This is a genomic window from Pseudoalteromonas rubra (assembly GCF_005887095.1).
In the GTDB taxonomy this organism is placed as follows: Bacteria; Pseudomonadota; Gammaproteobacteria; order Enterobacterales; family Alteromonadaceae; genus Pseudoalteromonas; species Pseudoalteromonas rubra_E.
This window is the reverse complement of sequence record NZ_PNCI01000055.1, coordinates 1-57,671: the sequence shown is the minus strand read 5'-3', so window position 1 is coordinate 57,671 and position 57,671 is coordinate 1. Positions and strand designations below refer to the sequence as shown.

At 47.0% G+C, this 57,671-nt stretch carries 54 protein-coding genes (1 of these 54 running past the window's edge); 25 read left to right on the top strand and 29 right to left on the bottom strand.

Going from position 1 to position 57,671, the window contains the following annotated elements; genetic code table 11:
* From CWB99_RS20080 to CWB99_RS20060, 5 genes are all read right to left on the bottom strand, one after another.
* Window positions 1-193, bottom strand: partial view of a DUF1697 domain-containing protein gene (locus CWB99_RS20080; RefSeq protein WP_138552651.1) — the beginning only. 344 nt of this gene lie to the left of the window's left edge; only the first 193 of its 537 coding nucleotides appear in the window; its start codon is at window positions 191-193; its stop codon lies beyond the left edge, outside the window.
* 52 nt (window positions 194-245) lie between these two features.
* Window positions 246-716, bottom strand: a complete 471-nt coding sequence (locus tag CWB99_RS20075) for a DUF3291 domain-containing protein (protein ID WP_138552652.1) — start codon at window positions 714-716, stop codon at window positions 246-248.
* Between the two features lie 236 nt (window positions 717-952).
* The gene (locus CWB99_RS20070; RefSeq protein WP_138552653.1) at window positions 953-1,486 is read right to left on the bottom strand and encodes a GNAT family N-acetyltransferase; all 534 of its coding nucleotides are present in this window, start codon (window positions 1,484-1,486) and stop codon (window positions 953-955) included.
* Window positions 1,487-1,598: 112 nt separating this feature from the next.
* Complete coding sequence (locus tag CWB99_RS20065) at window positions 1,599-2,456, bottom strand: ADP-ribosylglycohydrolase family protein (RefSeq protein WP_249332011.1); 858 nt, start codon at window positions 2,454-2,456, stop codon at window positions 1,599-1,601.
* Window positions 2,457-2,791: 335 nt separating this feature from the next.
* The gene (locus tag CWB99_RS20060; protein ID WP_138552655.1) at window positions 2,792-3,928 is read right to left on the bottom strand and encodes a PQQ-dependent sugar dehydrogenase; all 1,137 of its coding nucleotides are present in this window, start codon (window positions 3,926-3,928) and stop codon (window positions 2,792-2,794) included.
* A gap of 443 nt (window positions 3,929-4,371) precedes the next feature.
* Here CWB99_RS20060 and CWB99_RS20055 point away from each other — a divergent pair, with 443 nt between their 5' ends.
* The gene (locus tag CWB99_RS20055) at window positions 4,372-5,604 is read left to right on the top strand and encodes a carbohydrate porin (protein ID WP_138552656.1); all 1,233 of its coding nucleotides are present in this window, start codon (window positions 4,372-4,374) and stop codon (window positions 5,602-5,604) included.
* Window positions 5,605-5,663: 59 nt separating this feature from the next.
* On the opposite strand, the gene CWB99_RS20050 is transcribed toward CWB99_RS20055, so the two are convergent.
* From CWB99_RS20050 to CWB99_RS20040, 3 genes are all read right to left on the bottom strand, one after another.
* Window positions 5,664-5,867: a hypothetical protein gene (locus CWB99_RS20050; protein WP_138552657.1), complete on the bottom strand. Its 204-nt coding sequence runs from the start codon at window positions 5,865-5,867 to the stop codon at window positions 5,664-5,666.
* A gap of 183 nt (window positions 5,868-6,050) precedes the next feature.
* Window positions 6,051-7,265, bottom strand: a complete 1,215-nt coding sequence (locus CWB99_RS20045) for a M24 family metallopeptidase (RefSeq protein WP_138552658.1) — start codon at window positions 7,263-7,265, stop codon at window positions 6,051-6,053.
* Window positions 7,266-7,287: 22 nt separating this feature from the next.
* Window positions 7,288-8,553, bottom strand: coding sequence for an NAD(P)/FAD-dependent oxidoreductase (locus CWB99_RS20040; protein ID WP_138552659.1), 1,266 nt, complete (start codon window positions 8,551-8,553; stop codon window positions 7,288-7,290).
* Window positions 8,554-8,756: 203 nt separating this feature from the next.
* Here CWB99_RS20040 and CWB99_RS20035 point away from each other — a divergent pair, with 203 nt between their 5' ends.
* The 4 genes from CWB99_RS20035 to CWB99_RS20020 all read left to right on the top strand — a co-directional run bounded on the left by CWB99_RS20035 (window position 8,757) and on the right by CWB99_RS20020 (window position 13,081).
* Window positions 8,757-9,671: a dihydrodipicolinate synthase family protein gene (locus tag CWB99_RS20035; RefSeq protein ID WP_138552660.1), complete on the top strand. Its 915-nt coding sequence runs from the start codon at window positions 8,757-8,759 to the stop codon at window positions 9,669-9,671.
* Between the two features lie 4 nt (window positions 9,672-9,675).
* Window positions 9,676-10,677, top strand: a complete 1,002-nt coding sequence (locus CWB99_RS20030) for a 4-hydroxyproline epimerase (protein WP_138552661.1) — start codon at window positions 9,676-9,678, stop codon at window positions 10,675-10,677.
* Between the two features lie 54 nt (window positions 10,678-10,731).
* Entirely contained in the window at window positions 10,732-12,225 is a 1,494-nt protein-coding gene (locus CWB99_RS20025) for an aldehyde dehydrogenase (NADP(+)) (RefSeq protein WP_138552662.1), read from the top strand.
* A 187-nt stretch (window positions 12,226-12,412) separates the two neighbouring features.
* Complete coding sequence (locus CWB99_RS20020) at window positions 12,413-13,081, top strand: GntR family transcriptional regulator (protein ID WP_138552663.1); 669 nt, start codon at window positions 12,413-12,415, stop codon at window positions 13,079-13,081.
* A gap of 92 nt (window positions 13,082-13,173) precedes the next feature.
* Here CWB99_RS20020 and CWB99_RS20015 read toward each other — a convergent pair whose 3' ends face one another.
* From CWB99_RS20015 to CWB99_RS20005, 3 genes are all read right to left on the bottom strand, one after another.
* Entirely contained in the window at window positions 13,174-14,742 is a 1,569-nt protein-coding gene (locus CWB99_RS20015) for a tetratricopeptide repeat-containing sulfotransferase family protein (protein WP_138552664.1), read from the bottom strand.
* Between the two features lie 73 nt (window positions 14,743-14,815).
* Window positions 14,816-17,230 (bottom strand): TonB-dependent receptor, encoded by a 2,415-nt coding sequence (locus CWB99_RS20010; RefSeq protein WP_138552665.1) that lies wholly within the window; start codon window positions 17,228-17,230, stop codon window positions 14,816-14,818.
* Window positions 17,231-17,724: 494 nt separating this feature from the next.
* Entirely contained in the window at window positions 17,725-18,132 is a 408-nt protein-coding gene (locus tag CWB99_RS20005; protein ID WP_138552666.1) for a nuclear transport factor 2 family protein, read from the bottom strand.
* A 71-nt stretch (window positions 18,133-18,203) separates the two neighbouring features.
* Between CWB99_RS20005 and CWB99_RS20000 the strand changes: the two genes are divergently transcribed.
* Complete coding sequence (locus tag CWB99_RS20000; RefSeq protein WP_138552667.1) at window positions 18,204-18,857, top strand: hypothetical protein; 654 nt, start codon at window positions 18,204-18,206, stop codon at window positions 18,855-18,857.
* A gap of 150 nt (window positions 18,858-19,007) precedes the next feature.
* On the opposite strand, the gene CWB99_RS19995 is transcribed toward CWB99_RS20000, so the two are convergent.
* A complete protein-coding gene (locus CWB99_RS19995) occupies window positions 19,008-20,558 on the bottom strand; it encodes a hypothetical protein (RefSeq protein WP_138552668.1) in 1,551 nt (516 codons plus the stop codon).
* A 630-nt stretch (window positions 20,559-21,188) separates the two neighbouring features.
* Here CWB99_RS19995 and CWB99_RS19990 point away from each other — a divergent pair.
* Window positions 21,189-21,953 carry a class II glutamine amidotransferase gene (locus CWB99_RS19990; RefSeq protein ID WP_138552669.1) on the top strand — a complete coding sequence of 255 codons (765 nt, stop codon included), beginning with the start codon at window positions 21,189-21,191 and terminating at the stop codon, window positions 21,951-21,953.
* Between the two features lie 70 nt (window positions 21,954-22,023).
* On the opposite strand, the gene CWB99_RS19985 is transcribed toward CWB99_RS19990, so the two are convergent.
* The 3 genes from CWB99_RS19985 to purM are packed head-to-tail and all read right to left on the bottom strand — an operon-like array spanning window position 22,024 to window position 24,450.
* The gene (locus CWB99_RS19985; protein WP_138552670.1) at window positions 22,024-22,794 is read right to left on the bottom strand and encodes a DUF3108 domain-containing protein; all 771 of its coding nucleotides are present in this window, start codon (window positions 22,792-22,794) and stop codon (window positions 22,024-22,026) included.
* Complete coding sequence (gene purN, locus CWB99_RS19980; protein ID WP_054013897.1) at window positions 22,736-23,398, bottom strand: phosphoribosylglycinamide formyltransferase; 663 nt, start codon at window positions 23,396-23,398, stop codon at window positions 22,736-22,738. Before purN ends, CWB99_RS19985 begins: the two co-directional genes overlap by 59 nt.
* Window positions 23,398-24,450 (bottom strand): phosphoribosylformylglycinamidine cyclo-ligase, encoded by a 1,053-nt coding sequence (purM, locus tag CWB99_RS19975; RefSeq protein WP_138552671.1) that lies wholly within the window; start codon window positions 24,448-24,450, stop codon window positions 23,398-23,400. The genes purN and purM overlap by 1 nt, the downstream gene beginning before the upstream one ends.
* Window positions 24,451-24,676: 226 nt before the next feature.
* Between purM and CWB99_RS19970 the strand changes: the two genes are divergently transcribed.
* Window positions 24,677-26,278: a putative bifunctional diguanylate cyclase/phosphodiesterase gene (locus CWB99_RS19970; protein WP_138552672.1), complete on the top strand. Its 1,602-nt coding sequence runs from the start codon at window positions 24,677-24,679 to the stop codon at window positions 26,276-26,278.
* Between the two features lie 195 nt (window positions 26,279-26,473).
* A complete protein-coding gene (locus CWB99_RS19965; RefSeq protein ID WP_138552673.1) occupies window positions 26,474-27,061 on the top strand; it encodes an MlaC/ttg2D family ABC transporter substrate-binding protein in 588 nt (195 codons plus the stop codon).
* Between the two features lie 48 nt (window positions 27,062-27,109).
* On the opposite strand, the gene CWB99_RS19960 is transcribed toward CWB99_RS19965, so the two are convergent.
* Complete coding sequence (locus CWB99_RS19960; protein ID WP_138552674.1) at window positions 27,110-27,916, bottom strand: DUF2989 domain-containing protein; 807 nt, start codon at window positions 27,914-27,916, stop codon at window positions 27,110-27,112.
* 333 nt (window positions 27,917-28,249) lie between these two features.
* Here CWB99_RS19960 and CWB99_RS19955 point away from each other — a divergent pair, with 333 nt between their 5' ends.
* The 6 genes from CWB99_RS19955 to CWB99_RS19930 all read left to right on the top strand — a co-directional run bounded on the left by CWB99_RS19955 (window position 28,250) and on the right by CWB99_RS19930 (window position 36,316).
* Window positions 28,250-29,695, top strand: coding sequence for a glyceraldehyde-3-phosphate dehydrogenase (locus CWB99_RS19955; protein ID WP_138543772.1), 1,446 nt, complete (start codon window positions 28,250-28,252; stop codon window positions 29,693-29,695).
* A gap of 212 nt (window positions 29,696-29,907) precedes the next feature.
* Window positions 29,908-31,035 (top strand): M14 family metallopeptidase, encoded by a 1,128-nt coding sequence (locus tag CWB99_RS19950; protein WP_138552693.1) that lies wholly within the window; start codon window positions 29,908-29,910, stop codon window positions 31,033-31,035.
* Window positions 31,036-31,101: 66 nt separating this feature from the next.
* Window positions 31,102-32,832, top strand: a complete 1,731-nt coding sequence (locus CWB99_RS19945; protein ID WP_138552675.1) for an alanine/glycine:cation symporter family protein — start codon at window positions 31,102-31,104, stop codon at window positions 32,830-32,832.
* A 199-nt stretch (window positions 32,833-33,031) separates the two neighbouring features.
* Entirely contained in the window at window positions 33,032-33,358 is a 327-nt protein-coding gene (locus tag CWB99_RS19940) for a hypothetical protein (protein WP_138552676.1), read from the top strand.
* A 2-nt stretch (window positions 33,359-33,360) separates the two neighbouring features.
* Complete coding sequence (locus tag CWB99_RS19935; protein ID WP_138552677.1) at window positions 33,361-33,642, top strand: YeaC family protein; 282 nt, start codon at window positions 33,361-33,363, stop codon at window positions 33,640-33,642.
* On the top strand, window positions 33,632-36,316 hold the full coding sequence (locus tag CWB99_RS19930; RefSeq protein WP_138552678.1) for a DUF349 domain-containing protein: 2,685 nt from the start codon (window positions 33,632-33,634) through the stop codon (window positions 36,314-36,316). Before CWB99_RS19935 ends, CWB99_RS19930 begins: the two co-directional genes overlap by 11 nt.
* 108 nt (window positions 36,317-36,424) lie before the next feature.
* Here CWB99_RS19930 and CWB99_RS19925 read toward each other — a convergent pair whose 3' ends face one another.
* The gene (locus CWB99_RS19925; RefSeq protein WP_138552679.1) at window positions 36,425-37,321 is read right to left on the bottom strand and encodes a TIGR01777 family oxidoreductase; all 897 of its coding nucleotides are present in this window, start codon (window positions 37,319-37,321) and stop codon (window positions 36,425-36,427) included.
* Between the two features lie 201 nt (window positions 37,322-37,522).
* Between CWB99_RS19925 and CWB99_RS19920 the strand changes: the two genes are divergently transcribed.
* Window positions 37,523-38,557, top strand: a complete 1,035-nt coding sequence (locus CWB99_RS19920) for an AI-2E family transporter (RefSeq protein ID WP_054013886.1) — start codon at window positions 37,523-37,525, stop codon at window positions 38,555-38,557.
* Between the two features lie 102 nt (window positions 38,558-38,659).
* Here CWB99_RS19920 and CWB99_RS19915 read toward each other — a convergent pair whose 3' ends face one another.
* From CWB99_RS19915 to CWB99_RS19895, 5 genes are all read right to left on the bottom strand, one after another.
* Window positions 38,660-39,085, bottom strand: coding sequence for a hypothetical protein (locus tag CWB99_RS19915; RefSeq protein WP_138552680.1), 426 nt, complete (start codon window positions 39,083-39,085; stop codon window positions 38,660-38,662).
* A complete protein-coding gene (locus CWB99_RS19910; protein WP_138552681.1) occupies window positions 39,069-40,406 on the bottom strand; it encodes an ATP-binding protein in 1,338 nt (445 codons plus the stop codon). Before CWB99_RS19910 ends, CWB99_RS19915 begins: the two co-directional genes overlap by 17 nt.
* Entirely contained in the window at window positions 40,400-41,074 is a 675-nt protein-coding gene (locus CWB99_RS19905) for a response regulator transcription factor (protein ID WP_054013883.1), read from the bottom strand. The genes CWB99_RS19910 and CWB99_RS19905 overlap by 7 nt, the downstream gene beginning before the upstream one ends.
* A 3-nt stretch (window positions 41,075-41,077) precedes the next feature.
* The gene (locus CWB99_RS19900) at window positions 41,078-41,329 is read right to left on the bottom strand and encodes a PepSY domain-containing protein (RefSeq protein ID WP_138552682.1); all 252 of its coding nucleotides are present in this window, start codon (window positions 41,327-41,329) and stop codon (window positions 41,078-41,080) included.
* 80 nt (window positions 41,330-41,409) lie between these two features.
* A complete protein-coding gene (locus tag CWB99_RS19895) occupies window positions 41,410-41,709 on the bottom strand; it encodes a YciI family protein (protein ID WP_138543764.1) in 300 nt (99 codons plus the stop codon).
* Window positions 41,710-41,938: 229 nt separating this feature from the next.
* Between CWB99_RS19895 and CWB99_RS19890 the strand changes: the two genes are divergently transcribed.
* Complete coding sequence (locus CWB99_RS19890) at window positions 41,939-43,363, top strand: sodium-dependent transporter (protein ID WP_138552683.1); 1,425 nt, start codon at window positions 41,939-41,941, stop codon at window positions 43,361-43,363.
* A gap of 55 nt (window positions 43,364-43,418) precedes the next feature.
* Here the strand turns inward: CWB99_RS19890 and CWB99_RS19885 are convergent, their stop codons facing one another.
* Window positions 43,419-44,060, bottom strand: a complete 642-nt coding sequence (locus CWB99_RS19885) for a CPBP family intramembrane glutamic endopeptidase (protein ID WP_054013879.1) — start codon at window positions 44,058-44,060, stop codon at window positions 43,419-43,421.
* A 164-nt stretch (window positions 44,061-44,224) separates the two neighbouring features.
* Between CWB99_RS19885 and CWB99_RS19880 the strand changes: the two genes are divergently transcribed.
* Window positions 44,225-44,503, top strand: coding sequence for an HU family DNA-binding protein (locus CWB99_RS19880; RefSeq protein ID WP_138543859.1), 279 nt, complete (start codon window positions 44,225-44,227; stop codon window positions 44,501-44,503).
* 4 nt (window positions 44,504-44,507) lie between these two features.
* On the opposite strand, the gene trpA is transcribed toward CWB99_RS19880, so the two are convergent.
* The 6 genes from trpA to CWB99_RS19850 are packed head-to-tail and all read right to left on the bottom strand — an operon-like array spanning window position 44,508 to window position 51,028.
* The gene (trpA, locus tag CWB99_RS19875) at window positions 44,508-45,314 is read right to left on the bottom strand and encodes a tryptophan synthase subunit alpha (protein WP_138552684.1); all 807 of its coding nucleotides are present in this window, start codon (window positions 45,312-45,314) and stop codon (window positions 44,508-44,510) included.
* Entirely contained in the window at window positions 45,311-46,495 is a 1,185-nt protein-coding gene (trpB, locus tag CWB99_RS19870) for a tryptophan synthase subunit beta (protein WP_138552685.1), read from the bottom strand. The genes trpA and trpB overlap by 4 nt, the downstream gene beginning before the upstream one ends.
* A 7-nt stretch (window positions 46,496-46,502) precedes the next feature.
* Window positions 46,503-47,867: a bifunctional indole-3-glycerol-phosphate synthase TrpC/phosphoribosylanthranilate isomerase TrpF gene (trpCF, locus tag CWB99_RS19865; RefSeq protein WP_138552686.1), complete on the bottom strand. Its 1,365-nt coding sequence runs from the start codon at window positions 47,865-47,867 to the stop codon at window positions 46,503-46,505.
* Window positions 47,860-48,864, bottom strand: coding sequence for an anthranilate phosphoribosyltransferase (trpD, locus tag CWB99_RS19860; RefSeq protein ID WP_138552687.1), 1,005 nt, complete (start codon window positions 48,862-48,864; stop codon window positions 47,860-47,862). Before trpD ends, trpCF begins: the two co-directional genes overlap by 8 nt.
* Before the next feature lie 2 nt (window positions 48,865-48,866).
* Window positions 48,867-49,457 (bottom strand): aminodeoxychorismate/anthranilate synthase component II, encoded by a 591-nt coding sequence (locus tag CWB99_RS19855; RefSeq protein ID WP_171045407.1) that lies wholly within the window; start codon window positions 49,455-49,457, stop codon window positions 48,867-48,869.
* Window positions 49,454-51,028, bottom strand: coding sequence for an anthranilate synthase component 1 (locus CWB99_RS19850; RefSeq protein WP_138552688.1), 1,575 nt, complete (start codon window positions 51,026-51,028; stop codon window positions 49,454-49,456). The genes CWB99_RS19855 and CWB99_RS19850 overlap by 4 nt, the downstream gene beginning before the upstream one ends.
* A 522-nt stretch (window positions 51,029-51,550) precedes the next feature.
* Here CWB99_RS19850 and rnm point away from each other — a divergent pair.
* The 7 genes from rnm to CWB99_RS19815 form a co-directional block, all read left to right on the top strand.
* A complete protein-coding gene (rnm, locus tag CWB99_RS19845; RefSeq protein ID WP_138552689.1) occupies window positions 51,551-52,396 on the top strand; it encodes an RNase RNM in 846 nt (281 codons plus the stop codon).
* A 4-nt stretch (window positions 52,397-52,400) separates the two neighbouring features.
* A complete protein-coding gene (locus tag CWB99_RS19840) occupies window positions 52,401-53,021 on the top strand; it encodes an L-threonylcarbamoyladenylate synthase (protein WP_138552690.1) in 621 nt (206 codons plus the stop codon).
* A gap of 2 nt (window positions 53,022-53,023) precedes the next feature.
* Complete coding sequence (locus CWB99_RS19835; RefSeq protein ID WP_138552691.1) at window positions 53,024-53,839, top strand: segregation and condensation protein A; 816 nt, start codon at window positions 53,024-53,026, stop codon at window positions 53,837-53,839.
* 50 nt (window positions 53,840-53,889) lie between these two features.
* A complete protein-coding gene (scpB, locus tag CWB99_RS19830; protein ID WP_054013868.1) occupies window positions 53,890-54,477 on the top strand; it encodes an SMC-Scp complex subunit ScpB in 588 nt (195 codons plus the stop codon).
* Entirely contained in the window at window positions 54,474-55,334 is an 861-nt protein-coding gene (gene rluB, locus CWB99_RS19825; protein WP_138543753.1) for a 23S rRNA pseudouridine(2605) synthase RluB, read from the top strand. Before scpB ends, rluB begins: the two co-directional genes overlap by 4 nt.
* Before the next feature lie 1,108 nt (window positions 55,335-56,442).
* Window positions 56,443-57,291: a HEAT repeat domain-containing protein gene (locus CWB99_RS19820; RefSeq protein ID WP_138552692.1), complete on the top strand. Its 849-nt coding sequence runs from the start codon at window positions 56,443-56,445 to the stop codon at window positions 57,289-57,291.
* The coding region (locus tag CWB99_RS19815; RefSeq protein WP_212748531.1) for a hypothetical protein at window positions 57,291-57,671 on the top strand (381 nt) is incomplete at its 3' end. The genes CWB99_RS19820 and CWB99_RS19815, both read left to right, overlap by 1 nt.

Genomic DNA, 57,671 nt, shown 5'->3' with positions numbered 1-57,671 from the left:
CACCAAGCAATTGTGTGATCGTGGCTTTGATCTCTGAACTGGTCAGCGAGGTGTCAAAGAGCAGATTACCAGATTGCAGATAATAGCTGACATTATCCATCCCCAGTTCAGCGAGTTGCGTACAGAGCGTTTTCATGTTTACTTTACGCTGGCCGCTGACGTTAATTCCACGCATCAGGCACACATATTTCATACGATTGATCCTTTTTTACTTATTGTTTTTAAATGGCATACCCCAACGCATGCTAACCCCGTGCATCCCTGGAGTAAATAGCCGCTTCCGATGCTGTGAAGTTAGTCTTAAATGTAAAGGCATAGGGAGTATCTCCCTCTTGTCGCAAGTGCATCAGACGCGCCAATGCTTCTTCTTGCGTCGGGATATGATCTTCCTCAATCCACCATAGCACATAGGTATCTTCGGCCAGGCGATGAAACCATTCGCCTTTTCTGCGCATAAAGTCACGATGGTGGGTCCGGAACATGAAGTTTTTAAGCGCATCAACCGACTCCCACACCGACATATTGACAATAATACTGGGGTCGTCAAACTTCTGAATGTGAGTAGCGTCGCCCGATTCGTCTTTTAGTCGCCAGACAAATCCCTCACTGTCTTCAGCAATACCATTGACCAGCTCTAAGTTGTCGATAAAATCTTTTATCTCGGGGGCATCCAGCGAGTATTTTGCTTTAGCTATATTTAACTGGGCCAATTTCATGTGTACGCTCCTTGAGGTTCCTGATGAGTATTTATATGACGGTTGATGTTTTTTTATTCACGACCAATGAAGGATATAAGATTGTTTTTCAGGAACACAAGGGGGCAGCTGTTGGACTATACCAATTCCCGTTTTTGTAGGCTTGTTAAGTGAGGCAATAAAGGGGAGGGGTATGCAGTTTGCGTGTCAACCCTTACGCCAGCCGTACTGGCGCACAGAGTATCGTTTGTTAACTGTCAGATGTTCTTTACTAAAAGCTTAATCCCTTGATGTTCTGTAATGGACGAAAAAGGTTTATCGCCTGCGAACTCAAACTCACTGTACTTAATAAACGCCTTCTCTTCAAAGCCCAGTTTGTTGGCAAAAATATGTTGCGAGATATTGCCTGTGGCTTCTGCCTGTGCAAACTTAGACCCCTGTGCTTTAGCTTCTTGGATACATCTTGAAATAAGGGCTGTCACCATTCCCTTTACTTTAAAGTTGGCGTCTGTGGCAACAAACTTGATGTTTAAATAGGTGCCTGTTTGTATGTCACCTTGAGTAAAGTAAGCACCGTTTAATGCACCAATTAATGCCGCTATCGGATTGGTGTGTACTTCGTTCAGACCTCTATCACCATTAACGGTTTCGGCTAAGTCAGCGGATAGTATCGCACCTATTACCCGATCTGTGTTGGTCTCTCTGGCAATAAAACCCAAGCCTTCTTCTGCACATTTTTTTGATAAAAAAAGCATGTAATCGGCGAACTCTTTGGGGTCAGCGGCGTTCAAATGTGCCAAAGGCTCTCGTTCATTGAACACATTAACAATTAAATGCGCGGCTTGTTGAACACTATTTTTGTCAATTGACTGAATAATAAAGTCTGAGGACATTACGTGATTCCTACTGAGGTGGGGTTGTAATTTTCAATGCATATATCCCCGCTTGATATAGGTCTAAAGCGAGTTGTTTTATATCAGGGGCCATTGTGATGGACTCTCGCCAATCTACAGGAATACCATTGTATCCATAAAATGCGCCGGCAATTTGACCACATATTGCTGCTGTTGTGTCGGCATCATTGCCAATATTCGCAGCAAGTAATATAGATTCCTTAAAATCATTACTATGGTAAAAGCACCAAAGAGCGGATATCAGGCTGTCGATGACATAGCCACTACCTGTCAGCATTGAGTAATCCAGCTCCTTAAAGTGAAAAGTGGTCACTGGGTCCAGTTCGCTACAGAAATGCCCGGGTATCTGTTCGAAGATGTCATTTTTACACTGAGACGTGAACGCTTTGTGGATAAGGAAGCTAAACAGCCTGCATGCATCCAGACATAGTGGGGAGCCATGCGTAGTACGAGAGCTTTCTTGTGCATATAGCATGCAAGTGCTGATATCTGAGAAGTAGTAAATCGGAATAGGTGCCAATCTCATGATTGAACCATTGCCTGACGAATATTTGTCTGTGGCGCCACTGAACGGGATGTTAGTGATCTGGTACTGTCGCAAGGCACGGGATACTGTCATACCAATGTCAAAACACGTGCCAGTGCTGCTCATGTAACCATGGTTATGCCATTTGCAGTAGCGCTCCATTTGATCTTTTGCATCAAATCCTTGTTTTTCCAGCAGGCTGTGGGCGAGACACAGTGCCATTGACGTATCGTCAGTCCATTGCCCTTTATTGAGGTTAAAGGGGCCACCGCCAATCATATCTGTTAATGGTTTAAATGTTCCCTTGGTTGCAAATTCCAATGTAGTCCCTACAGCATCGCCGCACGCTAGACCAACTAGTGAGCCAATGACTCTATCTTGTAAGTTATCTCTTTGTCCCTGCATCAAATTTACTTCCAACCAACGCGAATCCCCTAATCTATATAGGGATTAAATCCACATATACCTAGGCCTTAGCCTCGTCTATTTGATGCTGTTGTAAAATAACCTTGTAGCAAAGTCTTATGTAATGAGTGGCAAGCCTTGCGCCAACATAGCGATAAAAAGTGGCGGACGTAGGTCACTACCTTCACTGGTAGGTGTACTGTAATTAAAACAAAATCCCGGCTCGGTGGCCGGGATGAAAGTACTGCTGGTTATTTGGTTTTGGGTATCACTTTATAGATCCCGCTGCCATCTATCCCCAGGTAAAGATCACCGTTGGGGTGAGTCGCTATGCTACGCACACGGCCGGCGCCTTCGAAGAGCTTACTGTGGCCAACCACTTTGTTGCCGTCAAGTTCAACCAGTACCAGGTGGGCGAATTTCATTGAACCGACAACCAGATGGCCTTGCCATTGTGGGTATTTGTCGCTGGTAATAAATTCCATACCGGATGGTGCGATAGAAGGAACCCATACCCAGTCAGGTTGTTGCATGCCATCTCGGGTGGTTTCGTCGGTGATCTTTGTTCCGTTATAGTTGATTCCGTAGGTGATCACAGGCCAGCCGTAGTTCAGGCCCGGCTTGATGATATTGATCTCATCGCCGCCCCGAGGGCCATGCTCATGGGTCCAGATCTCGCCCGTTTTGGGGTGCATAGCCATACCCTGCGGGTTGCGGTGGCCATAGGAATACACACTTTTACGCGCATCCTTTTGTTTTGCAAATGGGTTTGAATCGGGTATTGTGCCATCGGGATTGATGCGATGAATTTTACCTGCATCATGATCTAAGCGCTGCGGGTGCACGTCCCGGTTGCCCCTGTCTCCAATCGAAAAGTACAGGTAGCCATCTTTGTCGAACTCAATGCGAGAGCCGAAATGAAAAGAAGGCTTGGTATTTGGAAAACCATCAAATATTAACTGCTTATCAACCAGCTTCATATCTTTGAGGCGTGCACGCATGATAGATGTATTGCTGCCTTTTTCTTCGCCTTCAAAGCCGGAATAAGAAAAATAGATCCAACCGTTTTCGCTATAGTCAGGGTCTATCTCGATATCCAGCAGGCCACCCTGGCGCTCAGCATGTACCTCTGGCACACCTTCGATCGGTTTGTCGACCAGCTTACCCTCTTTGATCAGGCGAAGTTGCCCCGATCTGTCGGTGACCAGCAGCTCTTTGTCGTTTAGCCACACCATTCCCCAGGGGATCTGAATACCCCTCGCAACCAGTTCCAGTTGATAGTTATCAGCGCTCTTTGCAACTGGGATAGTTTGAGGCTCAACCGCCTGGATGCTCTGGGCAGAGATAAAAAATAAGCTTAATGCAATGTTGTTTAATGTTTTCTTCATGCTTGCTCAACTTAAGTCGACAGAAAGAGGTTCACAGATTAGCGCGTTTTGGTCAAAAATGTCACCGGGTGCGGTAAGCGGCAGGTTGCCAGCGGTCAGAGCGGGTGAAAATTGTTCGAACAATTCTTCTGGGCTAAAAATGGCTCAGAATTGCCAATAAACCGTTTACTGGTAACTATTCACTAACTTTAATGAGGGCGGTATCTCACGGGGTATATATAAGTAATTGATAATTAGCTTTATTCTTCTTGGTTCTCTTGATGTTTTAGGTAAGAAGATAAAACAGCATAACTGCATTTTCACTACAGAATTTACAAACTGAAACCTCCATTGCACAGTGTTTTACATCCCTTACATTCGGGCGAAATTCTTTAATTTGAACGTGTCAGCGTTGTCATATAGGCTTGCGCGAATTTTTTAGCTTTACCCCGGAATGTGTCTCTATGTCATTTAATTCCCGACGCACTATTTTGTTTTCGAGTGCCCTGATCATTGGCTCTGCCTCCGTTGATACGAACGCGACAGAGTTAGATACGCTGAAGCGTGAACTTGTTAATTTGCAGCAAAAAGTGGTACAGCTTGAAGCACAACAAGAAGCGGACAATAAACCTGCTGAGCAGGGTGTAAAGGTAGGCGGTGCTATTCGCTTTAATTATGGTATGAACTCCTACGATCAGGACAGTGAGCGTCGTGGTGGTGACATCGACTTTGACCTGGCTCGTATTAATTTATCAGGTAAGGTTGCTGATATCGGTATCAATGCGGAAGTGCGATTTCATGACTACATGCGGGTTGTGAAGTTTGCTTACCTGGACTACGACCTCACACCGCAGTGGCAGGCTCAGCTCGGCCTGGTTCCCGTACCATTTGGTAATACGCCGGTTGCATCACACAGCTACTTTATGACACCCAATTATTTCGTTGGTCTGGAAGAGGACTATGATTTAGGTCTGGTGTTCAAACGTACTATGCAGGATAACTGGCAACTGGATCTGGCCTTTTTCAAAAACGACGATCACGGTGGCATAGATGGTGCGGCGGAGGATCGCAAAGACCGGTATTCGGTGGATATCGTAGGTCTGCGCACTGCGGATGAGGGCGTTTACGATACGCCGGAACAAAAGCTGGCTGAGTATAACACTCTGGCAGGGCGATTTGCCTATCAGCTGGATCATGCTTTTGGTACTACCCAGATCGGATTCTCAGTACTGCATGGCGGTCTGGACAATGGCATCTCCCGGGCCGGCAATTATCACGCTTGGGCTATGCATGCGTCTAATCGATATCACCAGTGGTATGTTCATTTTCAACACACCGAGTATGATTATCAGGTCGATGAATTTACCCAGATTGCGGTTGCTGCAAATGCGATGTACGACACCATAGCGGCAAAGGCTTCGTCGACGACCATGGGCGTGTCTTATGATTGGCAGGTTGAGTTTGGACCGCTAACTGAGCTGACCGTTTATAATGACTTTGGCTTGATGCATGGCAAATCTGATGACAGCGCAAACACCTGGATGAACATCACCGGTATGGCTGTGGCGGCAGGCCCTGTATTTGCCTATGTCGATTTGGTACATGCCAAAAATCAACCTTTTGTTGGTGGCACGCTTGTAGGTGACAGTGAGGGTTTTGAGCGCCGTTTTAACATCAATGTAGGCTATTACTTCTAATCCCGAACACTACAGAACCTCTGAGTATTCAGCTCAGAGGTTGTGCCGTGCAGACTGAATTACAGCTTGCAGTAATCCCCAGAGCAAGCCTGTTTTGAGCACTGCTGCGAGCAGTCCACCAGCGATGTAATCACACATAACACGCCTGCAGAAATAGACGCAGGTTGCTGACCGCCAGCAACCTGAGGTGTGGCGTGCTTTGCCAATCCAGCGTGTTTATCCGATAAACGTTTTAGTTGGGTCTTTTTAACCTTTAGTTTCATGATTATTCCTTGTTGATATGGGTATGTAATCGTCTCGGGCAGCGTCTTTTTTTGGGTTGATTGGGTGCGCCGCCCACTGTATTTAATCACTCAATGCCATTTGAAGTGAACCTGTGTTGCGTGCGAAGACGTAAAGCAGGTTGGTTTATGTGGCGCCGTATGGAGCACGGCGCCTGAAGTTGATTAGTTATTTAACCCAAATGGATCGTCGATTGAATGCGCAGGTTGGGTAAACCACTTTGGTCCGTTCGGCGTCATATAAAAATGATCTTCCAGTCGGATGCCAAATTCACCCGGAAGGACCAGCATAGGTTCATTAGAAAAGCACATACCGGCCGCCAGCGGCTGCGGATTGTCTTTTACCAGATACGGCCATTCATGAATGTCCAGACCAATACCATGACCGGTTCGGTGTGGACAGCCAGGTAACTGATAATCCGGTCCCAGTCCTTGTGCTGCGAGGTAGCTGCGTGCGGCAAAATCGACATCGCCACAAGGAGTGCCAATTTGCGCGGCCTCGAATGCGGCGAGCTGGGCATTTTTTTCGTGTTGCCACATGGTGCGTTGATGCGCTGTTGGTTCACCGAATACATAGGTCCGGGTAATATCACTCAGATAGCCATGGAGCTTACAGCCAGTATCTATTAATACAACATCGCCCTGTTTTAGCGTCTGTGGGTCTTTTACACCATGCGGAAAAGAGGTGGCTGTGCCAAATAACACAATGCAAAAATAACTGCCGGTTGCCCCCACTTTACGGTGCGCTTCATTGATAAAGGCTTCCACCTCCGTGGTGGTGATCCCTTCATGAAGTATCGAGGCTGCTGCTTTGTGCACTGCGAGCGTCATGTCCATGGCCCGCTGGATAAGGGCCAGCTCTGAGTCAGACTTATGCATGCGACAGTGGGCTGTGACGCACTTGGCGTTGATCAGGTTGAGCGCCGGTCCGGCCTGACGAATGCCATCGGCGATAAAAAAAGCGGCGCTTTCATCAATGCCCAGCGTCGCATCAGGTGCAATGCCCTGATCAGTCAGCACCTTGGTCAACAGGCTGTAGGGGGGCTGCTCTTCCTGCCAGGTATGCATAGGGCCTTCTATCACCTGGTAGTCCTTGATCGAACCGACTTCAAAAAACGGTACGATAAATTGTACCTCGCCTTGTGCTGGCAAAATAGCGCCGACCATACGTTCGCTCGGATACCACTGTAACCCCGTAAAATACTTTAAGTTAGTGCCAGCATTCAGATAAACAGCAGCTATATTGTGCTGGCGCATATAGGCTTGCGCTGTTTCTATGCGGTGTAAATACTCTTCGGGTTTAATTGCAACCACATCCTGTGTCATATCTGTCAATGCAGCCAGTGCCGCTTCACGATTCTGGTAACCTATGCCTTTCATAGTGATTCCTGTTTGTTATTCGTTATTGAAAACGCGCAATACTGTAGGGGCCAATATCCAGCGTTGTTGGTTGATTTGCAATGCACTGTGCGATGAGCTCACTGGTGATTGCGGCCTGAGTCAGGCCCAGATGCTGATGTCCCAGTGCAAAGTAAATGCTCGGATGATGCGGAGCTTGTCCTATCACCGGCAAAGAGTCGGGTAATGAGGGCCGCGGTCCCATCCAGTGTTCGCCCTGTTGCAAAGTGTCGTTGTCCTTGAGTATGGCCCGGGCATGGGTCAGTAACATCTCTGCACGCTCATAATTAGGGCGGGTGTTCAGGCCTGCAAACTCCACGGTTCCTGCCAGACGCAGACCATGTTGCATGGGGGTCATGATAAACTGGCGCTCGGCAGAAGCCACCGGGCGGCTCAGGCCACAGGCGACCGATAGCATAGTGTGGTAACCACGCTCTGCTTCGATTGGGAGTTTATAGCCAAGCTGAGCACACAGAGTTTTGCTCCATGCCCCGGTGGCCAATACAAGCCGATCAAAAGTGCGGCAACCTTGTGTCAGTGTGGTTAGCTTTACCTGAGCCAGATCAGGGCTGCTTGAACACTCACCCTGGGGGGTGATTGCACATACTTCGGACTTAACGAAGGTTCCTCCCAGTGCTGTAAACTGCTCAAATAAAGCCTGACTTAGCTGATAAGGGTCGGAGGTATGGCCCACTTCGGTAAAATACAGCGCGTAGTGAATACGGCGACTCAGGCCTGGCTCCAGCGCAAAGAGTTGCGTGCGGTCCAGCAACTCAACGGCAACCCCTTGTTGCTGGTATTTATGCTGTATGGCGCGGATCTCTTTGATTCTGTCATGTTCAAAGGTCAGCAGGCTGCCACGCAGGCTGATGTTGCTCTCAAAGTCCTCCTGCAAAAGTTGTCTGAACGCCGGTAAGGCTGCTTCGTTTAGTGCCCGCAAAGCCCGGGTATGGCGTTTAAACCGGCCCGGCAGCATATTCAGGCAAAAGCGGCTCAGCCAGGGAAGTGCTTTAATAAAGTATTTGTGATCAATGCGCAGGGGACTGAGCTTATCGAGCAGCATCATGGGTAAGCGAGGCAGCAGGGCCTTGTCAGCCAACGGAAAGACTTGCTCGGTTGCGAAGTGACCGGCATTACCCCGCGAACATTGCTCACCAATACCTGCCGGGTCATACAGTGTGACACTGTGTCCCTGACGGGCGAGTTGTAAGGCATTACACAAGCCAATTACACCAGCTCCCACAACTGCAATTTGAAGTGAATGTGTCATTGTTATTCTCGTTTGTCAGATTGCATGTTATCAACCAGATGCCACTGTAAAGCTAACCAAAAAATAAACCGTATAATTTTCATTGATTTACTAATTTGTGTGCCGCAATTTTTGACGTTCTGGCAATTTTCTTAAATTTGGATATTGATTATTGTATACAATATACCTATGATGGCAAGCACAAACTAAGCAGAGGACTTATCATGAAAGTAGATTGGCAGGGTGTCTATCCCGCAGTAACGACCCAGTTTAATGACGACGAAAGCATCAACTTTGACACCACCAAAGCGATGATCAACACCCTGATTGAAGAAGGGGTGCACGGTATTATTGTATTAGGCACAGTGGGTGAAAACTGCTCGCTACGTGCTGAGGAAAAACGCGATGTATTGCGTGCAGCAAAAGAAGTGGTTGCAGGACGAGTACCCGTTATTTCGGGTGTGGCCGAAACGACCACAGCACTGGCTGTTGAGTTTGTGCGCGACGCTGAAGAAATCGGTGTTGACGGTTACATGGTACTGCCTGGCATGGTTTATCGTTCTACAGAGCGAGAGGCCATCCACCATTATCAGCAGGTTGCACGCAACACCACCTTGCCTGTCATGATATACAACAACCCGGTGACTTATGGCGTGGATGTCTCAATTGAAGGCATGAAAATCCTTGCTGAAGAAGCCAATATCGTGTCTGTGAAGGAAGCAACAGAAGACACTCGCCGGATCAGCGAATTGTTCTCGGCCTTTGGTGATCGCTATGTGGTGTTCGGCGGGGTAGATGATATCGCACTGGAAAGTTTAATGCTGGGTGCAACCGGGTGGATCTCTGGCCTGACAAACGTATTTCCCCGTGAATCCGTTGCTATCTACAAGCTGGCTCAGCAGGGCCGTTACGAAGAAGCGCGTGAGCTGTGGCGCTGGTTCTTGCCTTTGCTACGTCTGGACACTATCCCAACTTTGGTACAGTGCATCAAATATGCAGAGCAACTGGCTGGACGCGGCAGTGAAGTGACTCGCTCTCCGCGTTTACCGCTGACCGAAGATGAGAAAGCCTATGTTCGTCGTTTGTATGATGAGGCACTGACTAACCGGATTGATTTAAGCAAGTTTAATCTGGATTAAGCCTATGAATAAGGGAACATTTTTCTGCATTGACGGGCACACCTGTGGCAACCCGGTACGGCTGGTAACCAGTGGACATCCACAGCTCCAAGGCGCGACCATGAGTGATAAACGCCAGCACTTTTTGGCCGAATATGACTGGATCCGTCGTGCACTGATGTTTGAGCCCAGAGGGCACGACATGATGTCGGGGTCATTCTTGTATCCACCTACCACAGCAGACGGTGACGTAGCTATTTTGTTCATCGAAACCTCTGGCTGTTTGCCCATGTGCGGGCACGGCACCATAGGTACCGTGACATTTGCGCTGCAGCAGGGGCTGGTAACACCAAAAGAGCCAGGGCGTCTGAGGTTAGATACCCCTGCCGGGCGGGTCGACGCTTATTATTCGATGCGCGATGGCAAGGTGGAATGGGTCAAGCTGTTTAATGTTCCCGCATTTTTGGCACACAGGAATGAGGTGGTCTCAGTTCCCGGAATAGGGGAGCTGCAGATCGACATTGCCTATGGGGGGAATTTTTACATAATTGTTGAACCTCAGGGCAATTTTAAAGGCACGCATGCGACGAGCGCCGCTGAGCTGCTGGCGATGAGCCCTAAAGTCCGTGATGCCGTCAATGCGCAGATTGCCTGTGTACATCCACTCGATCCGACGGTATGCGGTGCCTCTCATGTGTTGTGGACAGGGGACCCCAAACAGCCTGATTCCAGTGCCGCCAACGCGGTGTTTTATGGTGACAAAGCGATAGATCGCTCTCCGTGTGGCACAGGTACCAGTGCGCGTATGGCTCAGCTGTTTGCAAAAGGCGCACTGCAAAGTGGCGAGGACTTTATTCACGAAAGCTACATTGGCAGCCAGTTTATTGGTCGCATCGAGGGCACCACAGAAATTGCCGGTCACAGTGCCATTTTGCCCAGCATTCAGGGCTGGGCCCGTGTGACAGGGCATAACTGTATTACCGTGGATGACGACGACCCATATGCATTCGGGTTTCAGGTGCTTTAACCGTGAACAGGCTGATATCAGCCTGCTCACATCATTTGTCTTAAGGAGACAGCCATGACTTTGACAGGACAGAGTTTTATTGCCGGGCAATGGCGCGGTAATGCAGACAATGGGCAGTTTTTTGCGTTTTGCCCGCAAACCAATGAAAGACATCATCAGGCGTTTTTTAATGCCGATCATGCACAGCTGAACGACGCAATTTCTAAAGCGCAAACCGCATTTAAAACCTATCGCCGAATTGCGTATGCGCAGCGTGCAGCCTTTTTACGTAAAATTGGCGAAGAGATCCTTGTGCTGGGCGATGAGCTGATTGAAACCACTATGCTGGAAACCGGGCTACCCAGAGCCAGGCTGGAAGGCGAGCGCATGCGCACGATAACTCAACTCAACGCATTTGCTGCAGCGCTTGAACAGGATTTGGCACCACTGGCTCTGACACGTCAGGACCCCGCAGATCCAGACCGAGCCCCCTTACCTAAACCTGCTACTGAATTGCGTTATTTGCCTGTCGGCGTGGTGGCGGTTTTTGGTGCATCTAATTTTCCTTACGCTTTTTCGACGTTAGGTGGTGATACGGCAGCTGCACTGGCCGCGGGTTGTCCTGTGATTGTGAAAAGCCACACCGCACATCCGGGTACCAGTGAGTTAATGACGCGTGCCATTGAGCGTGCCATTCGTGATTGCCAAATGCCAGATGGCGTGTTTTCGATGATCCAGGGCGCAGACTACGCACTCTCCCATCAACTGGTTGGTGCTGCGGCGGTTAAAGCGGTTGGATTTACCGGATCGCTGAATGTAGCCAAAGCTTTGCTTGAGACCATCCATCAGCGAGAAGAAGTGATCCCCCTGTATGGTGAATTGGGCAGCGTTAATCCGCAGCTTATTTTGCCTGAGTATGCACAAACGCAGGGCACAACACTGGCCACAGCATTGGTGCAATCTTTGCTGATGGGCAATGGTCAGTTCTGCACCAGTCCGGGCCTGTGGCTGGTTCCTCATGGACAAGCTCAGTTTGAAGCGACGGCCGCAAGGGCAATTGAAGCCGCACCATCGGATACTTTGTTAACGCCCAGAATTTTGGGTAGTTTTGATAAAGCTATGGGTGAATTGAAGCGCAATCCTCGTGTCAGCACACTGGCTTGTGCTCAGCAGAGCCAGCCTTTTCATGCCAACGCCCATTTGTTTGCCTGTGAGGCGGAAGATTTCATCAAAGATGCCAGCTTGCACGAAGAAGTGTTTGGTCCCAGTGCCCTGATCGTTCGATATCGTGATGAAGCACAGCTGTTGCGTGTTGTAGAGCAACTGGAAGGTCAGTTAACAGCCAGTGTGCATGCCACTAAGGCGGAAGCCGCGGTGCAGGAAACGCTTTTGGATGAATTGAGCTACAAAGTAGGCCGCCTCATCTTTGGCCAGATGCCAACTGGTGTTGAGGTGTGCGGGTCGATGAATCATGGCGGACCGTATCCGTCATCGACGGATGTCCGTTCGACTTCTGTTGGGATACAAGCGATGACGCGGTTCTTACGACCATTGTGTGTACAGAGTTAGGCAATCACAGAAGATAGAACGTCTGTAACCCCCGTGGAGTGCGGTTGCATTAGCTTGTTCCTTAGCTTGTGCAACCGCCTATTTGATCATGATATCATCTCATAGAGCGCGAACTATGCGCCTCACAGCGTGCAATTTATGGCAATGCACGTATAATGTATCCCAATGATAATAATTAATTAACCCTATGGCGATTGTACATAAAACCCGAACTCAACTGGTTGCGGAAGCGATCCGAGAAAAAATCCTCTGTGGCGAAATTAAAGCCGGAGAACCTTTACGTCAGGCTGCACTGGCCGATGAACTGAATGTCAGCCGGATCCCTGTCAGAGAAGCGCTGCTGCAGTTAGAAGCGGAGGGTTTGGTAAACTTTGAAGCACACAAAGGGGCTACCGTGACCCGATTGAGCGCTGAGCAAATTGATGAGATTTTTGATTTGCGCGCGATTTTGGAAGCGGAGTTACTGAGCCATTCAATTGAAAATCTAACCAAACGAGACCTGCTTGAAGCTGAAGCGATTTTGGCCGATCTGGAAGAAGCGACCGATGCTGGTGATACGCAGTTGGCAACGGGTAAACTCAATGCCGAATTTCACCGCAAACTGTATAGCCGAGCTGAGCGCCCTCAGACTCGTGAGCTGGTCGACGTGTACAGTAAAAATTCAGAACGGTATGTTCGTATGCATATACTGCTTGCTGGTGGTTTGAAAACGGCGCCGGAAGAGCATCGCACCTTACTTAAGTTGTGCCACGAAAAAGACAAAGCCGGTGCCTGTGAGTTTCTGAAAAAGCATATTATAGGTGCCAAAGACGACATTAAAGCCCTGCTGCTGCGCCTTGAACAGGAAGCGAAGTAAGTCCACAGACATTTAACCCTGCACGTAGCGGGTAAGCAAAAGATGCATTCTAGCCAGAGCACAATGCACGCTGGCTAGCCTTCATATTAAAGTCAGAATAAGATCCCTTGTTCATTAAGAAACACCTTGGCGGCATCAGTATGAGGCGCAAAGCGTTTCCAGCGCCCGATTGCCCGGCGGTTGAGCGGCTCTCGTACTTGTACTTTACTGGCCGTCGATACCGGCGCATCGTTAAGGTGAAAGTGCATACAGCTGTCTTGCCAGGGGAGCTCGCAATAAGCCAAAAGCTTTGAGATTTCTTGCTCAGGATTATCTATCAGCGATTCGTACTGCATCATATAAAACTGCTCGCCATGGAGTTGTTTCCAGTGCTGCATTAAATGATAAAAGTGGGCATAGAATCGCGCCGTATCCATGAGATCCAATGAGTAGGCGTAATAGGGGTTATTGATGGTAAAAAGCTGGCGGAAATTACCAATACAGGTGTCCATAGGGTCACGCATCAGACAGACTATTTTGGCATTAGGCAGTGCCCGGCGGATCAAGTCAACATAGAAAAAATTAAAGGGTAACTTGTCAACAAAATGGGCGTGACTACCCGTGACTACCCGGGTCGCATCCAGATAAGTTTGTCCAAGTTGCTGCGCACAGCATTTATAGGCCTGTTCCAGGGTAGTGGGATCCAGTACGGTCTGGCTGGTGGTTTGAGCCAGACGTTTCACACTGATCCCAAAATCTTGCAGCTCACCGGCTGACATCACCTCACTGTGACTGGACAAGATCCGCTCAACCAGAGTGGTGCCGGAGCGCGGCATACCCAGTACAAAGATGGGCTCACGGCTTGAGTGGTCGGCGTGCTGATCATAGGGCTCAGCCTGACTGAGACTCTGAATGCGCTCAAAGAGTGCTTCATTGCCTTTGTGGTCAAATGGGCGTGCCGCATGCAATGCTGCTTTGCCCTGCTGTAGTGCATGATAGGCGTCATTAAATTTGCCAAGATCCTGATACTCTTTGGCCAGAGCATGACCCAGGTGCAATCGGGATTCAGGGGAGCTTGCCCGCTCAAAGGCTCCCTGTAAACGCCCAATATGATGTGCATCAGGGGTCGCTTTTTTTAGATCTGACAACGCAAAATGGGCTCTGTGGTGATCAACGTCCAGTGCGAGTGCCTGCTCAAAGGCTTGTTCAGCCTCATTAAACAGTCCGACAAATTTCGCACTGACGCCAAAGTTGTAATAATACTGGGGATTATTCTGGGTCAGTTGCAGAGCCTGGCGGAAAAAGGCCAGTGCGTTTTCATGCAACCCCACATGGCTGAGCGCCACGCCAAAGGTGTCGGCATCGAGTGCTCGGGTGAGTGAGCCCGGGTTTGTCTGCTCTGCGGTTTTGCGGGCCAGCGACAGCTCTCCCTGCAAGGCATAACATTTAGTTAATTGCGCACGGTACTCATCGCTGCTGTGCAACCCCAGGGCTTTTTCAAACAGCCTGACTGCCTTTTTTAACTGCCCGACCTGAAGGTTGATCACACCAAGCAGAAAGTAGCCGTCGGCATAGTCGGGCGCATCGCGCAACAGGTGTACAAGGTGCTGATGGGCCGTTTCCAGCTGGCCCTGATTCAGAGCTGCCACGGCGCTTTTATGTCGTTGCTGGATTGATATCATCCTGATTGGTCACTTTTAATAACATAAAGGCTCATCACTATGGATGAGCCTGGGAGTGGGAGAGTTAAATTTACTAAAGTTCAAATTGATAGTCGAACTTAATCCCGACTGTCAGAGGCTTATTGAGGTAATGGCCATAGTTACGCTGGATCTCAGCACCATTGGAGGTGGTGATATCCCGAACATCCCGGCGCACAGAGGTAAACGCATACTTATTGAATAAATTGTTTACGTACAAAGTGGCAGACCACATATCGCCGGTCAGCTTGGCAGAGAGGTTACTGATCCCATAACCAGACAGGGTTTCGCCGCTATCGCGCAAACCTACTTTGGAAATGATATCGCTCTGCGCGGTTAAACCATAGTTGATATCTAAGGTCTTATCACCCATCACTTCTGTAGAGTAGTTTACGCCCAGCGAGAACTGATGTTCCGGAGAACCTGGCAGCCTGTCGCCATCTTTGGCGCCATCTGTGCCGTCGACATTAAACAGGAAAGGTGCATCTGCGGTTAACTCAGCCTTAGTGTAGGCATAGGTTGCATACATACTGATATAATCATTCACAATAGCACGCGTGGATATCTCAACCCCTTTGGCATTGGCAGAACCGGCATTGGATGTATAAGGCAGTTGCCCGATAACAGTGGCACCAGAGATTTGGGCATTGTCCCAGTCAACGTTAAACAGTGCCGCATTAAAGTGTAAGCGGTTTTTTAACCAGGTACTCTTTAGACCCACTTCATAGTTTGTTGTTGTGTCAGCTTCATAGAGCATCTCATTTGGCATGGCACAGCCAACCTGAGTTTTAGAGTCACCTTCTTCACAGGCCGAAATACCATTAGAGCCACCAATTCTAAGCCCTTCGCTGGCGGTAATGTAGGCCATAACAGAATCTGTAAACTGATAGTTCGCATTAAACTTGAACAGGTTACCACTATCATCTTGCGGTTCAACCGGACTAACAACTATCTCGATAGTGTTGGGATCGGCGCCATTAAACAAGGTGTTACTCAGCGGAAAATCAACCCCTGACTCTGCACTGACCTTATATTTATAAGCACGCGCCCCAAGGGTGATTGTTAATTTGTCCGAGACCTGATAGCCAACTTCACCAAACAGTGCTTGTTCGGTTACTTCACTTCGGTCAATAGAAAAGTACTCGAGATTGTCAGGACGGGTTTGCTCACCACCAAAATTGGCAACGGCAAATTCACCAAAACCTGGGGTAAATTCTTTACTGCTGGCATCACTTTCAAATTTGTTGTAGAAACCGCCAACAATCCAGTTCCAGTCGGAGTCGCCCTGTGATACCAGGCGGATTTCCTGAGTGAAGGTATCTTCCTCTTCTTCTTCGCGGGTAAATGCGGAGAAAGAGGGGAATTCTTCATAGCCGTAATCAAGGCGGATCAGCAAGTCAGTTTGATCGCGTTGACCGTCGGCTTCAAAGCTCGACCAGCCCGACGCTGAGACCAGTTCGGCAAAGCCCAGATCGGCTTTTAGCTCCAGGCTAAGCAGATCATCTTCTTTGTCTCTGGGCTCCTCGTAGCGATAACCTGATTCGTACTTACCGATGCGATCATTCAGTCCGTTTGCAGGATTGAGTGCCTGATAATGCACGATAGAACGGCCTTCACTTTCTTGTTTCTGATAAAAGTAGTTGAGCGTGCCGTCAAACCAGTCGTTTGGTTTCCAGCGCACAGAAATGCGCCCTGTGGTGGTGGTTTCGCCATTCGCGTCAGCAACCCGTCGAAGGTTGTTATCTACCGCACTTTTATCTGTCCAGTCGGGATCGGCTTTTGATACACCGGCTTCGCGTACCACATAGTTGTAATCGATAAACCCCGGGTCGTTATAGTGATTCAGGCTGGCACGCAGCGCCAGTTCATCTTCGATGATGGGAGCGTTAAAGACAAAACCGCCTTCGCCGCCTACAGAGTCGCTTTCTTTGTTCTGAAACATATCACCATACAACTGAACCGTGGTGATATCTAACTCAGGTGCTTTAAGCATGTAGCGAATGGCACCACCTAAGGTGCCTGCGCCATACAGGGTACCCTGAGGGCCGATCAATACTTCGACTCGCTCTACATCAGTCAGGCGCATATCCAGTGACACCGGAATTTCATTGATATAGGTAGCAACTGTACCGCCATCAGAGCCGGGGCCTGATGAGTTGGTGTTGAGGCCCCGTACTATGATAGGTGAGCCTGAACGACCCCCCTGATCCGTCACTGTTAGCCCCGGTACCCAGCGTGCAACATCGGCCAGCTCACCGATGTTCTGATCTTTCATTACGTCCGCATCAAGCGCAGTAATGTTGAGCGGAGCATCTTGTACAGAACCACTGCGTCGGGTTGCCGTGATCTGAATAACTTCGAGTGATTTTTCTTGCACACCGGCTTCGTCGGCATTAACTGCGGATGACAGCAGTAGCGAGCCTGGCAGCGCACCGGCGATGGCCAGAGAAATGAGTTTAGGTTTTAGCATTGTAGCGCATCCTGAAATGTACTGGTTGTTGTTTTTATGCAAACTAAGAAAGCATAAAGTGAATCAGGTAACAAGATCATTGAAAAAGGTACGTGAATTAATATTTATTATATTTGCAAATATATTCACTATCAACGGGTTTTTAGGCAAATTCATGCATGAAATTTCAATAAAAAAATTTTCGCGATAATTTGCGGTTTTGTGGGTTCGTTTATCTTTTATCTGGTCATTATATGCAGTTATTTGAATTAATTATGCGAATTGTGTTTTGGTTGATCGTTGCTCAGTATTTTTATCAGCGAAAAAGTATGCACTGAGTGTAAAACCTCACCGTTTCACAGATATTATTGAAAGGCTTGATGTATAGCCATGTCAGCACAAAGGGGCACGGCTGGTTGTTATGGTTAGTTTTATATGAAAGGTGAATAAGTATGCCAATGAGTGCGCCTGCGTGAGCATTGTTACTGAATAGGGTTGCAAAACGACTATGCACGTTAGGATGACTTGGGAGGCGAAGTTGTATTCAGCTGACTTTGCTCCTCTGAAGTCAGCGTATCACGCACATGGGCACTGTCGTAAAAAGAGTGGATCTGACTAATTGTGCCATTTTTAATCGTCAGCCAGTCACAAGAAGGAATAACCCCAGCTGGAGTGTGGTTTTCAAACCAGATGGCAGACTCATCTGGTCCGGCAATCACCGAAACTATGGTTAGCTTTTGCACACTCTTAGCCGCCAGAGGTGCCACTGTGTTCAGGTAGTGTTCGCGACCAGCTAACCGGCCAAATGGACTAATATGCAGAAAGTCTGGTGCAAGATAGGTGTTCAACCATGCCATATCCCAGTCTATCCAGGCTTGTATCCAGCCGCGTGCTAATTGTTCGGACGTAAGCGTGTGTGCCATAGCATGTGCTTATTGTGATTGTGTGCGAAAGTGGTGCCTCAAGTATAGTCGGGTTTTAACGGGTTGCACCAATGGAACATCCATCCGCGCTACTTAGAGAAAAACACTGCAAAGACTTGGTTGTATTGATATTTGTCGGCATACTGAAAGTCCGTGTTGTTATTGATGATCTTACTATGCGACGTCTAGTTTTATGTTTGCTCGTTGTCTGCTCCTTTCATTTAAAAAGCGCCGAGCTTTACCCAGGGCCACCTGCAGCGGCCAGCGACTACGCGTTCTTGATAGGACACTGGCAGTGCCGCTATGAGCAGCTGGATCCGCAAGGGAAGACATTTTTCTCAGCCCCATGTCGCTGGCAAGCCGAATACGCCTTTGACAATAAAATGGTAGTGGACGATTTCAGCCTGCTGGATGCACAGGGCAAGGTAACCTACGCAGGCAGAACACTCAGAACCTTTTCACTTCAGGACAAACGCTGGCATCAGGTGTTCTTACCCGTGCAAATGAGCGCAACCCTGAACCCATTTACTGCACACAGAGATAAAGAAGGTGTTCATCTTGAAGTTGAACAGCGCCTGCCAAACGGCAAGCTACAACCCGCACGTTTTCGCTTTAGTCAGATCAGCGACAAGGGGTTTGTCTGGGAAAGCAGTAAGCACATTGAAGGTAGCGACAACTGGTATGTGGATATGCGGATAAGGGCACATCGACTATCTTTGAATTGAAGAGCGAATAGGTGACAGTCAGAAGTTGAACCGATGTTACTGATATTCATCGCGAGTTAAAGAGACATTGAGTGTTCATGCTCAAATTGAGGGAGAAAGGCAGCGACTGCTGCCCTTGAAAGAACATTGAGGGTATTGCGTGTCAATGTATCACTTGGGTATTACACTTAGCGTTAAATCATCCAGCAGGACAGTTGCATCTTGTTGACTTTGAGTATAAATAAACTTCAAGTTCACCAGTTTCACCGCTCTGGTCTCGTCCAATGGTAAGTGGACGTCAAATGGCGTCACGGCATTACCGTTACCAGATAGCGTTACCCGCTCATAAGTGTAGGGGTACTTACCGTCACGCTGAAAAGTGACATGTGCTTCTGCAATCACAGATTCAGTGTCAAAACCGGAAAGCATTTGTAAAAGCCCACTAAAATTCAAACTCTTTAAATTGGTATTTTCAGGAAATACGTAGGTATAGTAGTAAGGGCTGTATACACTAAAGTTTGTAAATTGAACTTGTACACTTTGTTCACCACTAATGGGAGCTTGGTTTGTTAAATGGGCAACGCCATCACTATTTGATGGAAATATAAATAAATTTTCATTTTCGAAGTCGCCGTGAGGAATTAAATTAAGGCGCTCTTTATGAACGACGTGAAGGGCAAGTTCGTCAAGAAGCACGGACATGTCTTGGCTGTTTTTATAATGCATGAACTTTAAGTGTACCAACTTTATCTTTCTTGTTTCATCCAGTGGCAGGTTAACACTAAATGGCGTAACTGCGCTGCCATTTCCGGATAATGTTACACGCTCATAAGTATAAGGATATTGATCGTCTCTATGATAGGTAACATGAGCTTCTGCAACTATAGACTCAGTATCAAAACCAGCGGTCATTTGTATTAGGCCACTAAAGTGTAAACTTGAAAGCTGTGTGTTTTCTGGGAAAACATATCTGTGGTAGTAAGGGCTATACACACTGGAATCAGTAAAGTGTACTTCTGCACTTTGTTCGCCAATAATAGGGGACTGGTTGGTTATATAAGCTGAACTATTACTATTTGAAGGAAATTTGAATAAGTTTTCACTTTCAAAATCACCGTGAGGGATCAAGTTATCATACCCTTTGGGAACTGTATGAAGTGCCAGATCATCAATAATTACAGACAGGTCGCGTTGATTCCTGTTATGCATGAATTTTAAATGCACTAGTTTGATCTTTCTGGTTTCATCCAGTGGCAAATTAACATTGAAAGGTGTGTTATAGTTATTACCACCGGAGAGTGTTACTCGTTCATAAGTGTAAGGGTATTGTCCATCGCTATGATAAGTGACATGAGCCTCGGCAATTATAGATTCTGTATCGAACCCGGAGATCATTTTTATTAAACCACTGAAGTGTAAGCTCGAGAGCTGAGTATTTTCAGGGAAAACATATCTGTGGTAGTAAGGGCTATAGACGTCAAAGTCTGTAAAGTGAACCTCTACACTTTGTTTTCCGCTGATCGGAGATTGGTCTGTTAAATAAGCAACGTTGCTGCTGTTAGAGGGGAATCTGAATAAATTCTCATTCTCAAAGTTACCATGCTGAATTAAATTGCCCAGAACCTGGGGTTTTAAGATCTCGTTACTACTTTCATTTCCACTTGCATATGAAATGGAGGTAAAAACAGCAAGGATTAGAGTTAGAAACCTAGCTAAAATCATTTAAAACTTTCCTTTTTTTTTTGCGGTTTAAATAACCGTTTACTCAATATAATTTGTACTCTTTATGAAATATTCATTTATCAAATGGGAGTGAATTCCCGCGAACGAGTGTAACCAAATTATGTGAATTTGTAATTAAAAAGTAAGTTAGATTTTTTCAACCTGTAAAGTGATTCGTTTGGTAATTTCGTATATCACTTTCAGTTGTTACCAGCCTGAGTGCAATATTCTTAATTCATATGTACTTTTGTTCGAACTAACCCTGATACCATGCACTATGAAACGAGTTGGTGTGTCAGGGACTGGGCAGGGGAACTTGAGTAATAAAGGGTGATGCCAAAGGTAAAATAAACTAATAGCCTATAGAATCGTCACTATCCATTGAACACTGAATGAAAGCTCGCTCTTGTGAAGTCACAGGAGTAACGCTGAGCCAGAGTTTGCATTTTACTGTGGCTGACTAAGATAAATACAAATTGCGCATTGGTACCCTCTGCTACTTGGTGATAAAATTTGGCACACAAGCATTTTGGTCAGCATAATCACAAACTGTGACCAACACTAAGACCAGAAATTAAAAATGAGAATGTCTCAGGTCGATATATTTGAAATTTAAAGGCTTTTTATTCTATGTGTGAACTTTTGGGCATGTCTGCCAATGTACCCACAGATATTTGTTTTAGTTTTTCCGGATTGCTGGAGCGTGGGGGGAATACCGGGCCGCATAAAGATGGCTGGGGGATCACGTTTTACGAGGGTAAAGGGTGTCGGACGTTTAAAGACCCTGAGCCAAGCTGTCAGTCGGAAATTGCTAAACTGGTTAAAGCCTATCCGATTAAGAGTGTCTCGGTGATCAGCCATATTCGCCAGGGCAACCGCGGCAGAACCTGCCTTGAGAATACCCATCCGTTTACCCGTGAGCTGTGGGGCAGGGAGATCACTTATGCCCACAACGGCCAGTTGTCTAATTATAAAGACCTGACTACCGAGTTTTATAAGCCGGTGGGGAACACTGACAGTGAGCTGGCGTTTTGCTGGATTTTGGACAAGATCCGTGAAAAATACCCGAAACGGCCAAAAAACATGGCGACTGTATTTCGCTACGCCGCCAAGCTGGCAAAGACCCTGATGGACAAAGGAGTCTTCAATATGCTGCTGACCGATGGCGTATTTGTACTGGCGTATTGCTCTAACAATCTACACTGGATCACGCGTCGTGCACCTTTTGGTAAGGCAACACTCATTGATGCGGATATGGTGGTCGATTTTCAAAAAGAAACCACTCCGGATGACGTGGTGACCGTGATTGCCACCCGACCGCTGACCAATGACGAAGAGTGGACCAAAATGCAGCCCGGTGAATATGTGCTGTTTAAGCTTGGTGAGAAAATATAGCACCTGCCATTAAAGCAGGTTCTCAGAGCCAATGACACAAAAAAGCCCTGACTATCAGGGCTTTTTTGTATTACTCAGCCAGTTGCTCTGCATCAAAGCTCTTTAGCTGGATCATAAACTGCTCCACGCCATCTTTACCTTTAAACATTTGTACAACCGAGTAGTGATACGCTGGTGCCAGCCAGGCTACTGCCTGGCGCTTGTTGTTGTCGTACAGGCGCTTAACTTTTATGGTTTCCACATTGCCTATAGGCAGTGTGATGGCCTCGGTGCCAATTACTTCAAAATCGTAGCTGCGTACATTGCCATTTTTATCCACGATGGGGTAACTCATTTTGGTTTTACCGGCTTTTACATCGTTGCGCAAAGCTATCTGGTAAGACAAAACATCCTGACGCTTTTCGTTCCAGTCGGCATTGATAGGGTATTTCTCATCGCTTTTAAAGAGCTGTTTGTTTTCTCGGTCAAAGCGGATCTTATAGCTTTTATCGGGTAATGTGCCTTTTGTGTTCAAAGTATAAAGTAGCGATTTAGGAATTTTATCGTGATAGGTGAAGAGGGAGCTTTCGGTCCGTTGATCGGTGAAAATCATCCATTCGATATCACTTTCGTAATTAAGTGAGTAGGTGTCGTTAGAGATTTTAGAGAGTTCTCTGATAGCGTTACCAAGAATTTCGCCTTTGCGTAGGACGTCATACTCTGCCCTGTAAGGGACTAGCTCACTGGCGAATAAGGAAGATGAGAAAACAGCGCTTAAACCTATTAGTAAAGCGCTGTATTTTTTATTCTTCTGGGTAGGTTGCGCCTTGAGCTGGAAGGGGTTGATTGTCAAAAACGGCATAGTCTGCTTCCATCGTTAGTCTGTGTTCGCTGAACCACTTGACCACCAAAGGATAGATTATATGTTCTTGTTCATGAACCCGCTGTGACAGCGTGTGCGCAGTATCATCAGCCAGGATTGGCACCTTAGCTTGTACGATGACCGGTCCACCATCTAGTTCTTCTGTCACGAAGTGAACACTGGCGCCATGAAACGTTTCTTTTGCATCAATCGCTCTTTGGTGGGTATTCAGCCCTTGGTACTTAGGCAACAAAGAAGGATGAATGTTCAACATTTTTCCTTTAAATTTTTGCACTAAGTCTGCGGTTAGAATACGCATAAATCCAGCTAATACAACTAAATCTGGATTATAAGAGTCAATTAATTGCGCCAAACGTTGATCATAGGCTTCGCGGCTGTCAAAGTCTTTATGACTTAACACTTGCGTTTCAATGTCCGCTTGTTGGGCTCTTTGCAGCCCGTACGCGTTGGCTTTATTACTGATGACGGCACAGATCTCGCCATTGATGTCGTTGCGTTGACAGCCATCCATAATGGCCTGCAAATTGGAACCACTTCCAGATATCAACACAACAATACGAATTGGAGATCGGTTGGGTGCCATTACTCGGCACCACCCAGGATTTCAACTTGTTCTTCACCTGCATTTGCAGCTTGAATTTCACCAATGTGCCAGGCGTTTTCGCCTTGTGCTTTCAGGATTTCCAAGCTTTGAGCAAGTTTGTCAGCAGGAACAACCAGGATCATGCCCACACCACAGTTGAAAGTACGGTACATTTCATGAGTGCTGATGTTGCCGTTTTCTTGTAGCCAGTTGAACACTGCTGGCCATTCCCAGCTATCGCCTTTTACGACTGCTTTGGCTGACTCTGGCAGTACGCGTGGGATGTTTTCCCAGAAACCACCGCCTGTGATGTGCGACAGAGCATGTACGTCTACTTCTTTCAGCAGCTCCAGAATTGGCTTAACGTAGATACGTGTTGGCTCAAGCAGGTGTTCAGACAGGGGTTTGCCTGCAAACTCTTCACTGGTATCAGCGCCAGAGACTTCCAGTACTTTACGGATCAGCGAGTAACCGTTTGAGTGCGGACCACTTGAAGCAAGGGCGATAAGTTGGTCACCTTCGGCAACTTTAGTACCATCAATGATCTTAGACTTTTCTACAACACCGGTACAAAAACCGGCCATGTCATAGTCTTCGCCTTCGTACATGCCTGGCATTTCAGCTGTTTCACCGCCGATCAGGGCACAGCCCGCCAGCTCACAGCCGGCACCAATACCTGTCACCACGTCGGCTGCAGTATCAACATCCAGCTTGCCTGTTGCGTAATAGTCAAGGAAAAATAGGGGTTCAGCACCTTGCACTATCAAATCATTTACACACATGGCAACCAGGTCGATACCTACGGTATCGTGCTTTTTAAGATCGATGGCCAGACGCAGTTTAGTACCCACACCATCTGTGCCAGCAACTAAGACAGGCTCTTTATATCCGGTTGGTAGTTCGCATAATGCGCCAAAGCCGCCAATACCGCCCATCACTTCAGGGCGACGCGTCTTTTTAACTACCCCTTTAATGCGCTCAACCAATGCATTGCCCGCATCGATATCAACGCCTGCGTCTTTATAGCTAAGAGACTGTTTTTGTTCGCTCACAGGTTTTCCTCAAAAATAACAGAATGGATTTGCTTAGAAACGCGCGTATTTTACATCAAATGCGCCAGTGCGGCTAGTCGATTTGGTTAGCATAAACCCGGATAACCCAGGTAGCTGGTGGCGCCAATTGCTCACTATCAAGGTGGCCGTCCCTTGTATCAGCTGCGCGCGTTAGTGATTTGTTCACTATACTCAGTACATTTCAGTCAGTGCGAACGTGGTAGATGTGGAAAACCTCAGCTTAGGCCTTATTGTGATTGGGTTCCTGCTATTGGTAGCGGCGCTGTTCCCTGCAACCCATATCTGCCGGATTGCACAAAACAGAGGCTGGCAGGTGCTACTTGCGCTGGTGTTATTTTTTATCTGTGGTTATCTGGCCTTTGCACACCAAGTTTATCGCACCGAGAATGACTCGCCTTTGGTATTGGGTTTGTCCGTGATCCTGATGCTAGGCGCTGTGTTTGTTATTGTGGTGGTTCGGCTTAGCCGTGCCAGCTTACTTCAGCTTCAGGATATCGCAGAGAGTGAGCGCTATCAGGCTCGCCACGATTCACTTACACAACTCGAAAACCGTCAGGAATGTACCAAGCACATTGAGCAGTGCATTACCAAAGGCCGTGCGTTCAGTGTGTTGCTCTTGGATATCAATAACTTTAAACAAGTCAATGATGCGCTCGGGCACTTCTTTGGTGATAAACTGCTCATTGCATTTGCAATCAAAATACGGTCTTTGGATACCCGAGGGTGCAAGGTCTTCAGAATGGGTGGAGATGAGTTCGTGATTGTCACGTACTCGGCAAGTGAGACTGAGTTGTTTGCGCTCAATAATGCGCTGCTAAAAACATTTTCTGACGGACTGGTGGTTGATGATGTTCAGGTCGACGTATTCTACAGCGCAGGTGCACGTATCTTTTGTGTAGAGGAAAAACCGTCAGTTACCGAACTACTCAAGCACGCTGATATTGCAATGTATGCCGCTAAAAGCAGCCGTCAAAGCCTGGTGATATTTGACCAAACTTTGCATGATGGGGTGGAAGCCGAGTTTGAACTGTTCAACGCGTTAAAGAGGGCGCTTAATAGCAATCAACTGGAGGTTTATTACCAACCCCTTGTTTGTGGGCACAGTAATGAAGTGCATGGACTTGAGGCATTGCTTCGCTGGCGCGATACCTGCGGCGCTTTTATCAGCCCGATGACCTTTATTCCTATTGCCGAAAAAAACAATTATATAAAACAGATCAGCACATTTGTAATTGAGCGGGTATTCAGCGAATTAAGCCACTTTTTAACCATCGAGCCAAACGTGACCGTGCATATCAACTTGTCCTGCCAGGACTTTCATGGCCGTTACCTGATTAACCAGCTTGTTGAACTTCAATCAAAATACAATGTCAGGCCTAACTGTGTAGTGTTTGAGTTAACAGAGAGTATGGTCATGGACGATGTTGATCAGGCTAAGTATATGATAGGGATGTTAATTGACATGGGGTTCTCGGTCAGTATCGACGACTTTGGCACTGGTTTCTCGTCTTTTTCCATGCTCAGGGAGTTACCGATCTCCCAGATTAAAGTGGACCGTTCATTTGTTACAAGTTGTCTGGATAGCGACAAGGATCAGGCAATCGTCGAGACAACTATTTATCTGGCTAACCGGCTGGGTTGCTCTGTGGTGGCTGAGGGGGTTGAAAACAGTAAAACCGCAGCTTACCTTAACAGTAAAGGGTGCCATTACTTACAGGGCTATTATATTAGTGAAGCGCTTGAACGCGAGAGTGCAAAACAGTGGCTACATTCTCACCGGGTGGTTAAAAAGGTCCTTAAAAGGTAGATTGCTGTCAACCCTGCGCTAACCTCAGCAACTTAATCAACCTGACCTGATACTGAACTTGAACGATTTCCATACACTTTTTCACACACTCAACATGACTTTAGCGTTACAGTTAATAGCGCACACCATCTGACTCAATGCACTGCGTTAGAGCCGGACCAGGAAGTCAAATTTTAAAAGTATCGAGGAACGAACGTGAACAAGGTAATTGTCGGAATTTTCTTATTGTTGTTTTCATCCCTGACGTGGGCCTCTCAAGCACCTTTGGCGCTGATCAATGAGGTGGGGGAAACGCTATTTTCAGATATCAAGCAAATCAACCAAGATGGTCAGGCCAGCCCGCAAGAGATGCGCAAATTAGTTAAGGCGCATCTGATGTCACATATTGATATTCGGTTTGTGTCCTATAAATTGCTGGGTAAACACATAAAAGGCCTTAAAAAGCCCGAGGCCATTGCGTTTATTTCGGCGGTTGAGCATTATCTGGAAGTGAGCTATGCGAGTGCGCTGATGCAATACAAAGGCCAGCAGGTAAAGTTTGAGTCTATGCCTATGGATGAACAAAGCAAGTATGCAACCGTGAAAGCGGTAATTATGCAACCTTCGGGCCCTGACATTGATATCCATTTTAAGTTCCGCAAGAGCAAAAAGGGGCAATGGAGAGTATATGATCTGGTTGCTGAGGGAATTTCCTTACTGAGTGCTAAACAAAAAGAAATCTCGGTGCGTATCTCGCAAGTGGGCCTGGCTAAGGTGACGGCGGAGCTGAATGCCAAAAGTTAATTGAGTAGCCATTGTTGGCTACTCAGGCTGAGATAAATCCGTATGACGTTAGAAATCTCTCGGGGAGAGAAACTCCCCATTGCTGATCTCTTCCCAGGTTTTTGCCGCCAGCGTATCCAGAGCACCCAAGTCTCTGCCGCCTGCAGAAAGCTTATGTTCCACTGGCAGGATGTCAATATCCTCAAAACCAGATAGCTGTGCCACGCGGGCAAAGGTATATGCATGCTTATACTTCTGCTGCTTATAAAAAATACTCACCAGACTGGCAAACACTTCGGGATCTGGGGTTTCTCCCGCTTTGTTAAGTTCAAGCACTCGGTACAGAATATCAATGGTTTTGTCGTCGTCTATTTTCGCGTAAAAAGTCGCAAGAAACAGTTGTATTTCCGGGTCGCTTTTCACATTGTCCTGATCTTGCATATTCAACAGCTTGTTCAGTGCGAGTCGGTTGTTCCGTCTGGACCAGTGATAATAAAGCAGGCCGGGGTGCTCTGTGTTGATTGTGTCCTGATAGATCCGAGTCATTTCTTTAAGACTAGTCAGATGACCTTCAACGCGTGACGTGGTTTTTTCTTTTAGTTTGATATGCTCAATTTGTGCGGCCAGAGAAACACACTCGTTATATTGTTCAAAATTTTTCAGCAAAGTGTATCGATTGTCATCAGTAGGCGCTTTGTATTCGTGATAACGCGCAAATATCACCTTTGCACGTTCCTCTTTACAATGGCTATCTTTATTGAGATCTTCACAAAACCCAGGGGTCTCTGTGCAAATTTTATTCAGCGTGATTGTGTCATCGCAGCCACTGAGCAACGCTGTCGTAATACACAGGCCTGATATTAGCCACCACCTCATTGTTATACGTACTCCAAGTCTTTGTTGTTGCGCGTGTATAGTACCAATTTCGTCAATTCTGACCACCCTTTATTTACCTCAAGTGTAGCAAGGGATTGCGACCAAAGCGCGTCTCAGCTGTTTTTCTTATATTTTAATGCTGATGTGGCAGGCCAATCTGTACAAGACTAACTGTGGAGTTAATTTTACAGTAACAATTCTCAGTAAGTGGTGGAGAATTGCAGCCATTTCAATTAAAATGTCGCTGCCTTGGGGCCTGTTGACTCTCAAATTATGCAATACATCAGGCTCGGTTAGGCTATCCGTTCAAAAATTGTTTATTAGGCAGAAAAAATGACCTTATCTCACGAGCAAGAATATCAAAACAGCTGGCAAGAACGTCAAGACTACGCAGAAAGCATGCAACCGATCATTGGTCGTTTGTATCGTAATCTGGGTGTTGAAATTGCGGTTTATGGCCGTCCTCTTGTAAACACCAGCACTATCGATGTTATTAAAGCCCATAAGACAGTCGCACGTTTCGAAGAAACTAAACTGCGTTTGCGCGAGAGCTTCCCTTTCCTGGAAGCCATCAGCAAGATGGAACTGGCACCTGGCCGTGTTGACTTAGGTAAACTGGCATACGCTTACATTTATAAAAATGCAGGTGAAGGTCGTTCAATCGAAGAATACCTGAACGCTGAGCTTGCTGATCTGCTTAATACAGGCAACCGTCCGGCCCCTCGCGACGTTGTTCTGTATGGTTTTGGCCGCATCGGTCGTCTGTTGGCGCGCCTTTTGATCGAACGTGGCGGTTCTCACGCTGACCTTCGTCTGCGTGCAATTGTGGTACGTGGTGGTCGCGATGGTGACCTTGAAAAACGCGCAAGCTTGCTTCGCCGCGATTCAATTCACGGCCCATTCAACGGTTCAATCACTGTTGACCATGAGAAAGGTGCTATTAAAGCAAACGGTAACTACATTCAGGTTATCTATGCAAACTCTCCAGAAGAAGTGGATTACACTCAGTACGGCATTGAGAATGCACTGGTTGTTGATAACACGGGTGTATGGAAAGACGAAGACGGCCTTGGTAAACACCTGCAATCAAAAGGTGCATCTAAAGTACTTCTGACTGCGCCTGCAAAAGGTGACATCAAGAACGTGGTTTACGGTGTTAACAATGTGGATATCCTGTCTGAAGACAAAATCGTGTCTGCAGCAAGCTGTACTACAAACGCCATCACGCCTGTACTTAAGGCACTGAACGACAAATTTGGTATCAAGAATGGCCACGTTGAAACAGTTCACTCTTACACCAACGACCAAAACCTGATTGATAACTACCACAAAGCCGAGCGTCGTGGTCGCAGTGCTGCACTGAACATGGTTATTACCTCAACAGGTGCTGCTAAAGCCGTTGCAAAAGCACTACCTGAGCTAGCTGGTAAGCTGACTGGTAACGCAATCCGTGTTCCTACGCCAAACGTATCAATGGCTATTTTGAACCTGAACCTGAATGCTGAAACAACGGCTGAGGAACTAAACGAGTTCCTGCGCGAAACATCTTTGCATTCTGAGCTTCGTGACCAAATCGATTACACAGCGTCGACTGAAATTGTATCAACTGACCTGGTTGGCAGCCGCTACGCCGGTGTGGTTGACTCACAAGCGACCATTGTTGATGGCGACCGTGTAGTACTTTACGTATGGTACGATAACGAGTTTGGCTACAGCTGTCAGGTTGTACGTGTAATGCGTGACATGGCTGAGGTGGAATTCCCGAGCCTGCCGCGTTAATTCACGCTTTGTCCAAAAAAGCCAGCGATTGCTGGCTTTTTTTGTTTTTGTCTCGCACCAGGTGTGTTAGGCTTGCACCTGATTTATTGCTACAAATCACTAACAAAAATCATCAAGGTTAAAACAAAATACCTTGACTGTGTGACGTGCCGTCAGGCGCTTTGCTCATAACATCTGGCGCAATGAGATGGTTTTTTTATTTAGGGTATATGATGAAGATCACCAGTAATTTTGACAGCGGAAACATCAAAGTACTTTCTGCTGAGGCTCCACTAGATATTCAGCTGGAAATTAACCACGATAACGATTCTGAATTTTTTCAATGGTTTCACTTCCGTCTTGAATCGACGCCATTTGTAGAACACAAACTTCATATTAACAATCTGCAAAACTCAGCCTATCCCGAAGGGTGGGATGATTATCAGGCAGTGGCCTCTTATGACAGACAAACCTGGTTCCGGGTACCTAGCACCTATCAGGATGGTCAATTGGTGATCGATTTTGAACCTGAGTGTCATCATACGTATTTCGCTTATTTTGCTCCGTATAGCTACGAGCGTCACCTCGACTTGGTGTATTGGGCACAAAGCCATAATGCGTGTCACGTAGAAACACTGGGCGAAACTTTGGACGGCCGTGATATCAGCCTACTGTGTGTCGGTGAACCGGGTGATGAAAAGAAAAAAATCTGGATTACCGCACGTCAACACCCAGGTGAGACGATGGCAGAGTGGTTTGTAGAAGGTTTGCTGCATAAGTTGCTGGACGATGAAGATCCTCATGCCGCGGCTCTGTTGTCAAAAGCCGTTTTTTACATTGTACCTAACATGAACCCGGATGGCAGTGTGCGTGGCCACCTGCGCACCAATGCCAAAGGGGTAAACCTGAATCGTGAGTGGCAAACACCATCACTTGAAAGCTCACCGGAAGTGTATCATGTACTTAACAAAATGCATGAAACGGGTCTGGACTTGTATCTCGATATTCACGGTGATGAAGCGTTGCCATACAACTTTGTTGCAGGTAGCGAAGGGATCCCAAGTTATGATGCCCGTCTGGCTTCATTAGAAGAGCAATTCAAGCAGGCTCTGTTGACTATCACACCAGAGTTCCAGGACGAGTTTGGCTATCCAAAAGACGAACCTGGTCAGGCTAACCTGACTGTCGCATCTTGTGCTGTGGGCGAGGCCTTTAAAGCCCTGGCATATACCATTGAGATGCCATTCAAGGACAATGCAAATTTACCTGATCCACATTATGGTTGGTCTGATCGCCGCTCATATCAGTTTGGTCAGGATACGTTAGCGGCCATCGTTAACGTGGTCGATAATCTTAGATAATCATCATCACAGGCAACCTTACAGGTTGCCTGTTGCATATAATAACAACGAAGAAGAGGAAGAGTCGTGGACGCGTTAGGAAGTTTTCTGGATAGTCTGGATGCCTTGTTAGGGGGCTCCTGGTGGTTCCCTTATGTATTACTTGGAGTGGGTCTGTTTTTTACCCTGTATTTAAAGTTCCCACAGATCCGGTATTTCAAGCATGCCTGCAAAATTGTCACCGGTAAATACGATAAGAAAAGTCATGAAGGGGACACGACACACTTCCAGGCCCTGTCAACTGCTCTGTCAGGGACAGTCGGTACCGGTAATATCGGTGGTGTGGCACTGGCAATTTCAATTGGTGGCCCGGCTGCCTTATTCTGGATGTGGATGACCGCATTTTTTGGTATGACCACCAAGTTTGTAGAGGTTACCTTATCGCACAAGTACCGTACTAAAGCAGAAGACGGCACTATGGCCGGTGGTCCTATGTACTATATGGATCGTCGTCTAAATATGAAATGGCTGGCGGTTTTGTTTGCCATCGCAACCGTGATTAGCTCATTCGGTACAGGTAGTTTACCGCAGATCAACAATATCGCACAGGGTATGGAAGCCACTTTCAACATTGAACCTATGGTCACCGGCGCGGTGCTATCTATCTTACTTGCCTTAGTGATTCTTGGTGGCATCAAGCGTATTGCTGCAATCACCTCCCGAGTCGTACCTCTGATGGCGGCTGTTTACATCATTGGTGCGTTGGCCGTTATTCTGTATAACGCTGAAAACATTATTCCGTCTTTTTCAGCTGTATTTACAAACGCTTTCAGTGGCTCTGCTGCTGTGGGTGGCTTCCTGGGCGCATCTTTTGCTTATGCATTCAACCGGGGTGTAAACCGCGGCTTGTTCTCGAACGAAGCAGGTCAGGGTTCAGCACCCATTGCGCACGCATCTGCCAAAGCGGATGAGCCGGTATCTGAAGGTATGGTATCTATCTTGGAGCCCTTCATCGATACCATAGTGATCTGTACGCTGACCGGTTTGGTTATTTTGTCGTCGGGTGTGTGGACAGAAAAGTTCGAAACCACCTTTGAGCGCTCATCAATGATCATAGTGCACGGCAACTATGTTGAATCGAACGACAGTGACCGAGAAGAATTATACAAATACCTCAATGGGATTGATGGCCATAGTGTTGAGGCATACAGTGGTAACATCCGTGTTGTGGAAGGCGTCGCGGTCAATAAAGACTTTACGGTCATTCACTCGCGCTCAATCGGTGAAGATATCCGTTTTGGGATCACGGCGAAACACCGTTATACCGGGACCGTTGAAGTCGATAAGGGCATGCTGGTCGATACCAGTATCAGCATTAAAGGTAAGTCACTGGTTCACTCAGCTGAGCTGACAACCAAGGCATTTACGCGAGGCTTCTTTGGGGAAAATGGCCAGTATATCGTATCTATTGGTCTGCTGTTATTTGCATTTTCTACGGCAATTGCCTGGTCATACTATGGTGACCGAGCTATGACCTATTTGTTGGGCTCACGCTCGGTAATGCCATATCGTGTTTTCTATGTAGCAGGGTTCTTCTGGGCATCATTTGCAGATACAACCTTGATCTGGAAGTTGGCAGCGGTCGGTATTGTTGTGATGACGCTGCCAAACCTGTTCGGGATCATGTTGCTGCGTAAAGAAATGAAAGACTCTGTTGACGAGTATTGGGACAAGTTCGATAAAGAGCAGAGTCAGTCTGAAGGAAATACCGAGGTACAAAAAGACAATTCAATGCATTTCCAAAAAGACAAACCTTAATAAACCAAGTAGAATAGGGCGCCATATGGCGCCTTATTTTTTGGTCTTACTCTTTATGAAGCAGTCGTACCACAGGGGCTTATTATTGCTTGATTTGGCAGCTTTTTGCCCAATTATCGCGATTCTAAGCACTCAGGTATCAGCACTCTAAAGGTGGCCGGCGTGTAAATGCTAGTTTTTCGTTAGGAGTCACTCGAGTATGGCAATTGCCCAATGCCCCAGTTGTAACAAGCCCATTTCTTCTATGCACAAAACCTGCCCACATTGTCAATTTGATCTTGCGAATATGGATGAGGAATCTCTGCACAGAGAAAAGGTTCGCAGACGAATTAAGAAACAGCAAACCATTATGAATTATTCATTTTTGGCGTTGATCTTATTTCTTAGTGGGTTCTTATACCTGTACTGGCAACAGCCTGTAGAAGGGACATGGGAAATGTTGGCAGCCAAAGGCGCAATTGGTGTTGGCCTGGTTTGGTATCTGATAAACCGAGTGATTTTAGTAGTACTGAAAAAGAAAAAGTGAACATGAATATAGACAGTTTAGTTAAAAATATTACGCCGGAACTTTATGAGCGCCTGCAGTATGGCGCTGCTACAGGGCGCTGGCCGGATGGTACCGAGCTGAGTGATGCGCAAAAAGAACAAACCGTTCAGCTGGTCATGTTATATCAGGCAAAGGTGGCCAAAAGCACAGAGCAGTTCACCATCAATGAGCAAGGTGAGATGGTGCAAAAATCTAAGCGTGAGTTGCAACAAGAATTTAAAGCAGACAATGAAATAGCCAGGTTTAGCGAAAATGATCTTTAAAAACCTTTTTACCCCTAAATGGAAGCACCCGAAAACACAGGTGCGATTAGCCGCTGTGGACAAACTGGACACAAGCAAAGACGCCGATGTATTACAAACGCTCGCGCTGGAAGACGACTCAAGTCAGCTCAGGAAAAAGGTCCTGGATAAAATGAATGACCTGAGTTTATGGTGGAAGGTGTATAAGCAAGATCAGGAACTGAAGGAACTGGCTGAGCAGCATATTTCTCAGGCGGTGTTGTCGGGTTCTAATTCTCTGAGCCAGGAGATCCGTGACGAGTATATCGACCGTTATGCACCGGCAAAAACGTTGGAAAAAGTCGCTTTTAGTGATATTGACAATGAGCAAAAGGCAAAATTACTCAAGCGCCTTGCCAATGCAAAGTTGATTGATAAAGCATTTAAAGAAGGTGACGAGCCATTGCAGGTACAGTTACTGCCTCTGATTGCTCAGTATCAGCTCGAAAAGACAGTGCTGAAAGCAGCCTCTGGCGAGGCGCGTACCGCGCTTGAGCAAACGCTGGAACAGCAACGTTTGAGCCAGATTATGCCTGAGCAGGTGACTCAGGAGGCAAAACTGGTTTTGGCCAAACTCAATGCGCTGCGTGACAAACAGGATTATCAGGTGGTTGCCAGTCAGGCTGATGCATTGACAGCACAGTGGCAGGCGCTTGACGTGCAGTGGCTGAACGAAGAAACACAGCAGGCTAACCAGGAAAAGTTTCAGTCTATCTCGGTAAAGCTGAACAAGCATAGAGAAGCCTTGCAGCGTGCGTTTGAACAGGCACAGCAGCAAGCTGAGCAGGCTGAAGCAAAGGCGAAAGCAATACAGACGTTCGAAGCTGGGTATGAGGCGCTAGAGCAGGCACTTTCTAATGCGGTGACAGCTCTGGACCTGACAGCGCAGGATACGCTACATGCACAGCTGAGCCAGCTTAAACATGACATCGAAGCGTCCGATTATCATGCTGAGCCGGCATTAACGGCGCTGATTGATAAGGTGCGCGAGAGTGCCAGACAGCTGGAGAGTTTACCTGAGCTTGTCAGCGCAAAGGCGCAATTTGATAAGGCTCTGAATGCGCTTAAAGAGGTTGCGCCAAGCGAAGAGCTGGACCAGCTCGATACTGTGTTGGCAACTCAGAAGCAGGCTTATCAGCATGCTCAAACACAGCTTCGTCAGTTACCTGCGGCTTTAAAGAAGCAAGCTTCAGAACAGCTTAAGGAAATCAGCGCTCAGTTCAATCAGACTATGAAACCTCTGGTTGATGTGCAGGAAAAGCATCTCAAAGAAGCACGCAAAAAAGCGAGAGACGTACAAAGGCTACTTGACCAGGGTCGTTTTAACGTTGCGTTTGGCGTGTTTAATGGCTTTATGGAAAGCTATGAGCAGCTGAGTGAAGGGTTTAAACAGCAACTGGCAAAACAGTTCACAACGTTGAGCGAGGCGCTACAAGAGCTAAAAGACTGGCAAAAGTATGCGTCGCAGCCTAAGCGCACCGAGTTGTTGCAACAGCTTGACGAGATGCTGACAGAGCAGGAAGTCGATCCTAAAGCCCGCGCGGCACAGGTTAAATTGCTACGGGTGCGCTGGAACGAGCTTGGACGCGTTGAAAGCGACGAGGAGAAAGCGCAGGCAGCTCAGTTTGATGAGAAAATTGAGTTGTTATTCGCTCCATGTCGTGCTTATTTTGCTGAGCAAGATGAATTACGCAAAAAGGTGATTGAGCAGCGTGAAGAGCTCGTCGGACAAATGGCGGCGCTTGCTCCTTTGACACAGCAGCCTGAAGCAGACTGGCGTCAGATAGAAAGTGTGTTCAATCGGGTCAACAAGCAATGGCGCGGTGCAGGTAGCCTGGATGCGGCAACCTATCAGGCACTTAATAAGCGTTATCGTGATGCGTATACTCAGGTCAATGAGCAATTAAAAGCCCGTCATCAGGCAAATGCACAGCTGAAGCAAAAATTGGTGACAGAGGCGCAAGAGCAGCTGGAGCTTGAAGATGTTGGCCAGGCTTGCGATACGTTGAAAACCCTGCAAAAACGCTGGCAAGAAATTGGCTTTGCCGGCACTAAGCAGGAACACACCTTGTGGCAGGAATTTAGAAAGCACAACGATGCGGTATTTAGCAAACGCCAGGAGCAGAAAAACGCTGAACGTGAACAAGCTCAGGCGCAGGAAGCACAGCAACGCCAGCTGCTGGCTGAACTGGACAGCCAAATGATCGATGCTAAAACCCAGTCAGAGCTGCTGTCGGTCAAAGAGGCTGTGCTCAGCACAGAGGTACTTGCATCGCTGAGAAAAACCAAACAGCAGTTGCTAGAGCAGATTGAAACAAAGTTGAATGAACTTTTCTCTGCGCAGAGCCGTGAAAAATTTAATGAGCTGGTTGAGGCTGTTCGTGCCGGAGATACGCCGCCAGGCAGCTGGCTGAGTGGCAATGATTCAGGGCTATCTGCTGAGCAATTATTACTGCGACTTGAAGTGATGACGAACAATGATTCTCCTGCGAGCTCACAACAAGCCAGGATGGCAGAGCAGGTAGCATTGCTGGAAGCCAAGTTACAGGGCGGCGCCCAGTCACTGGAGTATTACCTTACTTGCTACCTGTCACAGGTCGTCAATAATACTCAAGATGTTGAACAGGAAAGGCTTATTAAGGTCCTGACTGCATAGCAGAGTTAATACGTAAAAAAGCGCCGTAAGGCGCTTTTTTATTGCCTATATAAACAAAGTATTCCCAATTGTCTCCGCAAACTGAGCAAGTATTAAGTGAAATACGTATTAATGTAAAAGCTGCTGCAACGCTTCTTCAAGGTTTGGATAGCGAAAACGGTAGTTGGCCTTGAGCGCGCGTCGTGGCAGCACGCGCTGGCCATAAATCAGTAGCTCTGACATTTCTCCAAACATGGCTTTTAGCACGAATTCAGGCATAGTAAACATGGCCGGTCGCCTGAGTGTCAGCGCCAGACGTTCAGCAAATTCTTTGTTCGACACCGGCGCTGGTGCTGTGGCATTGAATACACCGGACAGCTCCTGATGCTTGAGTAAGAATAAGATTAACTGCACCATGTCGTCGATGTGGATCCAGGACATCATCTGTGCACCACTGGCCATCGGACCGCCCATCCCAAATTTAAATGCGGGCAACATTTTTTTCAGTGCGCCACCATGTTTCGACAAGACTATGCCCGTTCTGACAATACAGACGCGCGTCTTTTCGCTCTCGGCATGATGCGCCTGTGCTTCCCACTCCTTACACAGCTGGTGACTAAACTCCTGATAGGGCTCGTCGAAATCTTCACCCACTTTGACGGTTGCGGGTTGCCTGCCGTAATAGCCTATGGCACTGCCTGATATAAAGGTATGTGGCGGGGTCTGGCAATCTCGGATCCGCGCGCTTAGTTCACGCGTTAATATTACTCGGCTGTCCACTATTCGGGCTTTTTGTTTGTCCGTCCAGCGTTTGTCTGCGATGGGTTCTCCTGCCAGATTTATCACCACATCCAGCTCATTGAAATTAACCTGATCCAGGCTATCTATGGGTTCAATTTTGCTGTCCAGCTTGCGTCTGGCTCCAGACACATTGCGTGTTAAGACGATTATTTTGTGTTTGTTGACCATGAACTTGCAAAGTTCTGAGCCTATCAGCCCGGTGGCGCCGGTAATTAATACATTCATGTATAACCCATTTTCAATAATTTAGTCTCTTATACTCAGTGCAGTGTATTGTCGATCAATTTAATAGTTGTGCGTGCTTTGATGCTAAATTCCGTTACAATGAAGCACCCGGACGGCCATTTTTTATTAGAAATTGCCCAATGCCCGGGTCATATACCGGGAATAATCACCGGTTTCGCACAGTTAATGTAAGGAAAAGTCGTGTCTTCATTGTCTGGGATCACTAAAAGCTTAGTCGTTATCGCATCATTGTTCATTGTTTTAGCCGGAATAAAACTGGCTAACGAAATTGTTGTCCCTTTTGTTTTGGCAGCCTTTATTGCCATTATTTGCAATCCACTTTTGAAGTTTTTCGCAAATTACCGGATCCCTAAAGGGCTGGCAATTGTCCTCATTATTATGCTGGTCATGCTGATGGGCATGAGTCTCACAGGTCTGGTTGGCCAGTCGCTCAATGACTTTTCCAGCCAGCTGCCCCAATATCGTGAGGCGCTGAGAAGCAAGTTTATCTGGTTTGTCGATATGGCGGCTCAGTACAATATTCTGGTTGATAAACAGCAACTGATTGCGCTTTTTGATCCGGGCAAAATGATTGATGTAGCAACAAATATGCTAACTGGCTTCGGCGGTGTCATGGCCAATATTTTCCTGATCCTCCTGACTGTGGTATTTATGCTTTTTGAAGCACCGATGATCAGTACTAAAGTTCACCTGGCGCTGGATGATCCGGACATGAAAATGAAGCAGATTGACCGCTTTCTGGATTCCATTAACAGCTATCTGGCAATTAAGACTCTGGTGTCACTGGCAACGGGCGTGCTGGCTGCGGGCTTTTTGTGGGTGCTTGATATTGATTACTTTATCCTGTGGGGCGTGTTCGCATTTTTGCTTAATTATATCCCCAATATCGGTTCTATTATCGCCGCTGTCCCTCCGGTATTGCTAGCGCTTGTCACTCACAGTCCTATGATCAGTGCCATAGTTGCTGCCGGGTATATCAGTATTAACACCATTATGGGTAATATCATCGAGCCTCGCTTTATGGGCAGAGGGCTGGGGCTCAGTACGTTGGTGGTGTTCTTGTCGCTGATATTCTGGGGATGGCTGCTTGGTACAGTAGGCATGTTACTGTCTGTGCCGCTGACTATGGTCGTTAAGATAGCGCTGGAGAACAGTGAGGACGGCCGTTGGCTGGCAACTATGTTAGGTGGTGAGGAACAACATAATGCCAGGTAGGACAGGCTACCTGGCGCCTCAAACAACTGATTCAACGTAAGTATATGTCGGTGATTATTAGTCTAAGCAGGCAAAGATAGTATTTTACCTACAGTGTATGAGTTACTGGAGCAGAAAATCGGCCTGTAGCTCATATGTATGCTGTTTAATAAACTCGATTTTGCAGCGTTTATAAACTTTGGCTGCCATGGTTGCATTGGGCATCTGTTTTAAATAGCGCCAGCGGCAGGCATCTTCCATATACCGTTCCTGATTGATAAAACTACGTTGAATAATGGGCAGCAACTGGGAGTTACCGGTTTCTTTTTGCAGGTTTTCGGTGTCCATCACCAACTTGGTTATCCAGGTTTTCCTTTCGCGCTCAAGCAACTCAATATTACCATCCAGGCACATCAGGTAACGTTTGGCTTTTTCAGGGTGATCTGAATTGAGATGGTCGCACTGTTGCAGAGTTAGCCTGGCTGCCTGGGCAGACACGCTGAGCGTTAACAGGGTAAAAAAGCACAGTGTTTTATTGGTTCTGTTCATAACTAAATTCTATTGTAAACTGAGCGCCGCCCAGCTGGCTGTAATCAATGTCTATGCTTCCATGGTAGGAAGAGACGAGATCAGACACAATGGCCATCCCTACACCATGACCACTTTCGTAGGTGTCGAGTCGTGTCCCTCGTTGTAGCAAGGTCTCTCTGTTTTGTTCGGGTATCCCGGGACCATCGTCACTAATAATAAAACGTACACCTTTGCTTTGATTATATTTCACTTCTATATCGACCTGATAATTACAGGCTTTACAGGCATTGTCGATCAGATTACCTAAAATTTCCATTAGATCGGTCTTATCTCCCAAAAAAGCCGCCTCTTGCGGGCACTCAGAGCTAAAGCTGATTTGCTTATCGTGATAGACCTTGGTCATTGCATTTAGAATGGAACTCACCACAGGTTGTACCTGTGTTTGCTTTTTCCAGGTATCTGAGGCGCCAGATGCAGCCCGTTTTAACTGGTGTTCAATCATGGCGTTAATGCGGTCAAGCTGCTCCTGAGCCTCATCATTTTTTGCCATTGGGCTGGATTTGAGTACGGCAAGAGGGGTCTTAAGCGCATGCGCCAGATCGCTCAGTGAGGCACGGTAACGTTCCTTCTGACGTCTTTGTGAGTCCAGTAGTAAATTGAGGTCCGCTTTAATGGTATTCAACTCAACTGGGTAGAGGCCACTGATCTTATCTATTTCACCGGCTTCAACCGCTTTGATCTCCTTATCCAGCCTTTGCAGTGGACGAGCACTCCAGATAAAACCGAACGCCATTAGTGCAGCTATCATCACGCCCATTACCAGCATCCAGTTCACCAGGGTGTTACGAAATTGCGCCATTTGCGCAACCAACGCTGAATTTCTCTTCAATAATATAAATTTAGCTTGTTGTGAATGACTGGCATTACCGAGAATGACGGTCATACTCAGCTGCCAATAAAGCTCCTGGTTATATTCCACTCGTTCGAATTCAGCAGCCCCTGCTTTACTTTGTGAGATGTCAGGCGTTACGGTTAAATTCATGGCCGACTCGGAATGCCATACCAACGCGTTCTGCTGATATATGAGTGCATAAGTGTCTGAGTTAAGGCGGTTCAACTCAGGAGCCAAAATGCTATTTGGCATTTCCATCGTCACAAAATCAACTTCGGAGATCAGAGAATAGAGGTGGGCTTCCAGTGTTTTTTCTGTGGCGTCAACCAAAGTGGCATAGTAGGCACGGCCGATCGAGAAAAATAACGCGGGAAGGGCAACGATTAAAACAAAGACAAGGATAAATCCTTGCCTTATTTTTAAAGAGATTTGGGCGCGATTTACCACTGGTTTTTAAACCTATAACCTCGCCCTCTGAGGGTTTCAACGGGGTTGAGTGTGCCGTCTGGGTCCAGTTTCTTTCTAAGCCTGAGCACGAAGACTTCAATGACATTCGAGTCCAGATCAAAATCCTGATCGTAAATATGCTCAGTCAGCTCCGATTTTGAGATAACCTTATGTGGGTTGACCATCAGATATTCAAGGACCTTGTACTCATAAGCTGTCAGTGTCAGCTCCCGATCTTCTACCCAAACTTGCTGAGAGCGAGTGTGGATTTTAACCGGGCCAATACAAATCTCAGGATTCGCTTGTCCGGCACTTCTGCGGATCAAGGCGTTACACCGGGCGATCAACTCCTCTGTGTGGAACGGCTTAGTAAGGTAGTCGTCGGCTCCGGCATCCAGTCCTTCGACTTTTTCCTGCCAGCGATCCCGAGCGGTCAAAATTAAAATGGGTAATTTAATGTCTTTTGCTCGCGCCTGTCGAATGAGCTCAATGCCATCGAGCTTAGGTAAGCCCAGATCGACTACCGCCAGATCAAGCGGATATTCAGTTAAGTGAAAAAGACCATTTTCTCCGTCGTGGCACAGGTCCACACTATATTTTTCTTTTTCCAGCGCGGTACGCAGGTTTTCAGCCAGTTGTATATCATCTTCTATTACTAGAATTCGCATTGTTTAGTCCTTCTTCACTTCGCCCGTAACCTGGTGAACTTTTAAATCTATGATCCGACCATCATCTCGCAAAATTCGCACAATATAGTAGTCTCCCTGTTTGGAGATTTTGAGGGTTTTACCCGAATACTGGTCGGTTGCAAGTTTAACAGCTTGTTTTTTGCTTATTGTGTCTTGCTTCTCGGTGGCCTGCGCAGAGTGTATCCCCAGTAAACAACAGATCAACGCTGTAGCAAAACATCTTGGCAACTGCATTTAATAAGCTCCACGGTTAGGGTTGCTTAACATCTTGTGGCACAGGCTAAGAGTGATCGACTTAACCCATGCTGAACTTGTTAAGGCAGTACTTTCTTGTATGGCTTAACCACGCTGTTCGCGTAGACGCCAGCTGCGATGTAGGGATCTTCCGCTGCCCAGGCTTGGGCCTGTGTCAGGGAGTCGAATTCGGCGATGACCAGCGATCCGGTAAATCCAGCTTCACCCGGATCCGGACTGTCAATGGCGGGCAGAGGGCCTGCGGCAAATAAACGTTGTTGTTGTGCAAGCTCGTCCAGTCTTGCCAAGTGCGCAGGGCGCGCAGCCAGACGCTTCTGCAAAGAGTTTTCAACGTCGGTTGAATAGATCATGTAAAGCATAAGGTGCAATGAATTATTGTGTAATTTGGGTCTATCATAGACCGAATCTCCCCTTGGTGTAAATGCTACGGGCGCGTGTGAAGCGTTAAGCAACAAGCTATGTGGCAGCTGTAAAGCCGCCAGGTTTACGCTTCGACACGGCGGATTAGACGTTTATACTTGAAATTCCGTGCGGATGGCTGGTAGAGTCCTTCGACTATTCTTATAAAATAATAATAAGGTTTTTCTTGTGAGCGCAAATCGTGAGCACTTCAGCTCGCGGCTGGGATTCATCCTTGCCGCAGCAGGTTCCGCAGTAGGGATTGGTAACTTGGTTGGGTTTCCCGTGTCTGCAACAAAAAATGGGGGCGGTGCTTTTCTGCTAACTTATGCCCTGTTTGTAGTCTTTATTTGTTTGCCAGTGATGATGGCAGAGATGGCGATGGGTCGAAAAGCGCAAAAAGACCCTTACGGTTCATACAAATCACTGACGCAAGGTGATAAAAAGTGGTCACTTGCGGGGGCGATTGCAGTATTAACGCCGTTTATGATCGCGGTATTTTACATGGTGATCACGGTGTGGATTTTCGGTTACCTGGTACAGACAGTTATGGGTAATCTAGATCTGTTAGCAAACCCTGGTCACTTTGATGCGTTTGTGAATCAGTACTCTATGTTCATCTATATGGTATTTGTTGGCATTATTGTTAACCTGATTCTGATTGGTGGTGTAAAAGAAGGGATTGAGAAAGCGGCTAAATTTATGATGCCAGCCCTTTTCGTACTTCTGCTAGGACTGGTGATGTACGTACTAACACTGGATAATGCGATGGAAGGGGTCCGTTACTACCTGGTGCCTGACTTTTCCAAAATGAATGCCAGCGTGCTCAATGGTGCCTTATCCCAGTCATTCTTCTCACTGTCTCTGGGAATGGGTATTCTAATCACTTATGCGTCGTATATTTCCAAGAAAGATGACATTGTTGGTAGCTCCAAAATGGTTGCGATTACCGACTCTCTGGTTGCATTTATCGCGGGTCTGATGGTGTTGCCTGCTATCTTTAGCTTTAATCCAGATACTGATCCAGCGCAGTTGAGTGATTCATCTGTCTCTATGATTTTTGTCTATCTGCCAAAATTACTACTGGCATTGCAGTCTGACATCGGTTATTTCGGTGCATCTGCTGTGGCTTCGGTGTTTTTCCTGTTGGTGTTCTTTGCAGCTATCACTTCGTTAGTGTCCATCATTGAAGTACCAACTGCGGCGCTGATGGAAGAGAAAGACATCAGCCGTAAGAAAGCACTGGGCCTGCTGGCATTGACTACCGGTGGTCTGACAGTGTTATGTACTATGTCTTTTGGTATGGTGGGTTGGCTGACCGATTTTGTTAATTATGGCGGGGCCAGTCAGAGCATGTTTGCACTGATCTCTGATGTGTTCTACGAGACCATTTTGCCGTTCAATGGTTTGCTGGTGTGTTTGTTCGTTATGTATCGCTGGAAAAAGCATAACCTGTCTGAAGAATTGGCACAGGGTTCACCAAACTATAAGGGGAGTTTAATGGAAAAGTATGTGAACTTTTCCCTGTCCACCTTTATTCCGGTTATCCTGCTGCTGATTTTTGTCAACACAGTCACCACTAAGTTCTTCTCTTTCAGTCTATTTGGTTTCTAATTACCGATACGACAATTGCTCTCGGGCGTCAGCATAACCGCTGCGCCCGGAAGCCCTAAAAAGTAACGCCAGAATCCAGGTAATGACCTAACCCCAGTGTAAACACCCACAGGCCCCAGAGGCTGTGCTCAAGCACGCATACCGCTAATGAGCGACTATGTGCATATGTATAGGCAAACAACAACCCACCTGCAAACGACAGCGCTATTGCAACCCAGTTATCATAGACACAATGAGCCAGGGCGAAGACCGCGGCACTGAGTACAACCCGAGTGGTTTTCTGGGGCAAAATGCGTTTATAACGGTGGAAAAAGTAACTTCTAAACACGAGCTCCTGGGGTAGCACCGATAAAATTGGATAAGCTATCAGGAGTATCAACCAGTCGTCGGTAGAATTGAGTGGCATATCAAACCAGCTTTCCTGGTTGACTAAGCCATAGAACATGGCTGAAAACAAAGCGCCGATAAAAAATGTTGAAAACAACCGCCGTTTAACCGTCGAGAAGGTTCCGAGGCTGGTGAGGCGAAAACGTTTAAAATGAGGGTCGGTTAGCAACAAATATGTACACACAGCCGTGAGTATAATGAGTGCCGGAAATAACCAATTGGCGAGTTGATGGCGAAATGCATAGGCAATAACGGGTAGCAGAAAAAACACCAGGAATAGTTCGCACCAGCGATATTGGTTTGCGTTCAATGTGACCTCTGGGTAAGTCTGAAAGCGTTAGCCTAACTATAGTCAAGGCAACTCAACTCGGGTATGGCAGGGCAAGGAAAACTTTGTTTAATCCGCTCAAGATTGACATTTGTGACAGAAGTCCTTAGCCTGCCTCGCTTTGTTGTATAAAGACGGATTGCATGATGAATAAAAGTGAACTGGTTGCTGCCATGGCGGCACATAGCGAATTGACCAAAAAAGACACTCAGGCGGCACTGGGGAGTCTGTTAAAGCTTATCACCAAACGTCTATCCGAAGGGGATCAGGTTCAGCTCAATGGAATGGGCACTTTTACTTTAAGTTATCATCCGGCTAAACCGGGCAGAAATCCAAGAACCGGCGAGGAGATCATGATTGAAGGGCAAAACAAAGTGCTATTTAAGCCAGCCAAAGCATTCAAGGATGCTCTGGCTGACAAATAACGTGCTAACGCTGGGTCGCGGCTTTCATGTCGCGCACAAACGCACATAGTGCCTGATACATAGCTGGCTTATCATTCAGGTGCTGCTCAATGATTTTGACTACGGCAGAACCAGAGATGGCACCTGCTGCACCAGAGTCCAATGCAGCTTTGACCTGCTCCGGGGTTGAGATCCCAAAACCAAGTAAGGCCGGCGCTGCATGATATTCGGTGAGTTTGGTAATGATCTCATCGGTGGGCATCTGTACCTGACTTTCTGTGCCTGTAACCCCGGCACGAGAAAGCAGGTAAGTATAGCCTCTGCCATAACTGGCACATTCACGCAGTGTATCGTCACTGGCATTGGGCGTTGCAATGAAAATCGGCTCAATACCGGCATCTACTGCAGCTCTGCGAAATAGTTTGGATTCATGCAGTGGCACATCGGCAACCAACACTGAATCGACACCCGCGGCTTTGGCTTGCTGGTAAAAACTCTCCAGACCTCGTGCGAAAATCAAGTTAGAGTACAATAACAACCCGATTGGAATATGGGGATATTGCGCTCTGATGGCACCGATCACCTCAAAACAGTCCTCTGTGTTGATGTTTTGCTCCAGCGCACGAATATTTGCGGCCTGGATCACTGGGCCATCGGCAATGGGGTCTGAAAATGGGATCCCTAATTCCAAAGCGTCAGCGCCGCCTTCAATCAGGCTTTTGATGATCGCCAGGCTAGTTTCCTTGTCGGGGTCGCCGATGGTCACAAACGGCACAAAGGCACCTTGCTGCTTGTCTTTTAGCTGTACAAACATGTCATTGTAACGGCTCATAGCTCACCTCGCGCTTCTAATACCTGATGGACATGGGCTAGGTCTTTGTCGCCGCGGCCGCTTAGATTCACAACAATCACTGTATCCTGCTCCTGTGCTTCTGCATATTTCAGGGCATAAGCCAGGGCATGGCTCGACTCCAGCGCCGGAATGATCCCTTCGTGTTTGGCCAATGACTGGAACGCTGCCAGCGCTTCATCATCGGTAACAGCAACATACTGTGCACGGCCGGTCTCATGCAGGTAGGCATGTTGAGGGCCAACCGCAGGGTAATCCAGACCTGCCGATACAGAGTAAGACTCTTCAATCTGACCATCTGGATTTTGCATAATGTAAGTGTACGCGCCATGCAAAATTCCTTTAGTGCCTTTACACAGTGCAGCACCATGCTCTTCGGTATCCAGGCCTTTCCCGGCGGGTTCGATACCAATCAATTTAACACTTGTCTCGTCAATAAAGTCGGCGAACATACCAATGGCATTTGAGCCGCCGCCGACACAGGCCATTACCACATCTGGTAATTTACCTTCAGCCTCCAGGACCTGTTGTTTTGCTTCTTCACCAATCATTTTCTGGAACTCACGCACCAGCGTTGGGAAAGGGTGGGGACCTGCTGCCGTACCGAGCAGGTAGTGGGCCGTTTTATAATTGGCAGACCAGTCGCGCATGGCTTCATTTACAGCATCTTTAAGCGTACCAGACCCCGCAGTAACCGGAATGACTTCGGCACCCATCAGACGCATACGGAATACGTTCGGTTGCTGACGTTCAACGTCTTTTGCGCCCATGTAAACGCGACATTTCAGACCCAGCAGCGCACAGGCCAGTGCTGTTGCAACACCATGTTGTCCGGCGCCCGTTTCTGCGATGACTTCGGACTTACCCATACGTTTGGTAAGCAGCGCCTGACCAAGTACCTGGTTTGTTTTGTGGGCGCCACCATGCAATAGATCTTCACGCTTGAGGTAAAGTTTCACTTTCGGGTTTTTAACCAGGTTTCTGGTCAACGTGAGTGGGGTCGGGCGACCTGCAAATTCATTCAATAGCTGATAGAACTCCTGCTGAAAAGCCGGATCGTTTTGTGCCTTGTTAAACTCCTGCTCAAGCTGTTTGAGCGCAGGAACCAGCAATTCTGGGACAAACATGCCGCCAAAATCGCCGTAATAGCCTGTATCAATCATTTCCACCTCAGTATTTACGAATTGTGTTAAAAGCTTTGTTCAGTTTATCTGCGCACTTTTTGCCAGGGCTGCTCTCCACGCCAGAATTCAGGTCGAATCCGGCTGCGCCCAGGAAGGTTGCGTGTGTTAAGTTGTCTGCGCTCAGGCCGCCCGCCAGCATAAAATCGCCGGACGTATTGCTTAGCAATTGCCAGTCAAATGTTTGACCTGTACCACCAGTCTGGCCTTTGACTTTGGTGTCGTACAGGTGTTTGTCGACGCCTTGTAAAGGTTCTGGCAGGCAGTCCGTGATCCCCTGTGCTTTCCATATCTGGCAGTTAACGGGCAGCTGTTGACGCAATTGTTCGATATAAGTTTGTGACTCAGTGCCATGCAGCTGTACAGCACTGAGTGTAAGAATACGGACATGTTCAACGACGTGATCAAGCGGCGCGTCAACAAAGACACCCACATAATTCAGCGGTGCGCTGTCTACGACGGCTTTGGCGCAGTCAATGTCCACATAGCGCGGTGACTTGGGATAAAAAATTAACCCACCATACACGGCGCCAGCCTCGTAGGCGGCAATGGCATCCTGACTGCGGGTCAGGCCACAGACTTTGTTTTCTCCGAGGATCAGCTTGCGGCAGGCAGTTTCCAGGTCCTGCTCCGCCATCAGCGAGCTGCCAACCAGGAAGCCGTTGCAGATAGGGGCCAGGCGCTTGACATCGGTATGTGTGTAAATGCCGGATTCGGAGATCACGGTTTTATCGTCAGGGATCAACTTGCGTAAACGCTCGCTGGTAGCCAGGTCGGTACTTAAGTCTCTGAGGTTACGATTGTTGATGCCAATCAGCTGAGCGTCCAGTGTCAGTGCCCGATGTACTTCTTCTTCGTTGCTCACTTCAGTCAGCACGGCCATGTTCAAGCTGTGAGCCAACTCTGCAAGTGCCCGGTAACGCGCATCATCAAGTACGGATAGCATGAGTAAGATGGCGTCACCACCGCTTAAACGGGCGAGATAAACCTGGTACTCATCAATAAAAAAGTCTTTGCAAATGAGTGGCTGAGAAACCTGAGTGCGTACATAGCTAAGGTAGTTAAAACTACCTTGAAAGTACTTTTCGTCGGTCAGTACACTGATACAAGAAGCGTAACGGCCATAGACGCTGGTGATCTCGTCCAGGTCGAAATGCTGACGGATCAAACCTTTCGACGGTGAGGCTTTTTTACACTCCAGGATAAATTGGGTGCCGGGCTGGCTGAGTGCGCCGTAAAAATCACGATCACTTGGCGTTATCTGCTCAATAAAGCTAGCCAGAGGGCGAGCCTGCTTTCTTGCTGCGACTTCGACTTCTTTGTCTGCAACAATTTTTTCCAACACATTAGCCATGACTGACCTCCACAATATCAGCGAGTTTTTCTACGCAGCGTCCCGATGCCAGTACTTGTGCAACCTGGGTGCTGGCTGATTTAAGATCCGATGCTTTGTTTGTCATCACCATCAGGGCGGCCACATTGGCAATGATGGCGGCATTGTGTGCCTCTTTGCCGTTTCCACTCAGGATATCGCGCGTCGCTTTGGCATTAAACTCGGGTGTGTCGCCGGCGATGGCATCGAGCGGGTACTGTTTTAGTCCAAAGTCTTCGGGTGTGAGAGTATATTCTGTCAGCACGCCCTGGTTTAGTTCAGTCACTAATGTTTCGCCGTGTAAGGCAATTTCGTCACATCCTGAACCATGCACCACCATCGCCCGTTGTGTGCCCAGCTTATTCAGCGTTTCGGCCATGGGGCGACACAAATTGGGATCATACACACCCAGCAGCTGTACCTGAGGCTTGGCAGGGTTTGCCAGCGGTCCGAGAATATTGAACAGAGTACGGGTTTTTAATTTAGTGCGTACTGGCATCGCGTGTTTAACACCGGTGTGATAATGCGGCGCAAACAAAAAAGTAAAATTGGTTTGTTGTAAACATCGCGCGCCCGCCTGTGGGTCCATATCCAGATTAATGCCAAGCGTTTTTAACAGATCCGCAGACCCAGACTTACTGGACACACTGCGGTTGCCATGTTTAACCATAGGTATGCCACAGGTCGCAGCCACGATAGCTGCCGTGGTGCTGACATTGATGGTATTGGTGCCATCGCCACCCGTGCCACAGCTGTCGGCGCACAGCAGGCCTTGTGTATCAAATGCGATGGCATGGTCGCGCATCGCTTTTGCCGCCCCAGCGATTTCTTCGGCTGTTTCGCCTTTGATTTTCAGCGCGACCAGAGCAGCAGTGAGTTGTACTTCATCAAGTTGCCCTTGCATAACGGCGCCAAAGAGCTCGGTGGCGGCGGCAAAATCCAGCGACTTTTGTTCTAATAATAAATTTAAACTATCCATGTCTACTCCTGGGAAGTGAGGTAGGCGATGCTTTGCTTTAATAGCTGGGCGCCGCATGGGGTTAAAATTGATTCAGGGTGAAACTGATACCCGATCACCTTATCATTCGGGTGGAAAATCGCCATGGGGATTTCTTCATACTGGGCGATGACCTCAAGGCATTCGGGAACCTGAGTCGCCATCAGTGAGTGGTAGCGCGCTACCGGAAACGATTTTCCCAGTCCGTCAAAAACAGGGTGTGGCGTCACGGAAATATGAGATGACTTGCCGTGCACTGTTTCTCCGGCGTGGCCGATTGTGCCGCCATAGCTTTGCGTTAGTGCCTGCTGGCCCAGGCAGATCCCCAGCATGGGATATTTGCCTTTGCACAGGGCTATCAGCTCAAGCAAACAGCCTGCATCTTTTGGCGCTCCCGGACCCGGAGACAATACCAGGATCACCGGGTCGGTTTCTTGTTCCATCTTTGCAAAAATCGTTTCAGCGTCCAGGTGATTACGATAGACCACCAATTCTGCGCCAAGGAGCGACAGTTCATCCACCAGGTTGTAAGAGAAGGAGTCAAAGTTATCAAGAAAATAAATCTTAGGGATCATGCCTGCTCTCCTACATAAGTCGACTGAATTGCTTTGATCACGGCGCTGGCTTTGGCGCGGGTCTCATCGGCTTCGGCTTGTGGGGTTGAGTCATAGACGACACCAGCTCCGGCCTGCACCAGAGCCTGACCGTCTTTTACAAAGGCTGAGCGGATCACAATACATGAATCCATTGCACCATCGCCTGTCAGGTAACCAACCGCGCCGCCATAGCTGCCACGTCGTTGCTGCTCTGTATGTCTGACCAGCTCAGCTGCTTTGACTTTTGGTGCGCCAACCAAAGTGCCCATGTTCATACTGGCCTGATAGGCGTGCAGTGCATCCAGATCCGGCTTAAGCTGGCCGACTACACGAGAAACCAGGTGCATCACCTGAGAATAGCGGTCAACTTTAAGTAGTTCTTTGGCGTGGCGGGTGCCCGGTATGCTGATCCGCGCCACATCATTACGAGCCAGGTCTACTAACATCAGGTGTTCGGCACGCTCTTTCTGGTCGTCTCTGAGTTCCAGTTCGATACGGCTATCAAGATCCGGGTTAATGCTACCATCGGCAAATTTTCCGCGTGGGCGCGTGCCAGCGATAGGGTAAACTTCAACCTGATTGCTTTTTTCGCAGTATTTTAGTGCTGACTCGGGGGAGGCACCGAATAATACAAAATCCTCATCACGCATGTAGAACATATACGGGCTTGGGTTTTGTTGCTTGAGCGCCATATAGGCCGACAAAGGATTTGCACAGGGCAAAGTAAATGTTCTGGAGGGAACAACCTGAAAGATGTCGCCATCCACGATATGTTGCTTCAGTTTGATAACCTGTTCTTTATACGCTTCATCGCTGATATCAACATTGACGTCGCAGCGGCCTTTGACTGGCTCAGGTGCAAAGGCTTGTAGATCATCGCACTGACGGTTAAGTACTTCCAGCTTACGGCCGACTTCAAAACAGTTGGCGTGAACATCAGGCCCGTTAAACACATTGCCGATAAGCTCTGTGGTTTGCGCCTGATGATCTATGATCAACAAGGTTTCAGCAAGGTAGAATACATAGTCTGGACAGCTGTTGGCGCCATAGGCAACGTCGGGAAGTTGCTCGAAGTTGGCCACCATATCGTAGGCAAATACACCACCCAGAAACAGCGAAAACGGTGTTTCTGAGTTGCACTTTATTTGGTTAATACAGGTTCTGAGCGCACTAAATGCGTTATCGGCCTTGAGTTTCGCGTATTCATCCAGATCCGCCGGTGTATCCCGGTAAGTAATGGACAGCACTGAGTTACCTAGTTCTACATCACAGTTTTCGACTTCCTGTGCCAGATAGGGCAGCAGTTGTTTACCGTTATTTGACAGAGCACGGACTATCACGCTTTTACCCTGGCACTCAAAGCGCAGTGCCGTGTCGACCAGAATAATGCTTTTCACATTATCCTTGGAGTCTATTTCGGCAGACTCCAGTAACAGCGAATTGGGTTTGTCCAGTGCTGCGTACAGAGACAGGGGACTGGCAATATAGTCGCGCCGTAACCGAATACTGGTTACTTCCCCGGGTTGTGTCGTTATATGACTAAAAATCACACCTCATTCCTCGTAATTTTTATAAAATAAGCTAAAAAAAACCCCCGTAAGCGGGTTGCTTGCGGGGGTCTGTTTATTAGATACAACAATGCCGTCCCGCTAATTCAGGCACCACCACCAAGACATAGATACTGTGAGGTTTACTGTATTGTTGCTCATTTTAAAACTCTTGATTAATCGAAAAAAACCTATAAAAAAACCCGCGGGGTTAGCGCGGGTTTATAAAATCTTGCATGCACAACGATTCACCCGCTAATTACGAGTGCCACCACCAAATGTTTAAAGTTGTTTGTGTTTTCATTTGTTAAGTCATCGTTATGTCATTTCAGTGCCAACAGTAAACCGTACTAAGGGATAAAGTGTCAAGGGCAAAGTCGAAAAAATCCACTGCGTACCTAAAAATGGTTATTTTGGCTGACTAATAAGCTGCTATCTCGTTGTTTGGTGTCATGAGATAAACACACCTGACATTAAAGAACATGATATACTAAAACCTGCAAATTTTTATGAGGTTATGAGAGTTTGATCAAATACGACTTACACAGTCACAGTACTTTTTCGGATGGTCGTTTGGCAGTGAGCGCTTTACTTGAACGGGCAACCGAAAGAGGTGTGGACGTACTGGCCATTACGGATCACGACACGGTGGCTGGTCTTGCCCCTGCACGTGCCTATATTGCAGATAAAGCTTTGCCCTTATCTTTGGTTTCAGGCGTAGAAATCTCAACCAAATGGGAGAGTTTCGAAATCCACATCGTTGGTCTGAATATCGATGAAAATGCGGATGGGTTAAACACACTGCTTGCCAGTCAGCAGCAAAAGCGTCGGGAGCGTGCCAAAGAAATTGGTGCGCGGCTTGCTAAGCGTGGCTATGAAGGCATATACGAAGAAGCACAATTGCTGGCCGAAAACGCCGAAATTACCCGCGCTCATTTTGCCAAAGCGCTGGTGGACAGAGGCGTCGCCAAAAACATTCAGGGCGTTTTTAAGAAGTATCTGGGACGTAACAAAATTGGTTATGTCCCCAGCAGCTGGTGCAGCATGGCACAAGCCATTGAGGCGATACACAGTGCCGGCGGTGTAAGCGTACTGGCGCATCCCGGACGCTATCAAATGTCGAATAAGTGGCTCAGAAAGTTACTAGACGAATTCAGTGCAGCCGGTGGAAAAGCAATGGAGGTGGCACAGCCTCAACAAGCACCTTCCGAGCGGCAGTTTTTGGGTCAGTTGAGTCGGGAATACAACTTACTGGCCAGCCAGGGATCTGACTTTCATTATCCAACAAACTGGTTGGATCTTGGAAAAAACCTATACTTACCAAAAGATTGCCAAGGGGTTTGGCAGTTCTGGGGCGCGACAGAGGAGTGACAGCGTGAGCCAATTTTTTCATATTCATCCCGATAATCCACAGGGTCGTCTTATCCGTCAGGCCGTTGATATCATTCAGCAGGGCGGGGTGATCGTCTATCCAACTGATTCGGGCTATGCCATCGGCTGCAGCCTGGGCAATAAACAGGCCAAGGAGCGTATCGAGCGCATTCGTGGCATCGAAAAGCACCATAACTTTACCCTGATGTGCCGGGATTTATCTGAGTTGTCGACGTATGCACGCGTCGATAATCAAATGTTTCGGATGATCAAAAACAATACCCCAGGTCCGTATACCTTTATTCTCAAAGGAACCAAAGAAGTACCGCGACGTTTGCTCAATGAGAAGAAAAAAACCATCGGGATCCGGGTGACTGAGCATCCTATCACGTCTGCACTGCTGGCCGAGTTAGGTGAGCCTTTGATGTCTTGTTCACTGATCTTGCCTGATGAACAATTTACAGAGTCGGATCCGGAAGACATCCGGTTGCGTCTGGAAAAGCACGTTGATCTGATCATTCATGGTGGTTATCTGGTAGAGCAGGCGACCACGGTAATTGATATGTCTGACGACGAGGTGGTGATCCTGCGCCGTGGCTGCGGCGATACGGCCCCGTTTGAATAGTCATGAGTGACCAACCAGCTCAACAGAAGCTGCCACTGGCGTTTTTACACGGAGAGGCCGTACTGGAAAAGCCGGAGGATCTCTATATTCCTCCGGACGCGCTGGAAGTGATACTGGAAACATTTGAAGGTCCGCTTGATCTGCTACTGTATCTGATCAAACGCCATAAATTAGATATTCTTGAACTACCTATTCTGAGCATCACACAGCAATATGTGCAGTATGTAGAGATGATGCAGGATATGCAGCTTGAATTGGCTGGAGAGTATCTGGTGATGGCCGCTTTGCTGGCACAGATAAAGTCTCGTCTGCTATTACCTGTGCATGAAGAGCTGGAAGACGAGGAAGACCCTCGTGCAGAATTGGTCAGAAGACTTCAGGAATATGAACAGTTCAAAAAAGCCGCCGAAAACTTAGACCAGTTACCTCGTGTTGATCGGGAAATTTTTGTCGCTCGTGCTTTGATGGAAGATTCTGAGGAGCCGCAGATGCGCCTGCCGGATATAGAAATGGCAGAGCTGCTGCTGGCGCTCAGTGACGTTATGGCCCGGGCAAAAACCTTTGAGCACCACCAGATCAGTGCTGAGGTGCTATCCACCCGAGAGCGTATGGCAGCAATTCTTCAGTTTTTGTCGGAACAGTCGGAGCCAGTAGAATTCACACGGCTGTTTACTTTGTCTGAAGGGCGTAGCGGCGTAGTGGTGACGTTTATCGCCATGCTGGAGCTTTTAAAGGAGCAGTTAATTAATTGCTTGCAGGTAGCACCTGCTGTTACTCCTGCAAGTGCAATTTATTTGTCATTAAAGCTACAAGAGTGACGCGGGCTCTGTCATAATACGCCGCTTTAGACTAGCCTTATCCTACTTGCATGAAACGTCGTATCAGTGATGAACAATTGGTTGAACTGGTGGAAGCTGCCATATTCGTTGCTGACAAGCCTTTATCACGCAAACAACTGAAAGAGACCGTTTTACTGGACATCAATGTATCGGATAAACGGCTTCGTGATGCACTGGATACCCTGAGTGAACACTATCAGACTAGAGGCGTCAAACTGGTTGAAGTTGGCACCGGTTATCGTTTTCAGGCTTGTGCCAGTTTAAGTCCCTGGCTCAGTAACTTGTGGCAGGAAAAAGCACCCAAGTACTCCCGTGCCACACTTGAAACATTGGCCCTGATAGCTTATCGACAGCCTATTACGCGGGGCGAAATTGAGCAAGTACGTGGCGTGACCGTCAGCTCTAACATCATTAAGAGCTTGCTGGAGCGTCAGTGGATAAAAGTGGTGGGCTATAAAGAGGTGCCGGGCAAACCGGCATTGTATGCAACGACCAGACAATTTTTAGACTACTTTTCGCTTAACGGGCTGGATATGCTCCCGGAGCTGCCGCCACAACAGGGCGAAAAGCTAGATCAGATGTTAGATGATCCTTCTGTGAGAGAACCATCAGAATGAGTGAGAAGTTACAAAAAGTTTTGGCACGCGCAGGCGTTGGCTCGCGTCGTGAAATGGAAAAATACATCGAAAGCAACCGCGTCAGTGTTGATGGCAAGGTGGCTAAACTGGGTGATCGCGTAGAAGAAAACGCCGTGATCCGGGTCGATGGACATATTGTTAAAGTTGAGCAACAGGAAGAGCGGATCTGCCGTGTGTTGATGTACCATAAGCCGGAAGGCGAGCTGTGTACACGTAAGGACCCTGAAGGGCGTCGCACTGTATTTGATCGCCTGCCACGTATTGAAGGCGATCGCTGGATTGCCATAGGTCGTCTGGATATCAACACCTCAGGTCTGCTGTTGTTTACCAATGACGGTGAACTGGCTAATCGTCTGATGCATCCCAAATACGAAGTAGAACGCGAGTACTCAGTTCGGGTGTTTGGAGATGTTACCAACGAGCATCTGCGTAATCTGAAAAAAGGCGTAGAGCTTGAGGACGGCCCGGCAAAATTCCTGAAATTGGTGCCTCGCGGTGGTGAGGGCCTGAACAAGTGGTTTAACGTCACACTAACGGAAGGCCGTAACCGTGAAGTGCGCCGCTTGTGGCAATCACAGGAGCTGGAAGTATCCCGTCTTATTCGCGTGCGTTACGGTAAGCTTGAACTGAGCAAGCGTTTGCCTCAGGGCGGCTGGGAAGAGCTCAAGCTGGAAGATGTAAACTATTTGCGCAAGTCGGTAGGTTTACGCCCCGAAACGCAAACTAAGCTGTCGGTGATGCCTGAAAAGCGCAAAGACAAGCGTGCTAAGATAAACCGTATTCGTAAGGCGGTGAGCAAGCATAATCAACGCCTTAAGCAGAGCAAACGTCGTTAATAAGATTTTGATATTTACTTAAACAACCTATAGCCTACCCAGAGAAATGTCCCTGTCTTGTCAGGCGGGGCCATCCTATTTTAAATCACTCAACAATGACACTCGGTTCAAAGCAAAACAGCCTGGATCCCCTTTAAGCACTTTTCGTTTCATAAGCTTCTGGCAGGTGGTTACTGGATGATACATACTTTGTAGTCATTAAGAGGCCGCACAATCTATCTCTAATAGTATCGACATCGCGTAACCTTATCCTCAATGATACATACTTCGTAGTAATTAAGAGGCTACACAATCCACCTCCAATAGTATCGAGATCGTGTAACTTTATCTTCGATGATTCGTGCTAGTGCAGTTTTTTCTCTTTAGAAAAGAACATAATACAGCCTGAAGCTGGACTCTCTTTCTATACGATTTTATACATTTTTTTGCGTTTTTATTTTTGATTTTTCTGTCTGCGTGAGTTTTTTTTTGTAAAATACTACTCATTGATGGCTGTAGTATTTAATGTGGAAATTATTTACTCATTGATGCCTGTGGTATTTAATTTTTTTAAGAATTTTCTTATTGATGGTTTTAGTGTTTTTTGTAGAAGTATTTACTCATTAAGGGCAGCGGTGATTTATGTTGAAATATTTCTTATTGACTTTGGGGAGGGTGTGTGTACATATAGAGTTGCTACTTGCTTACAAGTGGCAGAAATTTTTTAAACTTAAATGGAGTTATTATTATGAGAATTATTAGTCTTGAAAATCAGGTTCAGAATGCATCCTCTGGTGCTAACCTTGGTGGTGCACCTTGTGGTGCAGTATGGGCCGTTATCTACATGACGCATTAAGTCTTAGTTTATCTTTCACTTAATTAAATATTTAAAAGGAAATATTATGAAAATGATAGCTTTGGAAAACCGTGTACATGATTCTGCTGGTGGAGCAAACATTGGTGGCTTCCCATGTGGAGTGATTGCCGGAGTTATTTACGCACTCAAGTAAATAAATCAACAGGCGAAAGCCTGTTGACTTCTTCTTTATATTGCAAAAAACAAAAATATAAATAAAATATATACGCATTTATATATGAAATTGAATCGTGTAAAAAGGAATATTTAGTCATGTTTTTTTATCATTCATATCGTGAATCTCCCCTATTGAAACTATTGTCAATTGAAGCTGGTGAATCTGAATTTATTTCAGATGAGTTGAAAAGAATTATTGACGCAGGTGAATTGTCTTGGGTTGTTAACAGGTTACTTTCTATTGTCAGTAACGGTGAGTCTATGCACTGCATATCTGTCGATGGCTTTAATATGTCCGCCTCAAACTTGGAACTGAGGCTTGCTCGTAGTTTATTGTCCGCTTGCACTTTAAAAATCATCGAAGGCTCACCGCATCAAAATAGGGATGTGTTCTTTCTTTACCCAAATGATGTCACAATGTTTTTCTATGGCCATGGAGTATGTGAAGCCATTTTATATGAATATGAAGAAATGAATGACTATGAGATATTTGATGTTAACAGGAGGTTGGTTAAGAAGGAAAGGTTAACCTTTAAAAATGGCGATTTAATTAATATAAAAGCAGGTGACTCAGGCCTCCAGATATTGAACGTGAATGATATTTTTATCTTTGAAGTAAGTTCATTTAAGCATCACAATATAGTTCATAACTTTCATGTGGAAACTGGAGCTATGTTATACCCTTCCTCGGCAGATGTTTCTAGTACTAGGCTGACAACAACATTAGAAGTTTTAAAAACTTTAGGAGATAGAGATTCGGTGAAATATATGTCGGATATAGCAAAAAATCATCGGCAACATTTTGTTAGGTGGAAAGCCATTGAGGCTATTGCCTGTCTTGATGAAGAGTATGCTAAAAATATTTTAATTGAATCTTTAAATGACTCGCACCCTGAAGTTAGGGCTGCTGCGAAGAAAACCCTTGAATTTAACGGTGTTGTATAATGGCTGATTTTTACAAAGTTAGAAAGGTTGAATCTATAGAGTTTGATGATTTCATTGAGTGTCTTAATGATATGCAAGGAGGTTTTTTTGATGTTTGCAATATTAATAAAACAATCTCTCTATTATCAAAGCTCTATAATAATAGGGTTTTCCTAGCGTCCTTTTTAAATGATTTCCTTAAGGATATAGCAAGTCAAAAATCTAATTTATATACATTTCAAGTTTTCATGCTGTCAAAGCAAAAGCACTTTGATATCAGAGCGCCTATTTGGATTCCGCCTTCAGGGCAAGAGTCTGACTCAGCTTTTGTGTATGATTTACCACATGATCACAATTTTGACTTGATGACACTTGGGTACTTAGTCATCACTGAAAAACAC

Excerpts from the sequence above, each read along its gene's own strand:
- CWB99_RS20040 (WP_138552659.1), bottom strand. The coding sequence starts at position 8,553 with ATGACACATTCACTTCAAATTGCAGTTGTGGGAGCTGGTGTAATTGGC.
- CWB99_RS19880 (WP_138543859.1), top strand. The coding sequence starts at position 44,225 with ATGAATAAAAGTGAACTGGTTGCTGCCATGGCGGCACATAGCGAATTG.
- CWB99_RS19915 (WP_138552680.1), bottom strand. The coding sequence starts at position 39,085 with ATGAACAGAACCAATAAAACACTGTGCTTTTTTACCCTGTTAACGCTC.
- trpD (WP_138552687.1), bottom strand. The coding sequence starts at position 48,864 with ATGGATAGTTTAAATTTATTATTAGAACAAAAGTCGCTGGATTTTGCC.
- CWB99_RS19935 (WP_138552677.1), top strand. The coding sequence starts at position 33,361 with ATGAATATAGACAGTTTAGTTAAAAATATTACGCCGGAACTTTATGAG.
- scpB (WP_054013868.1), top strand. The coding sequence starts at position 53,890 with ATGAAACGTCGTATCAGTGATGAACAATTGGTTGAACTGGTGGAAGCT.
- CWB99_RS20005 (WP_138552666.1), bottom strand. The coding sequence starts at position 18,132 with ATGGCACACACGCTTACGTCCGAACAATTAGCACGCGGCTGGATACAA.
- CWB99_RS20030 (WP_138552661.1), top strand. The coding sequence starts at position 9,676 with ATGAATAAGGGAACATTTTTCTGCATTGACGGGCACACCTGTGGCAAC.
- CWB99_RS20045 (WP_138552658.1), bottom strand. The coding sequence starts at position 7,265 with ATGAAAGGCATAGGTTACCAGAATCGTGAAGCGGCACTGGCTGCATTG.
- CWB99_RS20010 (WP_138552665.1), bottom strand. The coding sequence starts at position 17,230 with ATGCTAAAACCTAAACTCATTTCTCTGGCCATCGCCGGTGCGCTGCCA.
- trpB (WP_138552685.1), bottom strand. The coding sequence starts at position 46,495 with ATGATTGATACAGGCTATTACGGCGATTTTGGCGGCATGTTTGTCCCA.
- CWB99_RS19925 (WP_138552679.1), bottom strand. The coding sequence starts at position 37,321 with ATGAATGTATTAATTACCGGCGCCACCGGGCTGATAGGCTCAGAACTT.
- CWB99_RS19905 (WP_054013883.1), bottom strand. The coding sequence starts at position 41,074 with ATGCGAATTCTAGTAATAGAAGATGATATACAACTGGCTGAAAACCTG.
- CWB99_RS20050 (WP_138552657.1), bottom strand. The coding sequence starts at position 5,867 with ATGAAACTAAAGGTTAAAAAGACCCAACTAAAACGTTTATCGGATAAA.
- CWB99_RS19940 (WP_138552676.1), top strand. The coding sequence starts at position 33,032 with ATGGCAATTGCCCAATGCCCCAGTTGTAACAAGCCCATTTCTTCTATG.
- CWB99_RS20015 (WP_138552664.1), bottom strand. The coding sequence starts at position 14,742 with ATGATATCAATCCAGCAACGACATAAAAGCGCCGTGGCAGCTCTGAAT.
- CWB99_RS20035 (WP_138552660.1), top strand. The coding sequence starts at position 8,757 with ATGAAAGTAGATTGGCAGGGTGTCTATCCCGCAGTAACGACCCAGTTT.
- CWB99_RS20025 (WP_138552662.1), top strand. The coding sequence starts at position 10,732 with ATGACTTTGACAGGACAGAGTTTTATTGCCGGGCAATGGCGCGGTAAT.
- CWB99_RS19930 (WP_138552678.1), top strand. The coding sequence starts at position 33,632 with ATGATCTTTAAAAACCTTTTTACCCCTAAATGGAAGCACCCGAAAACA.
- CWB99_RS19895 (WP_138543764.1), bottom strand. The coding sequence starts at position 41,709 with ATGCTTTACATGATCTATTCAACCGACGTTGAAAACTCTTTGCAGAAG.
- CWB99_RS19855 (WP_171045407.1), bottom strand. The coding sequence starts at position 49,457 with ATGATCCCTAAGATTTATTTTCTTGATAACTTTGACTCCTTCTCTTAC.
- CWB99_RS19985 (WP_138552670.1), bottom strand. The coding sequence starts at position 22,794 with ATGCCGTTTTTGACAATCAACCCCTTCCAGCTCAAGGCGCAACCTACC.
- CWB99_RS20075 (WP_138552652.1), bottom strand. The coding sequence starts at position 716 with ATGAAATTGGCCCAGTTAAATATAGCTAAAGCAAAATACTCGCTGGAT.
- purN (WP_054013897.1), bottom strand. The coding sequence starts at position 23,398 with ATGGCACCCAACCGATCTCCAATTCGTATTGTTGTGTTGATATCTGGA.
- CWB99_RS19955 (WP_138543772.1), top strand. The coding sequence starts at position 28,250 with ATGACCTTATCTCACGAGCAAGAATATCAAAACAGCTGGCAAGAACGT.
- CWB99_RS20000 (WP_138552667.1), top strand. The coding sequence starts at position 18,204 with ATGGAACATCCATCCGCGCTACTTAGAGAAAAACACTGCAAAGACTTG.
- CWB99_RS19995 (WP_138552668.1), bottom strand. The coding sequence starts at position 20,558 with ATGATTTTAGCTAGGTTTCTAACTCTAATCCTTGCTGTTTTTACCTCC.
- CWB99_RS19835 (WP_138552691.1), top strand. The coding sequence starts at position 53,024 with ATGAGTGACCAACCAGCTCAACAGAAGCTGCCACTGGCGTTTTTACAC.
- CWB99_RS19950 (WP_138552693.1), top strand. The coding sequence starts at position 29,908 with ATGAAGATCACCAGTAATTTTGACAGCGGAAACATCAAAGTACTTTCT.
- rluB (WP_138543753.1), top strand. The coding sequence starts at position 54,474 with ATGAGTGAGAAGTTACAAAAAGTTTTGGCACGCGCAGGCGTTGGCTCG.
- CWB99_RS20055 (WP_138552656.1), top strand. The coding sequence starts at position 4,372 with ATGTCATTTAATTCCCGACGCACTATTTTGTTTTCGAGTGCCCTGATC.
- CWB99_RS19900 (WP_138552682.1), bottom strand. The coding sequence starts at position 41,329 with ATGCAGTTGCCAAGATGTTTTGCTACAGCGTTGATCTGTTGTTTACTG.
- CWB99_RS19820 (WP_138552692.1), top strand. The coding sequence starts at position 56,443 with ATGTTTTTTTATCATTCATATCGTGAATCTCCCCTATTGAAACTATTG.
- CWB99_RS19990 (WP_138552669.1), top strand. The coding sequence starts at position 21,189 with ATGTGTGAACTTTTGGGCATGTCTGCCAATGTACCCACAGATATTTGT.
- trpA (WP_138552684.1), bottom strand. The coding sequence starts at position 45,314 with ATGAGCCGTTACAATGACATGTTTGTACAGCTAAAAGACAAGCAGCAA.
- CWB99_RS19960 (WP_138552674.1), bottom strand. The coding sequence starts at position 27,916 with ATGAGGTGGTGGCTAATATCAGGCCTGTGTATTACGACAGCGTTGCTC.
- CWB99_RS20020 (WP_138552663.1), top strand. The coding sequence starts at position 12,413 with ATGGCGATTGTACATAAAACCCGAACTCAACTGGTTGCGGAAGCGATC.
- trpCF (WP_138552686.1), bottom strand. The coding sequence starts at position 47,867 with ATGGCTAATGTGTTGGAAAAAATTGTTGCAGACAAAGAAGTCGAAGTC.
- CWB99_RS20060 (WP_138552655.1), bottom strand. The coding sequence starts at position 3,928 with ATGAAGAAAACATTAAACAACATTGCATTAAGCTTATTTTTTATCTCT.